Origin of the sequence: Flavobacterium xylosi (assembly GCF_042787345.1) — a bacterium.
Taxonomy (GTDB): Bacteria; Bacteroidota; Bacteroidia; order Flavobacteriales; family Flavobacteriaceae; genus Flavobacterium; species Flavobacterium xylosi.
The window spans coordinates 1-57,671 of sequence record NZ_JBHZPZ010000001.1 but is presented as its reverse complement, the minus strand read 5'-3'; the positions used below and the strand labels follow the sequence as shown (position 1 = coordinate 57,671).

The following is a 57,671-nucleotide window of genomic DNA, read 5'->3' as shown; positions in this document are numbered from 1 at the left end:
TTAATGGTTAATGCTAATGTCAGGGTGGTGGTATAACAGTTTTTGAGTGATTGGTCGATATTTTGATGAACAATTTGTAGCGTATTATTCATTTCCCTGCGCTCATCTTCTTTTATAATTCGATATTGCTGATAAACAGTATAGGCAATAATAAAACTCAAACAAATGAATACAAATAGACCTGCAGTTTTTGGCTTACGTAAAAACCAAGAGATAAATGTCGGCCATTTCTTTTTTAATACCATCTATGCAATTTGAAAGGCTTCCGGAAGCTAATTTAATTTAAGTTATAAATGTATATAAAAAAGTTTAATTAGCACCAGAGAATGTATGTATGTAATCAATTTTAGTTTGTTTGCATTAAATGTTTTTTGTAAATAATTAATTTATAGCGTTTTAAAAATTTAAAGTAAATAATTAATTTAATTCCTTTCCTTTTTTATAATGACGAATCCAATATTTAATGGTTTTTGAATTATTTTTTATAATTGATAATCAATAGTATAGTTAATCAGGATAAAAACAATCTGAATTTCAATAATAAACCCGAACTTTGCACAAGTTTTTGAATCAAATTATTGATTTTGATAATTAAAAGAAAAAGGCAATGAGCAGAAATAACGAAGGGAATATCAAGAAACACAACGATAAACTGCATAAAGCACAAGACAAAGCAAAGCAAGCGGAGAGAGATCGCAAAGAAAAATTAAAGCAGATTGTAAAAAAGTTCAACGAGACTAATTCTTCTGAGAATAATTAAAAAATAGTATTATGGAAAAAGATAGATTTAGCGCAATAAAAAATAACGTGCAGGAAATAATTGATTTCATTGCCGAAAAAAATGCGAGAGAGGCCAGCAATAAATTAGTTGAAGTGAGTGAGGAACTGGACGAATTGCTTGATTTTTCAGAAGACGATGAAGACCTAATGGAAATAAGTCGGTATCAAGTATTATTAAATCAATTGCATCAAAAAATAGTTGGACTTGACGGACAAGTAACCGGTACAATTTAAAAGGTTTATTAAAAAAATGATTCAAAAAAAATGCTTTTGCGGTTCCTCAAAATCGTTTCCGGAATGTTGTGAACCTTTTATTAATGGTACTCAAAAAGCGCCAACTGCTTTAGCTTTAATGCAATCTCGCTATTCCGCTTATGCCACACTTCAGGCAGATTATTTATTGGCTACAACACATGTTTCGGAAAGAAAATACCATTCTAAATCCGAAATTCTAAATTGGGCGACTTCAAATCAATGGCTTAAATTAGAAATTATAAATGCCACTGAGAATACGGTGGAATTCAAAGCTTATTTTTTGGGTGGCAAACTTCAAAAACAAATTCATCATGAACTTTCCACTTTCAAACTCGAAAATGGAAGTTGGTTTTATGTGGAGGGACAATTTTTTAATTAATTTTCTCTTTAAACTGCTTAAACCCTTTGGGAGTTATTCAAATTCTATTTTTTTAAAACACATAGAAACATAGTTTCTATATATTTTAAACAAGACGTTTCACTTTATTATAGTAAATCATAGCTTTGTTGACCCAAGAATTGGGCTATCACATTCTTTTTGCTATGTTTCTATGCGTTTATTTTTGTATTTCTTTAAAATTATTAATTACATCCAAAGGGTTACTTAATATTGTCTTTGTGTTTTTAACTAAAAATTAATAAACGTTTTTTGAAGTACATTTCTAAATGGTGTAATTTTAACCATTATGAAAAATGACAATAAAAAAGGTTTTTATTTCAAGCAATACGAAGCCCCATTTCAGTCTCCATTTGATAAACTCTTTGGGATTTTCAAAGAATTAATCACACACACTTCAGGAGATTTTGATGAAGCAATTGATTGGTTGCGGGAATTAGACAAAGAATATAAACTTACCGATGAACACTATACCATTGATGATTTTATCGAAGATTTAAAGAAAAAAGGCTACATCCGCGATGAACTCAAAGACGATGGAACTTCGGGAATTGGAATTACTGCAAAAACGGAACGCGCTATTAGACAACAGGCTTTAGATACCATTTTTGGCAATTTAAAACGTTCCGGAAGTGGGAATCACAAAACGAAACATTCCGGTAATGGGGACGAACATACGGGAGAATTTCGGGAATTTCATTTTGGAGATGGTTTGGAACGAATCTCGTTGACCGAAAGTTTGCGCAATGCCCAAATCAATAATGGTGTAGCAGATTTTATGTTGACCGAAAATGATTTAGTTGTCGAAGAGACCCAATTCAAATCCCAAATGAGTACCGTTTTGATGATTGATATCAGTCACAGTATGATATTGTATGGCGAAGACAGAATCACTCCGGCCAAAAAAGTGGCGATGGCTCTTGCCGAGTTGATTACGACACGTTATCCAAAAGATACTTTAGATATTTTGGTTTTTGGAAATGATGCCTGGACTATTGCAATTCGGGATTTACCGTATTTAAAAGTGGGACCTTTTCACACCAATACGGTTGCCGGTTTACAGTTGGCCATGGATATTTTGCGTCGAAAACGTAATACCAACAAACAAATTTTCATGATTACTGATGGAAAACCAAGTTGCGTGCGTGAAAAAGACGGTTCTTATTATATGAACAGTAACGGACTCGACGAATATATTGTGGACAAATGCTACAATCAGGCGCAACAAGCAAGGAAATTACATATTCCCATTACGACTTTCATGATTGCTAATGATCCCTACTTGCAGCAGTTTGTCAATCGATTTACAGAAGCCAATCAGGGAAAAGCATTTTACACCGGATTGAAAGGACTTGGAGAAATGATTTTTGAAGATTATGAAACAAATCGTAAAAAAAGAATAAAATAGCAGTCAGTTTACAGTCTCAGTTGTCAGTTGGGGCACAGTCCTGAACAAATTGACAATCAATAACAATTATAATAGCAATATGAAAATAGAAAACATAAAAACACTCGGAGAATTAAAAAAAGCTGGATACGAAAGCAAAAGCATCAAAGATGAATTGCGTTCCAATCTTAGAGAAAAAATAAAATCCGGAAAACCAACATTTGAAGGTGTTCACGGTTTTGAAAATACCGTTATTCCAGAATTGGAACGAGCTATTTTGTCTCGCCACAATATTAATTTATTAGGTCTTCGTGGTCAAGCCAAAACGAGACTGGCACGTAAAATGGTAGAATTATTGGACGAATACATTCCGTTTGTCACCGGTTCAGAAATAAATGATGATCCTTTGAAACCGATTTCGCGTTTTGCAAAAGATATAATCGAAATCAAAGGAGATGAAACTCCAATTTCATGGTTGCACAGAAGCGACCGTTTTTTCGAAAAATTAGCCACGCCAGATGTTACCGTTGCGGATTTAATAGGTGATGTTGATCCTATAAAAGCTGCGAATTTGAAACTGTCTTATGCAGATGATCGTGTGATCCACTTCGGGATGATTCCAAGAGCGAATCGTTGTATTTTTGTAATCAATGAATTACCTGATTTACAAGCGAGAATTCAAGTAGCGCTTTTCAATATTTTACAGGAAGGTGATATTCAGATTCGAGGTTTCAAATTAAGAATGCCGCTGGATTTGCAGTTTGTTTTCACCGCAAATCCAGAAGATTATACCAATCGAGGTAGCATTGTAACGCCATTAAAAGACAGAATAGGTTCTCAAATCTTAACACATTATCCCGATACGATAAAAATTGCCAGAACAATTACGGAACAGGAAGCTAAAATGGATGCTACTCAAAGTGATATGGTTTATGTTCCTTCGTTAGCCAGAGATTTATTGGAACAAATCAGTTTTGAAGCACGCGAAAGCGAGTATATTGATAATAAAAGTGGAGTGAGTGCCAGATTGAGTATTACTGCTTTAGAGAATTTATTAAGTACCGCAGAAAGAAGAGCTTTGAAATCTGGAGAAGATAAAACCACTTTGCGTTTGTCTGATTTCATGGGAATAATTCCTGCGATTACCGGAAAAGTGGAATTGGTTTATGAAGGAGAGCAGGAGGGAGCTGCTCAAGTAGCCCAACATTTATTAGGGGATGCCATTCATACTTTTTTTCCTGCCTATTTTCCAAAAATTGAAAAACTAGAAAAACAAGACGAAAAAACACCTTATACGGATATCATCGAATGGTTTTTTGCCGAAAGTGGTTTCGAATTATTAGATGATTGTTCAGATGAACAGTATCAAAGAATTCTGGGAAGTATTGTGCCACTTGAAGTTTTAATCAAGAAATACCAGCCGGAAGTAGAAAAAGAAGATAAGTTTTTTATGAAAGAATTCATTCTTTGGGGATTAGTAGAGTATAAAAAACTGAGCAAAGATCGCTTTGCCGATGGATACCAATTTAAAGATATTTACGGAAGTTATATCAGTAAATTATAAAAAACGACTATTTTTTTAGTAGATAAGTCATTTAAGGAATTATTAGTTTTTGGTTTCTTAAATGACTTAAACGTTTTAACTTGAAATTGTAATTTTGTATTTTTATTGCCACAGCTATTAACTAAACATTTAATTTTTTATTTATTCTAGAATCAGACGCTAACGGTTTTATTTAGTTTACCTTGTCCGTTGGCGGTATTTGCAGTCAACAAAAAAGATATGGAAAATAGTTTTGAGGATTTAATTGCCTCTTATATTGAAAATAAAGTGGGAATATCCGAACATTTTTTAAGTGATGCGTTGGCCAATAGCTTAAAGCAAAATTTACTTGCACTAAACCAACAGAGTTTGTTGATAGAAGCGGGAACAGGCAACTCAGAAGCTGTTTCTTACGATAGCGCAGTGAGAAGCGATTCTATTTATTGGTTGGATATAAAACATAATAATGTTTTCGAAAACGAATTTTTCACCCAAATCGAAGCTTTTATAACCTATTTGAATTTAAGTTGTTATACCGGAATTACAGGATATGAGTTTCATTATTCCTTGTATGAAAAAGGTGATTTTTATTTAAAGCATTTGGACCAGTTCAAAAATAACCCCAGCCGAAAATACTCTATGATCAGTTATTTGAATAGTGATTGGCAGGAAAGTGACGGAGGTGAGTTGTTGATTCATCAACTGAACAACAATCAAAAAATTGCGCCTACTCAGGGCAAAACGGTTTTCTTCAAAAGTGACGAACTAGTTCACGAGGTTTTGGTAACCCAAAATACCCGAATGAGCATTACGGGATGGTTGAAGTGTGATTGATTGCTTTACGGATAAACAATAATGATTTTTATTTGTATATCGGGCCTATTAATTACCCGTAAAACAATGATCTTAAAAAGATAAAAGTAAAAATTGAAGCTAATCTACATCACTAACACCGTTTACTTTTGGTTGTGTTTTTTCCAATTCTAAGTATAATTGGTCTTTTTCTTTTCTGAGTTTTTCAATTTCACTTATCCAGTGCTCGATATCTCTTTGAATTAAACTGATATCATCATTTTTTTCATCGGTTGTTCTTAAGAATTCAAAGTCATTTGCCTCAATTAATTTATTTTTTGCCTGTTCTAAATTTCGAATATCATCAAGAAGTATTTTCTGAATCTCCAAAAGTCTGCTGCTTAGTTTTTGGCTTCTTTCCACTGAAAGTCTTTCCGCTTCTTTTCGCTCTTGCTCTGCAATACGTATTTTTTGTTCTTCAATTTCTTTTTCTTGTAACTGAAATTGTTGATTATTTCTTTCGGTTACTGTATTTTTTTCTTCTAGTAAATTTTTTCTATTTTCTTCAAAAAGATTAAAACTTACGGTTCCAATGATTAAAACCAAAGCAATTGCAATTGGAAAAAATATCTCTCTTTTTATTCCTAAAATTTTGGGATTTGGGACTTCTTTTTCGATGACATCTTCTATCTTTTTTACTCTACTATTTTCAGTATTATTTTCTAGCTCTTTTGGCGCTTGAGAAGCAGTAATTATAGGTTTTAAAGGCGGAGGTGTTACTGTTAAAAGACTTTTTAATTCCGCTACTTCTCCTGCATATTTCCAATCTTCCATTCCTTGGCACCAAACGGGAGTCATTTTTGTGATTTTTTTGCTTTTTAATTCGTCTAGTCCAAATGGACCGATACTTTCATTTCCGTTATGGATGTAATAGGTATTCATTTATTGATGCTTATGTATTTGTAGATTTGCTGCTTTTTGAATATTCAAAAGTACAAAACAAATCGCTTTTTTCTATATAGTTTTTATTTGAATGTTTGTGCCGCTATATTCAATAGAAAATTAAGAAGTTTTCATTTTTCCGTAAACTCGCACAATATAATTTCCGTTTAAAAATGCTATTGGGTCAATTTGACTTTGTAAAATGACTCCATTATGTGGATTTTCAAGCAATAATTGTGCCGCCTGTACTAATGGTGCTGCCGTAGTGGTTTGTATAGCTCTCAATTGCTGCCTTCCTACTTTTTGAGGAAGGATGCGTTTGGCAATTTCTCTCCTGCGTAAAACACCATCAACATCTTTACCTTCGACCGCAACATATAAAACAATTTGGTCGTCTTGTATATGCGGTATGATAGCTTCCATTTTTTGCTGTAAAGCTATAACTGAATTAGATGAATTTCCTAAATTCAAAAGTTGCTCCTGTATCCATGCATAATGTCCGGGATGACGAAGTGTTTTGTAATCAAGCGAACGCACTTTTCCGGATAATGCGTCTGGTAAATCGGCAGCACCGCCTGAAGTAAGGTCTTCTTCATAAGTTATGCCATCAATGATAATAGTTTTTCTTTCTGATAATGACGGCAGGGTTGTTTTTATAAAGTTTCTAATTACAATGGTATCTTCCAGATATTCGGTGGCAACACCCACCGGACTCCAAGTAAAGCCATAATAATGTGGAAAGACAGCATGTTTGGTAAGCGCGCCAACTTTAAATTCAAGCTTGTCTACTTTGTCTACTTTGAAATCAGAACAAAACTCTTGAAAAAGCCCGTTTGCCAGTAAATCTATATAGCCGGGAGCAAGACCTGTCTGAAGTATAAAACCTGTTTTGGCACCTTTTGCCAAAGCGATAATTTCTTCAGTTTCGGAAACATATTCGGTAAGGTTAGCGTAATGCAGATTAAAATCTTTGGCAAACTGAGCGATTCGTGGTGCTTGGCTTCCCGGTAGGCAGTCGAGGATGATGTCTCCCTGACCTAAGATTGCTTTCATTTCATCCGTTAGGCCAGATTCTGCAAGGTGAAAGTCCTTAATGGAGCCGGATTTCGTTGTTCCTTCTTGAATCCAATCAACTATTTTTTTTGCTTTTGAATGGGTTCTGTCACCAATAAAAAGGCTGGGAGTGACTTCGCTCCATTCCATCAATAGTAAACCGACGGCTTCGGCAATTCCTCCGGCTCCTGCAATAATAATATTGAAGTGCTTTTTCATATCTTAAAGATACAATTTTTTCTTGATTTAGTATTTGGGATTGTTTAGTAATTTGTGGATTATGGAAGCAGGATCACTGTTAAGGATAGCAATGAAAAGCACGCAAGGGAAGGAGCTCTTTATAAAACAAACCCCGAAACAGCGATTAAAGGAAGCTCGTCTCGGGGTTATATTTTATGGGCAACTTCCTGCGGACTTGAAGTGAATAGCCTGCTCGGACAGCAAAAAAATTACTTTCCGATACAGAAATTAATATCCTATATTTAATAGTACTTAATAGCTTATGAGGTACAATATAGGAATGACAAATATGATTTTTTTACAGAAATTAGCACTTTTTTTGTCAAAAAGACATCGTAGGTTAATTATCCAGTAATCATTCCTTATTTTTATTTGCAGAGCCAGCACTTTACAAAGATATAAATAAAATTATCCTTGTGTGTAACTGACATTATTTTTGATATTTATTTATTAGAACTTTTTTTCTGTATTCTAATAGGTTGTGTATTTTTCTTTCCCAATTTTCGGGTAAGATTGGTTCGAGCCAATTTATTTCATTATACCATTCAGGCACAAAATTTTCATTAAAATTTTTTTCTGCATAAAAATTATTTCCATACAAATCTATATGACGTTTATAAAAAGAAATTTTGATTGATTCAAATTTGTCTGTAGGTTTCATCAATCCATTAGGGATAAGAACAACATTTGAAGCGGAAGTAAAAAAAGCATATGGCATTTTATTTTCGTCAAACTCATCAAATACTTTTTTTTCTAGTTTTTTTTCATCCTTTTTATGACCAAAAACATGTGCTAATTCAAATTTTGCTAGACCACTTTTTGACCACATATTTCCTTCATATGGTTTATTCATAGATAAAAATGCCCATATATGTCGTGGAAATGTATTGTCATTTAAGATTGTGTAATCTGCCTGATTAATATTGTTTTTCCATTTCCCAATTTTTTCCTTATTTATATTTCGTCTAACTCCGGGAAATAAACAATCTGAGCCTTCATAAAAAAAACTATTAATGTCCAAATTACCACAAGCGTCTTTAAATTCATTTTTAAAATCAATATTTGATTGAACTATTTTATCAATAATAGCTGGATGTATATGGTGACAAACTTTTCCTAATTCAATGGCTATAGTTTTTTCAACAGACGTAGAATGATCAGGAAATTCATAAATATTTTTATTATTGATTGTTTTATTAATACTTATCTTATTATCCGTATATTGAATTAAACTCCTTCTAGAAGAAAGATTGTCTCGAGTAGAATTTGAAAATAACTGATAATATTTCCCGTTCGGTGATGTAATCTGAGTTTTATACCAAGCCCAATGAGTTTTTTTCCATGCACTTTCTGGAAATTTTTCAAATATTAATTTTGATATTTCGTTAAAATCTACAATTCCGTCATTTTTGTTAATATACAAAAACAAATAATCTTTTATCGTTTCTTTCATACAGTTTCCCTACTTATTAAACAGCTCCAATGTCTTTATCAAAATACGGTTATCTATTTCTTCAGTACTTCCATCGGGCATGCCTCCATCAGCATAATAAGTGTTTAAATGGATGTTTTCATAGATTTCAGCAAAACGTTTGAAGTCTTTTAATTGATGTTCTTCATCATATTCCCAGGCGTTCATATAGGCATTTACTTTTTCAATAGCAAAATCTATTGATTCTTCATCGTCTGATATTCCAAATCTTCTCTTTATATCTACCAGTGCAGAACCATATTTTTCAGCATACTCTCGGGCATATTCAATATTTTTATTTTCAGTGATGGCTTTGTCGTAAGCAAAGGCGTATTCCTCGCAATATATTTCATGGAAGCCTCCATCTGCTTTATAGTCAGCAAATTTATCGGCGTAGACTTCTGATTTTCCCAAGGCAATTTGTTCTTTGTAGCTATTAGAGTAAAATCTTGCTTTTTCAATTCGACCTTCAACATCATCAAGAACCTCAAATAAATAGAGATAGTGTTTTTCAAAATATTCATCACCGCCAAGTGATTTGCAAAGAATTTGTAATTCTTTTTTTGCTAAATCAGGATTTATGCTTTCTAACTCGGAGTGAGTGAAATAAATAGCCCTTTCTCCATCTTCAGTACTTCGAGCTAATTCATGTGCCCATTCTTCACCGTGTCCTTTTTCTATAAGTTCTAAATATGGTTTTATAAAATGGTTTGTGCACCAAAGAGCACTTTTTTTAATAGAATCGCCTTCTTCAAAATCATCATCTTCATAATTTTTCATATCGTTATAAAGTTCATCAAAGCAAACTTTATAATAGCCTAAAAACTTTGGGTAGAATTTCTCATGTATATTATCTTGCTTGAAGATTACAATCAATTCTGACTCTGTATGAGGTATTTTTTTATCGTTCATTTTTTTATATGTTTCAATCAATTATCGTATAACTAGTACTTTTAATCTTATATGTTTATATATCACTTAAAAGATCAAAGTGCTTAACCATATATTTTTTAATGATTTACTAATAATAAATTGCGTTCATTTTTTATGTTAATTTATAATCATCCCAAGTCATTATATCTAAATTTCCAATAATTTTTACCATAAACGAAATTCCCAAATCAGTAAGTTGACCTACAAATTCAAACTCACCCATCGAATGAAATTTATGAAGTTTTGCAGGGACTAAAAAGCTATTACTGTAAACAACGGTACATTTATCACCGTACTCATTTACCTCATTAAAATAATTTTCTTGCATAGGTTCATTAATACCATTATAATCAGTAGTAGTTATCATTGCACCAACAAAATCATAACCATTAAGGTAATCATAAAAAATAATAAAATGACCTCTTTCGTTATGACCGTCAACAATTTTTGCTTTATGATTTTCTTGACCTTTTAAAATATAACCGCTCTTACAATCTTTAATATTAATCATCTTTCCAATCTTCATATTCAAATAGTGGATCTTTATCTCTATCTTTTTCTTTTCTAAAATATCCATTTAAATCAAAGATTTCTTCAAGTTTAAAGTCTTCAAAAATTATATCTTGATAAAGATTATGTATCATCCTATAGTCAGTAAAGAATTTATTTTTTTTTGAGTTATCTTTACTTTCTTCATCTGCCTCTTCCCATTTAAATCCGAAATTTGATTTCCAATTGTAGAACAACATTACCTGTTCTGGATTGGATAATTGTGCTCTTAATATTCTTAAATATTTACGTTGCTCTTCATAAGATATAAAGCTTTCATCCTGAGTAGCGACGAACTTAACCATTTGAAAAAGATGCCTGTATAAATGTGCTAAATAAGTGGCGTGCCCTTCAATTTTTTCAAATTGAAGACTACCTTTAGTTTTTTTTATTTTATCATAAAACTCTCTGTCTTTTGTTTTGCTTTTTGGAGGTCTTTTATTCGAGGATACATAAAAGTTTTTTTTGTCGTCATCTCCGAGCCCGAAAAAATATAAGTGATAAGCTTTCTTTAACCAAAAATCCTTATCCATATCCTCAAAAACAATCTTTGCCGCATTATAATTTATTTCTAACTCCCTAACGTGGTGTTCAAAAGCTTTTCTACCATTTATGTCGATAATAGCTATTTGATTATTTTTAAAAGACTGAATGACAGTTTTAGTTTCGGAAACGGAAACCTCATTTACATTCTCTTTATGTAATCGAAGCATTTCATAAAACTGACTTTCAAATTGTTGAATTCTAAACTGTTTTTGAACTTCTTGATTGGCTTTATATTGAATGTAAAAAGCCATAAAAGTTAATATGGAAGCTGAAATTGCAATAAATGGATTCATTAATCCTCCAATTGTATCACCAATAGCACCTCTAGCTGTGAAATCTAAATTATCTGTAAATGCTGGTTGGGTAAATATGTAGGGAGCAATAAACGAAACCAACAAAAATAAAATTGTGAAGAACAATCCAATAGGGATATAGTATTTCTTTATCAATGATAACGTGTCTTTAAAAAATGTCATACTTTATAATAATTTTAATATTTGACTTATTGCATCAAAATCTATAAATGCTCTAACTTCTGCTTCATTAGTAAATGTTTTTTCAAAATCACCATTTCCGTGATGTCCTTTGTTTGAAACATCATCAAATAAATCAGATAAAACTGCAGGCATAGTTCTATTTTTTTTGTTAACCCATAGTTTAATATTATTCTTCTGGATTTTAATATCAAATACGTTTTTCCCGTTTAGTTTAAAGGCAATATATTCTACTTTGGGAATGATTTCAATGTCCGAGTTTTTATCTTGAATTTCGGCCTTCAATAATTTATAAATACTTTTAATAGGGCCCTCTTTACCTTTTAAATGTTGATTTTCAGAAACTGTTCTTCCCGTTCTGCTTCCTTTTTTTATATTCTGGAATAGTATTACCTCTTTTACGATTGGTGAATTTTCCGTCTTTTTTTCAACCTCTTCAACTTCAACTTCAACTTCAACTTCAACTTCTCTTCGATCCTCTTTGATTAGTATAACTTCCGGAATTACAACTTTACCAACTGGATTTGGAGTAGTAAAAGCTTTTATCGACTTTATTAAATCAAATATTTTTCTAAAATGTACAAAATCTTCCTTATCAAAGTTTTTTGAATTATCAGCTAATACGTTTTTAGAATTTTCTTTAATATCCTTGTTTATATCCTCAATTGATTTATTAGAAAAGTGGCCAATAGATTTGTTGAGTGCTTCTTTGAAAGCTTCTTCGTATTTCTCTGGAACAAACATATTTTCTATAGTACAATCCTTTGTGAAACCGACAGGTTTTATAAGTGGAAAAGCAAAAAAGTGATTGTGCTCTGTCTTGTCTTTTTTAAGCTTTCTGTACCCGTAATTATTACTATCGGGTTCAAAACCCGCTTTATTTAATGTTGTGGTTCCTGCATTATCATTATCATAAATACCGATATAGATTACATCATTTTGAATATTAGCCTCATACAATCCGTTCATAAAAGGATGAATTTTACTTTCACCACCTAATGAAAATATGTCAAAATTCAAAGTAGGATATTCATCACTCAATTTGTTATAAGCGTTTACAATATGTAATTTGTCGTGTTTGCCTTCAACTAACAATATTATAGGTTTTTTTGAAGAGAGAAAAGAATTTTGTTGATGCTTATTCCAAAAATCGCCTGCCACACCTTGTATTATGTCTTGACGATTTTTATCCTCAATTTTACCACTATTAAGCATGTATACGTTTTCATCTTTCATGCACTGTGTGAGCGTTGGGGAATGGGTGGTAATAATTATTTGGCGATTGTGTTGATACGGCTCAAAACTTTTAGTAATTTGCTCCTTATTATTGATATGTATATGCGAATCAGGTTCGTCAAGTATAAAAATGCTATCCTCTTGTCCTGCAAATTCTAAAGCTCCCTTGATAAGTAGTAATTTTTTTTCACCTTCACTAAAATCAGCAACCGTTAAAAAATCATTAAATTCAATAACAATATCATTGATTATTTTAGAGTCTTTTGGAGAATATGCCAAATATAAATATTTATATAAATCATCAGCGATGTATCCTTTTTCTGAAAGTAAAGTTCTAAATTCTTCTAATTCATATTCGGCTTTTACATCAATATCACGTACGAGCCTTAAAGCCTTATTGTCATTGTATTTTTCGTAATTTTTTTTAATAAAATCAATTTTTATTTTATTTACCTTATCTATTTTCAAAACATTTTTTACAAAATCTTTATTATCCTTAGATGTTGAAATCAATAGACTAAGTAATGAAATATTCCAATAGAATTTGTTTAAAAATAGCATTTTTGGTAATTCTGAATATTCAGTACCTTGAGTTTGAGCTTTGTTGATGTTATTTACAAATTCTAAATAAAATGGACCAAAACACTCATCAAACAAACGAGCTTCCTCTCCACTATAAATAGCAATAACTTTTTGAGGTAAATAATTTGACAAATCACTAACAGGTTTATCATCCAATAAAAAGGTTCTTGTTTTTCCTTTTTTTTCAATTATAATTCTATTCTTTTTGGAAGTTTCGTATTCAATAAAATAATCAAAATTTATAGTATATTTGCTAACAAAAAGACTTCTGAAAATATGGCTTATAGCTTCCAATAAATTACTTTTACCACTACCATTACTACCGATGAAAGCGATTATATCAGAACTGTGAATAAGTTCGGCTTCAAGATTTTTATATCCGTTAATCTTTAAATTAATTATTTTCATATAGTACTATTCATTATTTGGCTAATTAAATCAACGATATGAATTGCAGAGGCCTGATTGAATTCGTTACGCTCAATTTCAGTTGATTGTATTCTATAATTGGTTGCTTTTATTAGTCTGAAATCATTTTTTATAGCTTCTTCTCTCAGGAATTTATCCACATTATTATAAACTCTACTTGCAGCGATAATTATTGAACATTTATCAAAACATTGATCTAAATGATTTTCTAGAAAATCATTTAGATCATCCCCCATACTTGAAATTCCTATTTGAAGCCCATTGCAAGTAAATATTTCGAAAATTTCACCTTTAGGTAAAGGCAAACTATATTTATGAATAGTATTAACGTACTTTTTCTCTAATTCGTGACGGATTATTTTGATAGTGGTTGTTTTACCACTACCAGCCTTACCCCAAACTTGAATAATTGTTTTTTGTTTCATTCTTTATAATAAGTAAATAATTGATTTTCAAGTTCTAAAATGCATGGTTTAAAAAATTATTTTTTAAGTCCATCTTTTGAAAGCATAAACAAACGATTGATTTTGCCAAAAAAAAGATTATAGAACATTTTTTTATTTTGGTCATTGATTTATATTACATTTATTTTTAACATCGCTCTAAAAAATATCTAAAATTGTATCTCTGTAATTCCTTATTGGCAGCACTTTCAAAATTCGCTAGTTCCTCTAATCTTGTTTCTGGTCTTGCATCTTTATTGATACCTAAAACTGTAAGAGTATATCTTGCGGAATATCTATTTTCTATAGGAATATCAGTTCTAACTCTTATTTTACCGCTTTCAAAATCAATGAAGAAATAATCATCAAAACTATAATTTGGACTGTCAAATTTCAAAAGGTTTCGACTAAATTTATTACCCTTGTAACCATTACAACTACCACAACTTAAAAACAAATTAGGATAATAATATGCTTTAAAAGGTCTCTTTGTTTTTGGACAATAATGGTCAATTTCTGGCTTAATATGTCCATATTGAACCCATTTAGCATCACAATAAAAACAATGACTTATACTAACTAAACTTAACTGATTAACTATTAACCTTGCTCTAGATTGATATTCAAATGTACCCCAACTAAAATTATTTGCATTACCATTTAGCTCATATTCATTTTTCCAACTTCTGCCTTTTCTTATGAAAATTTGCTCTCCTGCAATTATGTTAGTCAAGCAGTTTGGTGGAGCATTCCTAACAAAACTATTCATCTAATTTAAAATCTTTTAATCGTTCCAATTGAGATAATTCTCTAGCTACTAATACTCTTGTTTCTTCACCAAAATCTTCAAGTTGAGAAATTACTTTTTTAAACTCATTTGTATCAATTTGGTTATTGTTTAATATTAATTCCCTATATTCTTTAAACTCATTTAATTTTTCTTCAATATCAGTATTAAATCTTTCATTAACACCAAATAAGGAGTTTGCAACTGCTTTAAAATCTAATATATTAGTGTCGAAATAATTTACTTTCCCTTTATCAAAAAGTAATATTTGATTTATATGTACTGATTGAGCAATAAAAGGGCTATGTGTAGCTATTAACATTTGATGATGGCTTTCGGAGTTAATTTTCTCAAGATACGGTATTAACTCTCTCTGTCTTTGTGGATGTAAAAAAGCATCGGGTTCGTCCATTATTAAAAGTGAATTTCCTTTTAATAAATTTTTCTTTATTGAACTAACAGTTATCAATTGTTGTTCTCCTTCACTTAAATCTTCAATGAAAATAATTTTACCACTTTCAATTTCTTTAACAGAAATAAATATTTCATCAAGGATGCCGATTTCAAACATTAGATTAATAATATGAAATAGAAAATATCTATTTCTATCATACATAAATTCATCAGGTAAATTAGGAATATCTTGAATTGCACCAATAAAACTGATATCATTATCCACCTTTATGAATGGTAAATTATCTTCCATATCTAGTTCAATAGGATTTGAATACCCTAATAAATTATCTATAAACAACCTTAAAAAGCCAGTAAAACCGAATAACTCTAATGGGTTTTGATTTTTAAAACCATCTGGTTTTTTAAATTTTAAGGATATGTGATTAAAGTTATATTTCGTGTCTTGAAGTGGTATTGAGAAATTTTTCTCATTTATATAATTCAATAAAAATAATAAAGAGAAGTGATTGGGTTTAATGTAAATTATTAATTTAGAAAAATAATCATATACTTTTGCAATACCACTTTCGCTTCTAATACCTCTAAAAAAATCTGCTTGTTTCCTTTCCGTTTCCTTGACAATACTTTGCAATGTTTGACAAAATCCTGAATAATAAAAGACTAAATTATCAGGTAAATAAGTCGTCATTTCTTTAATATCAGTAACAGGCTCATCATCAACAGACATTGAATAAGTTCCGCCAATACCGGAAGTCGACAATATAACATAATGAATACTTGCAATTACATTATTATCCTTTTCCTTAAGTATTTGTTTTACAATTGTGTAGTTAATTTGAAAATTAAAATCACGTTCTAATGATCTACCTAATTCACAATATTTTTTAGTATCTGAAAAAATCTTTGCTATAACTTCATAAACAGTTGATTTACCAGAACCATTTACACCAATTAAAACATTAATTTCTTTGTTAAAATTAATTGTTATATAAGGGTCAAACATTTTATACCCTTCAATGTAGAGTGACGTAATTTTCATAATTCTAACTTAATTGATTTTATTTCTAACATGTACTAATCTAAACATCATCCATTCATTCAAATCTTTTCTTTTTGGAAATAATTTTGGTTCAACCTTGTTGCAAATATCCAGTAAAACTTTATCCGAAACTTCAATATAATCTAGGACCGAATGTTTTAAATCAAAATTATAACATTCGGTTTTTTGAGATACTACTAATAAATTTGTACTCCATTTATCAATTGAGGTTTGAGCTACTCTAAAAAAATCAGTATTATCTTTGTTTGATTTTTTGGAATTGTCAATAGTATAATTCACTGTATGTGAGCCAACCATATTTCTCAATTTGTAAATATTCAAATCCTTAAATTTAGATACTATCTCTTTTTTATTAGGTATTTTGAAGATTTCTACTAATTCAATAATTGTATTTATTTGAAGATATATGGCATTTAAAATCCCGTATAATCTTAAATATAATTCTCCTTGACTGTTTGGGTTTGTTTGTAAGCCATTTTTGAGAAACTCTTGTATTGCATAATCAGTATCTTCAATTAGATCAGCACAGCTTTCGAGTAAAAAAGAATTATCACTGTGTTCAAATTGTAATGTTTTTTGAAGCTCTTTATTAAATTCTTCTTCCGGTAATAATCTATTTACACCCGCATAAGAAATTAAACTTCTAAAAAGCTCTGCTAAAATTTCTTTGTTAGACTTTAATTCTAAATACTCTAAATCAGTCATCAATTCTTTCTAATTAAATATTGCTTTTTCAAATACTAATATTGCTTTTTGCTTGTTTTGCATTGAAAGAACATCTAATTTCTTAATATCTTCTTTAATTGAATTTATATAAATTGATATTTCTTTTTGTTTTTCATTTGAAGGCAATGGAAATTGTAGATTAAAAAATATATCCTCGTTTATTCTTGGCATTCTTGCGCCACTTGTTTTATCACTTATTTGGTTTTGAATGATTTTTGAGGAAAGTACATATTTAAAAAACAACTTGTCTAACGAGTCAATAGTGTCAAAAACAAAGAATTCTGACGAGCAAATTATATTATCAAAGTCAGTATCATTTATCCAATATTTATTCAGATATGGTCTTAATTTACCATAAATAAAAAAGTTTTTAGGTATTCGTAAAGTTTGGCTTTTTATTTCTTTTCCCTTTACTTCTGGCATATCTAATAAAATGCCCGTAACTTTTTCTATATGTTCCATACCAACATATCGGAAATCATCATTTGGAAATTTTGGGCTATCTATTCTAATGGTTTTACCGTTTTCTCCTTTATTGAAATATTTAATAATATCTGAAAACTTGACAAGTTCATATTTTGAAACAAAAGTTGGTAAATTTCCAAGTAAAAAAAGGGCATCCCATCTTTGGGTTTCTGAAAATTTAATGATTTGAAATGCTTTTTTTGTTTTTGCTTTAACTTTATCAGCTTCAATAATTCCTAACTGTTCAAACAAATACTTTTCTATATCAATTTCTAATTGTTTAGATTGTAAAACTTGCACTTGAGCCGACTGTAATTTAGCATTATAAGCTGCTACGATTCTTGTTTGTTCTTCTATTGAGGGTAATGGTATTTCTAAATTTTTTAATGTTTCAAATGTTAGATTTTGTCTTACAGAACCTGTTGTGCTCTCTTTTATAACATTATTGAAAGTATTGGTTTTGAAAAGAAAAAATAAAAACTCTGGCAACAAATTTTCTTTACAACTAAAAACCACATAAGCAGGGCTTATATACTCATTTTGATGTTCCTCTAATTTTATACCAATAGATCCAACATTTATTCTGTATGGATTGTATGCTAACCAACCAGTTTGCATTTTTTTATATGGCTGATTTATTTCGGCTCCTTTTTGAGTGTAAGCATCAAAAATTCCCTTTTTGTTGTTTACTCCTAAAATTCCAAAATCGACCTCTTTCTGTTCAAATATTTTATATTTTTTACTTTGCTCTACAATACAAGTTCCTAATTTTACTATTGAATAATTGGAACTAATTAATTTTGAAGTATAGCGTTTTGTATCCCACAAAGAAAATTGAGAAAATGGAACTATTTTTAAATATTTGATTGTTTGACTATTTACCATAAAACATTTCGGGTTCGCTTACCATACCATCTACAATTCGTACTCTACCAATAATATCATCGTTTATTTGGTATTTTATTTCTTTGGTTTCATTAACCCATAATTTGTTAGCAATTCTATACGCTGTAAATTCTTCCTCTAATGGAACTAACTCATTTTCTATTACCGAACCAGTGGTGCTAATTCCTGCTTTTTCTACTTCGGCAATTGGTATTTCGTAATCAAAAAGTTGCTTGATTTTAGCTTTTATTTCATTTTCTATGGTTTGGTCTATTTGCTTTTCTTTGGCTTGAAGCTCTTTCCTGTCCTCTTTAGAAAGTGCTTCTTTACCCTTTATGGCTAGTTTTGATTTAATTACTTGTAGCTCGTTTTTATATATATCTTCGATAGCTGCTTTTGCTTTTGTTTGAACTGATTTATATTCTTTTACTTCTGCTTCTGCAAATTTTTTAAAGAATAATAAACTTGGTTTTACTGTTGCTCCACTTGCAATAAATACATCTTGAGGTATAGAAGTTATAAGTAGAATTTTTGCTTTGCTTTCTACAAAATCTCTAATCTTTTGCAAGTTGGTATTGTTTAAAACGCCTTCAGGTAAAACAATTCCCATTCTGCCACCTGGTTTTAATAAATTCAAACAACGCTCAATGAATAACACTTCGGTAAGTGAACTCAATTTCCCTGTTTTGTATAAACTCAATAAAGGTTTGTTGATGTTATCATTAATTTGTCGTAATGCAATTTCGTAAGCTGGGCCATATCGTTTGAGGTATTTTGCAATTCTTACTTCATCGGTGTATTTATCGGCTTCGGTAATCTTTAATGATTTTTCTACTCTGGATCCAAATGGAGGATTGGTTAATATAACATCAAAACGATTTTCAAATATTCCGTTTACGTTCAATAAACCATCGTTATGATGTACTCCACCGTGACCGTCACCGTGCATAATCATATTCATTTTGGCTGTTCTGCTCATTCGAGGATTAGCATCAGTACCAAAAATGCAATCATAACTCAATACTCGTAAACGACTGTCGGGATTGTTTATATCTAATTCAGCATTGAGTTTTGTAAATAAATCATTTACGGTTTCATCTACTTTCTCTTTGTCGGCTTCCTTCATTTTCTCGAAAGCATCATCAAAATAAAGCAATTTGATACGCTCTTTTTCTTCATGAATCTCTTGTTCTATTTTTGCTCTTACATATTCAAAAGCTTTAATCAAGAAACCACCACTGCCACAACAAGGATCGCACAAAACTTCTCCTTCTTCGGGATCAAGAACGTTTACCATAAAATCAACCACGGTTCTTGGTGTAAAAAACTGTCCAAGCTCTCCTCTAAAAGTTCTTCCTAAAAATTGCTCAAATGCAATTCCTTTAACATCATCACTAGTTGTAGAAAGATTATAAATTTGTAATTCTTCTACAATAGCTTCAAAGCTATTTTCTCTAATCCGTATTATTTCTGATGGTTCAAATAAATCATCGTCTTTAAAATCTTCTTTGGTTTGATTAAATAGTTTTTGATAAAATGGAGGATCTGTTAAAGCTCTATATTTATCGTCATAGTCTTTGGCTTTTTTAAATTCTTCTTTTGAAAAAATTTGTGCTCCAGAGTTAGACCTTTCATATCTAATCTTGATAAACAAAATTTTACTTATTTCGTCAAATGCTGCTTCAGGTGAAAGCTTGTCATTATTTCTAATAATATTATGGCATTTAAATAATAGTTTAGAGAATTCATCTCTAGTAAAAGCTTTTGTTTGTTTTAATAATTCTGATATTTTCTTATCATTATTTACAATATCAACTTTTGGTATATCAACAATCTCTTCCAGTTTTTTGGGTATGTTTCCCTTTACGACCTTGAAAATTCGGGTTTCTTTTAAATTAGTTGTAACAAAAAAATCGGCACCAGCCCAAGAAGCATAATTATAACCTTGAAAATAATCTTCTTCACGAACGGTAATATGTTCTGCTTTACATTCAACAACAATTATCGGACTTTTATGTTCAGACTTGTCTTTTGTATTTCTCCAAATAACAATATCTGCCATAGCACGACCCTGACCACGTTGCGAATTATTAACTTTCACTTCCTGATCCATTTGTTCCAAATTGAATCCATAAGTATCTAACAATCTGCAAATGTATTCTTGTCTTACATTTTCTTCTGGTTTTAATACCAACCATTTATTTAGTAATGGCGCAAATATTTTGTTGTCTTTGATCTGAACTTCTAATTTCATATGTAGATTGGAAATTTATTAACTATGCTATTTTCCAAAAATAGTATTTTTTAATTGTTATTTTATCATACTCCTCATCGTAATTTTGAATAAATCAAACCAAGTTAGCCAACCCATATTTTCTGATATGCTTTTTACAGATTGAGATGTAGTGATTCCAAATAAAATTTCCTCTAATGGTTTTGAACTACCTTTCCAACCGTTTTTATACCGATTAAACCACCAAACACTTTTCCATTTCTTTGTTGGCAATTTCATAGCATTCTTTTTACTTTTCTCTTCATCCGAGAATTTATATAATATATCTCGTGGAGCAATATCCAAAAAAATAAAATAGAATTCCTTTTTTTCTTTGGAGGTATTGGCATAATCTAAACCAACTCTTATTTTTTTTGCAATTTGGTCATACTCTTTAGAATCATCCTTTAAACTTATAGAGCTATACAATTTTGCTTCAAAAAAAATAATTTTATTCGATGTTTCAATGCTTGCATCAACTTCTGTTTCTTCTTTGATTGAATGTCCTTTATAAACTTTGCCAACTTCGATATCAATAACATCTTCCTTACTAAATGAAAATGGCATTTTTTGATTCATATCATTACCACAGAAAGAATGTTCTAGTATTTCATCTAAAGCAACTATTTTTTTTAAATCTGGAAGTTGTGAAATAATATCAAAACAAGACCAAGTCAAATCATCTTCGCTATTAGAACTTATACTGTTTTTTGATTTGTGATTAATACCTTTAAATTTGCTGTTAATAAATCTATCTAATTCTTTTTCACGACCAGGTAATATTACGTGATTGCGCTCGTAATCGTCATATTTAATCATAGCTTGAAATATTTATGTTCATTATCATAAGACCAAATTTAATTTATTAAAATATATTGAAATTGAGGAAAACCGTAAAGCAGTGATTTATTTTGATTTTTAAAAGTAGTAGTCCATTGTTGATCATGTTATATCATTCAAACCAGCAGCTTAAAAAACTTAGATTGAATTTTTACAATTTTTTAATACACCTCATATTTAGGCTGTAGTAAGTGGATGTCTAAACATTATTCTGAAATTTCCTGACCATACTTTTTTAAGTTATTGCAGTTTAATTACTTTTATAGAAACAATATTTTTTATAAAATATGAAAATTAGATATGGAAAAAGTAACATTTACTCGAGCAGAGCTCTATGATTTAGTTTGGGAAAGCACTTTTGGGTTTATTACAAAGAAATATGGTATAACAGGTTTTGGAATAAGAAAGGCTTGTGAACAAATGCAAATACCTTTACCTGATTATTCTCATTGGTTAAGTGTAAGATATGATAGACCATTGCGTATTACAGAGCTTCCTGAAAATTATACAGGTGAGGACACAGTTGAGATTCTTAAAAATAAATTTGAAATTATTACTAAAATTATACCTGAACCTACTCCTTTAATGCTATTAACAAAAGAAATCCAAAATGATCCAAAAGCACCTATACTTGTTCCTGAAAAACTCGTTAAACCTGATATATTAGTGCTTCAAACGAAACAGTATTGGGATAAAAAAAGTAAGAATGAAAATTATGAGCAGAACAATGACATTTTACCAATATATGTGGAAAAAAACAACCTTGATCGTGCTTTGAGATTTTTTGATACTCTAATTAAGTTATTAAAACATAGAGGTCATTCTATAAAAAAAGGGAAATATGGTTATGGAACCGTAGCGCTTATTGATGGCATTGAAATAAGTTTATATCTGAGAGAAGCAACAAGGAGGGTAAGTTCAACAAGAGAGAATTACAATTATGACTATGTTCCTACTGGTGAATTTATTATTAAAGTAGGAGACGGTTATAAGCATTTAGAATGTAGAGATGGTAAAACATTTCAAATAGAAGATCTTATATCTAAAATTGTTGCTAAGATGGAACTTGATGCAAAAGAGGAAAATGAATGGCAAGAAGAACGCCGAATCCGTCAAATAAAACAAGTAAAAGAGGAGGCCATAAAAAAAATATTTCAGGAACGTAGACAAAAAGAACTATCAAATTTCAAACAATTACTTTCTAATGCTGAAAGACTAGATAAGACAGCTAAACTTCGTTATTATATCAAAACAGTTGAGGAAAATGCTTTGGCCAATAATTCATTAGATGAGGAACTTGGTAACTGGATTGTTTGGGCAAAAGACAAAGTTGATTGGTATGATCCATTAATTAGAAAAGAAGATGACTTTTTGAGTGATTATGATTTTAAAAATTTAGTTTGATTCTGATGTGTTTAGCGAGAATTCCCTAAACACATCTTCCAAATCATTATTATAAATTCCTTCGGTTTTCAATTGTTCGTCTGTTTTACCATCAGTCATATCCCATACTTTAGTATTGATTCCCATTGAAATTAGAAGGGGAATTTTGTCATAAATCACATTCACTGCATTTTCACTTATATCGGGGATAATTAATACAGTATGGCCAATTAAGGGCTTCAGTTTGTTTACGGTAAGCCCATTGATTCCTCCATAGGCAATCCAAATATATTCGGGAAAATGAATATACCCTACAATTGCAGTTTTCTCGCTTTCAACGAGTATAATGGTCTTTTTTCCTTTGATTTTATCATAAATAAGATGTTCTCCAAAAAGACAGGCAAAATATCCATCTTCATTTTTATAGGGAACCCTAAACTTATTTGTTCTTTTTCCATTTTCATCATAAAAAGAAATTTTTGCTTTTTGAACTTTTAAATCCGTATTGACATTCCAAAACACTGTTCCACCATCTTTGCTAGTTCCTATAAGATATGTCTCTTTAGCATCTTCAACTTTTGTTTTGTCATAGACTTTAAAAAGATATTGCAAAAGATTGTTTTCTGGTTTTGTAGCATAGTACTCCCAAACAATACTTTCTGGAATATATTTGGGGGCTTTTGCCATCATTTCAGGGTTTTGCAACGTTTTTGCAATGTTTTTGCAAAAATTTTGCAAAGGTTTTGCAAAGGTTTCAAATTTATTTTGAATTTCATTCCACATATATTCAACACCATTTTCATCTATAAATATAGTAGGAGGTAGGGTTGTTTTTCCGCAGGAATGACAATAACCGTAAATGTCAGGCAGACCAATATAAGTAGAAAATTTACCATCTTTATTTTTTCTATTGCAACAAGGTGTTGTTAGGTTAAAATTTCTTTTGGGGTTAAATTTTAGTTTTTGTTCTATCTTATGTAACATAATTGATGAATGTAAAATGCAACCTGCAACCTGCAATCGCTTATTAAAGCACTGTTAAGGGTTATTTTCATTAGAGGTTTCAATGTTTTTGGTGCTTGTTGCAAGTTGCTGGTTGCTCAAAATATCACCCCATCTTCTTGAAATTGTAGATTTATTTAGCCCTGTAATAGCAACTACATCTTTTTGTTGACCATTGTTTTTCATTGCCATTTTAATCATATCATCGACATTAATTTTTTTCTCTTCAGATTTACAATTTTCTTCTAAAATGATTTGAAAATTGTTAAAATAAAATCCACAAATTTTGATTGCTATATCGACACTTTTGGGTTCAATAGATGATTCGAAATTAGAGTTTTGAGAGTTATTGATTAAATGGACAAGTAAAGTTAATTTATGTACATAAATCATCAGTTTTGCAAGATAGGCTTTGATGATTTCATCTGATTTTTCTTGTAGATCAATTAACTTTTGGGTATAGTCATATATTTTTTGCTCGGCTTCTTGTTGTAATTTTAATTCTATGCTTTTTACTTCTGAAAAATTTTCGGTTTCGTTACGACTTGATAGTAGATTATTTATAAGAATATTGTACGAATCAAGAACACTTTTATTAATTTTAACTTTACTCAATTTTGGGTTAGAGGTCAATTTTGGAGTAAACAATATGCGATCTATCAAACCACTTTCCAGATTTCCATTTGCAAAAAGTTTTGATGTAAATTGAGTTTGAACCGATCCGAGCAAGGTTACAAAGGTCTGTTCCATTCTAAAGTTATCTGTTGTTCTTCTCGAAATATCAATAAAACCATTATTAAAACAAGAAAGTAGAAATGATCTTAAATCAGCACCGTCAGGACTTTTGCTATTTGACATTTTATCAAAGACATACATAAACTCGTCATAGTAAATTCCGATTGAATAGGGATTTTTACTGTGTTCGTATTTCATTGATTCAATAGAAGCATTTTGTATCAATAATCGTTTTCTAATTGGCTTATTGTTTGGGTCATTTTCTTGGTCACAAGCAACTCTGTATTCATTGTATCTTTCATTATCATAATAATTAAGTGGGTTTGTTGCAATATCCATCGGAGCTGATTTTGTGTCGCCACGACTTCCTATAATTACCAAAAACAAATTGGGATAATTAGTGTAATTCATACTGGTTAACGAATAAGCTAGACCACCAGCGTTGCTGAAAGCAAAAAGAATAGAACTAAATAGATATTCTTTTGGAATCCTTTTATGTTCAAAATTTTGCTCAATTAGAGTCTTTATTTGGAGAGGAAAGGAATCTATTATCTCATTGAGTAGTTTTTTAGAAGTTTCTCTTTTAGACAAAACTATGCCTTCGATATTGTCTTTAATATCTTTGAGGTTATTTAATTCCATAGTTCGTTGGTTTTTTTAAGTAAACAATATTTTGAGTTTGTAAATCGTAGAATGGTCTAGAGCCATCAGGTTTATCGGGGACATTATTTATTGAATGATAACGAGTCAATAAAAGGTTTTTAACTTCTTTGATGTCTTTTTTAGTTGCCGGCTTATTTTCTTCCTTTGTAAAAAGACTTGTAGCAATATTTACCGCCAATGTTCCAGCAGTGGCATTTCCAACTCCCGCCCAACTCATCGTTTCAGATTTTTTTTTTACAATATTTTTATTTTCTGTTGAGGGTAAGTTTAATCCTTTTATCTTTCTAATTACAAAAGCTCGGGTTCTACAACTGTTGCTGCAATACTTTTGTTTTTGTCGTCTATTAGGCTTGTATTCTTTGCCACAATACTGGCATTTATATAAATAATTTTCCATTGTTCGTGATTTTTACGTTAGATTGACGATTAAAACAATCGATTTTTAGATAAGTACTCGTTGGCTCTGATTTCAAGTTCAGATTTAGATTCCTGTTTACCGCTTTTAACCCAATCCAATATTTCAGATTTAAGGAAATAAAGTCGTTTTGATTTCTTGTGATAAGGAATTTTGTTTTTGTGAACTAAACCATAGACGCTTGTTTTAGCTAGATCGATAAGTTTAGCTGCTTCGTCGATGTTTAAGAAGGCATCCTCATCAGAAGTTTTTGAGAAATTGATTGCCTGTAAAATTTTTTCTGTAATCTGATCAGTCAGTACTTTTATTCCTGCTTCTGTGATCATATAAAATTGATTGTTTTCCATATTTCAAAATTGGGAAATATACCGTGTGGATATTTATGTGGTTTGAGGTATGGATTTAATTATTTTAACAAACTCAATAAAATATGCCATAGCAGAGCTTTTTCATAAAAAAAATAAAACCTAATTAATGTTTTTTAAAAACATCAATTAGGTTTATCAGGACTTTTATAAGGAAAGAGCTTTGTTGTATTATGTTTTGTTTTTACTTCATTTTCATATTTTTACTTTTATAATGCTCTTTGTAGAGGATTGTATTGATATATTTTGTTGTTTTAGGAAGTTGATAATTTTTTATATTAGTAACTAAAGTTGAAAGAAAAGTAATCCTTTCTGTTTTTTCAAAATGATTAATACCTTTTGTCAAAATTTTGTAATTATTTGAATCTCTAAAATTTTTCCCAAAGCAATATTTGTCTTTAAAATCTATTATCGTATTTAATCGAATTAATTCAGTAAATGGTAAATTAAAAATAGAGTTTTCATTTTTCTCTTCATTTTCCTCAGTTAAAGCAGTACACATTATATGAAATAAATAGGCTTTTTCTTCCCCATTCAAGTTATTATCTTCACCATTTACTTGATCCTTCAATTCTTGACTTTTATTATTATCTTGAACTAACTTGTTTTTAGATTTGCTTTGGAATATTATATTGTCTTTTGGTATTTTAAAATTTCTAAAATTATTTTTATCATACATTTTATTATATTGATCCAAATTATTTTTATAATTTTTAACAACGTCAATTAAACCTTTTAAAGCTCCAAAATCACTCAAAAATTTATCAAAAGAATAATTAAGAGGTAATTGATCATTCTCTATTTTTTTATATGCTGGATAGATATGGTTTTTCAGAGTTAATTCTGTATTGTTCTCGGTGTATTCATAAAACTTATTTGCAAATATTGTGTCTAACTCATTTAATGAATCAAATAATCGGATATTACTTTTTTTTGAAATTAATAAATTTTGAGTATGTTCAATAATATTCAAATTCAGATAAAATACTAATGATTTCGCCTTTGAATTTATTAATGTTTCCAATATTTTTCTTTGCCCAATATTAAAAATTTTATTATAGCTATATTCATAATATTTTTTATATTCCATCTAATTTTAAGTTTATTCGGTTAGCAGCAACTATTTTGTTTTGGTCTATTACTTTTGTGTAAATCTGGGTAGTTGAAACGTTTTTATGTCCCAGAAGTTTGGATACCGTGTATATGTCAGTTCCATTAGCTAATTGCAAGGTAGCATAAGTGTGTCTAAAGTTATGGAAAGTAATTTTCTTTGTTATGCCAGCATCACTTAGCCATTTTTTTAATGGGCGTGTAATTTCGGTATATTTTGCATCCCCAAATACAAATTCATTCTCTTTTGGTTGCAAGTTTATGATATTTAGGACATTTTCGGATATTGGGTGATTAAACAAGTTACCAGTTTTTTGTTCTCTTACTTTTATATAATTACCTTGGTGAATATCGGAATAAACATTACAAAACGGTAATGTTATTACATCAATAAATCTTAAACCTGTAAGAGTGGATAAAAACGCCATATGTTTTAATTTTGGAAAGTCACAATCAGTATTCCACAAAATCTCCAACTCCTTTTCAGATAAGTATTCACGATAGGTTTCTTCCTCCTTTATAAATTCAGCATCTTCCGCAAGATTATGTTCTATTATTTTTTCTTTATAGGCTTTTTTAAGTACTATAATAAAATTTTTATAATAAGATGATGCCGTATTTATGGAAAGTTTATTTGGCTTTTTATTTCTCAAATTATTTGTCGTAAGTAGAAAAATTCGATATTTTTTTACGTGACTTGCATTTAGAAAATGAGACTTTAAAGAGGTTCCTGCAAATGCTTTAAAGTAATTCAAGGAGGCATTCCAGCTTGAATGGTTAGATTTAGTTCCATTGTTATAATACTCCTCGACTACAGAAGTGTAAAATTCAATAAAATCAACGTTATAGGTTATATTTTCTTTGAATCCGTACTTTTTGTCTCTGATCTGAGTCAATCTTTTAGCTCGTAATAAATCCGCATATTCTAAAGTGGATTTATTATGTGCTTTTTCGATTTCATCTTTAGGTTTTTCAAAAACTTGAAGGCCTAGAAATTCCCTCCTAGATTCTTTTCCTGTTTTTGGATTAACAATGGGAGGGAAGTAGTCTAAATACAAACTTGATTTATTGTTTGCTAGAGCTTTTTTGCGGAGTGAAACATTTGCCATTTATTTTGTTTTTAATTGAAAATCGAATCAATATCATTTTTTTTTACAAGAGTATATTTGCCTTGTTTTTTTTTAGGTATTTTGAACCTAATGATGAGATTATATAATGCTCCACTAGATATGTTGTATTTTTCTTGTGCTTCTTGAATAGTATAGGAATTGTCAAGATTAATGTCAATTTCTGGATTTTCAATACTTCTTTGAATTTCTTTCAAATTATTGTCAAAATAGGTGTCAATATCTTTCCTTCGGATTAGTGTTTTTCTAGCCGAAAAATTAAATGAATTGATTTCTTTTCTATCGATCAATCTGTAAAGAGTCTTTGTGGAAATATTTAATAATTGAGAAGCGTCTTTTACGGTTAAAAAGTCTTTGCTTTTTATTGCTTCAATTTTTGCAAGAGGCTCACTTTTTGTAATTGATTGATTTTCTGAATTGCTTTTCTCAATTTTTAAATTTCGAATAAGCAATTTGTTGTTTCTACTATTACAGGTCGGAGAGCAAAATCTAGTTTTTGTAGTCTTAGCTACGAACTGATTTTTGCAATATTCACAAACTCTATTTACACTTAAATTTGAACTCATTTTTCAGATGAAATATAAAGCATTAAAACTCTTTAAAGATAATTAAGTAGAAATAAGGGACATAATTTTTACTAATTCTATTCAAATATAATATTTTTTTTTAACGAGGTACAATATCGGTACAAAAAAAAGAAATATATGCCTTTGAATAACTAAATCAAAATTTTTTAAAAATAAAAAATCCCTTTAAAATAAAGGGATTGCTTGAGTTATATTGAAGTATGTTTAGTTATGTAAAGTTGATTTATTTTCCGATACAGAAATTAGCAAATATATTTCCAAGCAACTCGTCATTGGTTACTTGCCCGGTTATCATCCCAAATTGATACAAAGCCTCTTTAATATCGAGTGCCATTAGGTCGCTGGACAGGTTAGTTTCTAGTCCATATTTTACATTTTGAATTTCATTTAATGCTTTTAGGAGAGAGTCGTAATGTCTTGTATTGGTCACAATTGTCTCATTGTTTCGCAAAGCACCGGTATTTACAAAAGACAGCAATTGATTTTTAAGATCATCAACGTTTGTTTTTTCTTTGGCTGATAAAAGCAAAACTTCAGGAATCTCTGTTTTCAGATTTTGAATTTCAATTTCCGTTAATTTATCGGCTTTGTTACCAATTATAACTAAAGGCTTTAATGGAAACTGATTTTTAATTTTCTCAAGTTCCACTTTCAACTTTAAGCCATATACTTTAAACTCTGAACTGTCAAAAAGAAAAACTACAACTTGCGCCTGTTCAATCTTTTCGAAGGTTTTTCGGATCCCAATGCTTTCCACAACATCTTCGGTTTCACGGATTCCTGCGGTATCTATGAATCTAAATCCAATTCCTCCAATCACTAATTCGTCTTCAATCGTGTCGCGTGTCGTTCCGGCAATTTCCGAAACGATGGCGCGTTCTTCGTTTAATAAAGCATTCAAAAGCGTCGATTTCCCCACGTTTGGTTCGCCTACAATCGCTACGGGAATTCCATTTTTGATCACGTTTCCTACCGCGAATGAATCGATTAAGCGTTTCAAGACAAATTCGATTCTGTTTAATAATTCATGAAATTGAGTTCTGTCGGCAAATTCCACATCTTCTTCGGCGAAGTCCAATTCGAGTTCTATCAGCGAAGCAAAGTTCAACAGTTCTTCACGCAATTTGGCAATTTCGTTAGAGAAACCACCACGCATTTGTTGCATGGCAATTTGATGTGAGGCTTCGTTGTCGGAGGAAATTAAATCGGCAACCGCTTCGGCTTGAGATAAATCAAGTTTGCCGTTTAGAAAGGCTCTTAATGTAAATTCACCTGGATCGGCCATACGGCATCCTTTTCTAAGCAATAACTGAATAATTTGCTGTTGTATGTAGGTAGAACCATGACAAGAAATCTCAATAGTATTTTCGCCGGTATAGGAATTCGGACCTTTGAATATAGAAACCAGTACTTCGTCCAGGGTTTTTGTGTCATCAATAATATGACCCAGGTGTAAAGTATGTGTTTTTTGTGTGGTTAAATCTTTATTTTTAATAGAGCGAAAAACGGTATTACCAATAATAATTGCATCTTCACCAGAAATCCGAATTACGGCTATTGCTCCAGCTCCCGAAGGAGTTGCTAATGCTACTATGGAATCATGAGGTATCATATTGTATTGAATTTTATGCAAAAGTAAGTAAAACTTATAGGACAGCAAGACCCACTTATAAAACCATTAACTTTAATTTTAATTGGAAATAAGTATATCAGATAATTACTTCATTAATTTGTTTATTTTTTGTAAATTTATGTGAATAATTCTTAATCATTTATTAATGAATATCATGAAAAAAATTCTATATCCAACGGACTTTTCAGAAGCTTCAATAAATGCATTCATCTATGCATTAAAATTAGCCGATAGCATAAAAGGGGAAATCATTACTTTGCATGTTTATAATTTACCTCAAGTGGATTATAGTAATGACACGAACGGTTTGAATGAAATTTATGATATTGTGGCGTTAGGTAATTTTGAGAATTACAAAGATCAAATTCCTTTTTTACGGAGAATTGCGGAACAAAACAATTTAGAACATATCAAAATAAGTAATGTTTTAGATCAGGGTAATTTAATTGATAAAATCTTGAAGATTACTAAAGAGGAAGATATTGATTATGTTGTTATGGGAACAAAAGGTGCTACTAGCCTGAAAGAAACTTTTTTAGGAACTGCAACTACAAAAGTGATGAATGATACTAAAGCAATAGTGTTTGCTATACCGGAAAAATGCAAATATCAGCAAATAAAAAAAATACTTTTTCTTACCAAATATAACTATGAAGATATCAAAGTGCTAAAAAAAGTAATTGAATTTGCAACTGTATTTGACGCACACATAGATTGCTTGCATGTAAAATCGCCTCATCAAATTGATAATGATGTTTTTAAAGAAGAATGGCAAAAAATAAGCAAGGACCAAGATATTACCTTGCATACCATTAGCAATAATGATGTTGAAGGTATTATTCTAGAATTCATTGATTTGAATAAAATTAACATGATCACTATGCATGTTTATCATAAGAATTTTTTTAAAAAATTATTCCAGGTTAGTCTTTCAAAAAAATTAGCTTTTCATGTTAATATTCCTATTCTTGCCATTCCTGAATAAAAATTAATTCAATTGTATTACTCTTTTTATTTTTTAAAATTTATATGAAAAGAGGTGAGACAATTTTTGTATATTTTTTAAAAATATTACGTAAATAATTGATAATTATAATGTTAAATATTTAACATTACGTTTACCTTTGATAGAAGAACTAATTAAATATACTTGCTAAAATGAAAAAAATTTTATTTCCAACAGACTTTTCTGAAGTTGCCAATAATGCTTTTGTACATGCTTTAGAGTTTGCAAAAATAGTTCATGGCGAACTCATTTTGTTGCATACATTTGAATTGCCGGTATTTGATAATCAGTTTTTTCCCGAAAATTATGCAGTAATTTATGATTCATTGGAACTGTCCCAATTTAATATGTTTAAAGAGGAGATTCCAAAGCTTCGAGCAATAGCAGAAGAACGGAATCTGGACAAAATAAAAATGTCTCACCGACTTATGGATGGTGATTTACTATTTAATATAAAAAGAGCCATCAAAGAAGATAAAATTGATTTTGTAATAATGGGTACTTCCGGTGCCACTGGTTGGGAATCCTTTTTCTTAGGTACAAATACAGGTTCTGCAATATCAAATATTGATGTTCCGATGTTATGTGTCCCATTAGAAGCAAAATTCAAAAAAATTGAAACGATTGGGTTTACAACCCGTTTCAGACCTAAAGACAAAAAAGCACTTAAAACAGTTTTGGATATTGCTAAAAAAACAAAAGCTAAAGTAAAATGTCTTTACGTTAAAACAAACGAATCTGATGTCTCAAAAGAGACAATAGATAAATGGGAAACAGAGTTTATGCAAGAACCAATAGAGTTTTTTGTTATTAATAGTAATGAAGTAAAAGAAACTATATTAGATTTTATTTTGTACAAAGAAATTGATGTATTGACTATGCTTACCTATAAAAGAGGTTTTTTTGAAGGATTATTCAAACCTAGTTTCACCAAAAAAATGGCGACAAATTTTGATATTCCAATTTTAGCCATCCATATTGATTGATGCTAGAATTAGGTTTCCAGCCAAGTTCTATTTCCTTATATTTGCATCTCATCAAATGAAATATGGAAGTATATAAATCGAAAAAAGAAAGCTATTCAGCCCAATTAAATACAATTAACAAAAAGTACAATAGCATCAGTTTTTTTAGACTGCTAACTATTGTGCTTTTTTTAGTTTCTCTCTATTATTACTTTCAAACAAGTGAATTTCTTCTGATTATTTTGGCAATTTTGTTTTTTGGGTCATTTATCCTTTTGATGCGTTTTCATGCCAAATTATCTTTTCAAAAACAGATATTTATTGCCCTAATTGAAATTAATGAAAATGAAATTTCCTATTTAGAAAGAAAAAAAATCCCCTTTGAAAACGGACAGGAATTTAATGATTTTCATCATCCTTATGCGTACGATTTGGATATTTTTGGAGATCATTCCCTGTTCCAAAACCTAAATAGAACAGCCACATTTATTGGAAAAAAAACATTGGCCAAACAACTTTTAACGCTTTTGCCAAATGAGGAAATTTTAAAAAACCATAAAGCGATTAAAGAATTATCCAATAAGTTAGATTGGCGTCAGGAATTCTTGGCTTTCGCCAAAATAAGCCAGGATACTAAATCCAGTTATGAAACTTTATTGAAGTGGAGTACTTTTGAAAGCAAACCTTTATCAAAAGCCACAGTGTTGATTTCTTATATTTCACCGGTACTATTCTTAGGCGTTTTTATTGCCTATTTAGTGACATCAAAGCCAGTTTTTGTATCGTACTTAGCTTATTTGTTTGTTTTCAATTTAGCTTTTATGGGTAGATTTTTAAGACGCATACAAATTGAAATTGCCAACGCAGAGAACGTCGATAAAATCATCAATCAATATAGTTTGCTGGTTCAAAAAATTGAGAAGGAAACTTTCGAATCTCAAAAATTGATCGATTTGCAACAAAAACTAACCTATAAAAAAGAAAACGCCAGTGTTCATCTGAAACAATTGGCTGTTTTATTTTCGAAAATGGACAGTATTGGAAATTTTGTAACCGCATTAGTTTTCAACGGAACTTTTCTTTTTAATCTTCATGTTTTAAAATCATTGATACAATGGAAAAAGGACCATGCCGAAGCGCTCGAAGATTGGTTAAAAGTGATTGGTGAATTTGAAATGTTGAATAGCTTGGGTAATTTATCCTATAATAATCCGGAGTTTGTTTTTCCAATTATAAATACAAATTTCGAAATTGATTTCTCTAATCTGAGTCATCCGTTGTTGAATGAGAAAACACGGGTAGGGAATGAGGTACGTTTTCATCCACAATCTTTCATGATTTTGACGGGTTCTAATATGTCAGGCAAAAGTACTTTTCTGCGCAGCTTAGGGATTAATATGGTGTTGTCAGGAATGGGATCGACAGTTTGTGCCAGCAGTGCAAATGTACATCCTTTACCAGTTTTGGTTTCGATGCGTTTATCGGATTCCTTATCCGACAGTGAATCGTATTTCTTTGCTGAAATAAAGCGTTTAAAACAAATTATGGATGAATTGGAAGATAGACCTGCTTTTGTTTTATTAGATGAAATATTAAGAGGAACAAATTCTGATGATAAACGAAATGGAACCATAGAAGTAGTCAAAAAAGTGATTGCAAAAAAGGCCATTGGCGCCATCGCAACGCATGATATCGAAGTTTGTCTGACGACTAATGACTTTCCAAATACACTAATCAATAAATGCTTTGAAGTCGAAATCCACAATGATGAATTACATTTTGACTATAAACTTCGGGATGGAATTTGTAAAAATCGAAGTGCTACTTTCCTAATGAAAAAAATGGGAGTGATTTAGGAAAAGTGTTGAGTGTTCAGGTGTCAGATTTTAGATATCGGTTTAGCACATTCACAATCTTGTCATTCCGACGAAGGAGGAAACTCACGCAATGAGATTCCTCCTTCGTCGGAATGACAAAACCAATTGAAGTACAAAAAGAATAAAAGCAAAAAACCGTCCCGATTATCGGGACGGTTTTTTAAATATAAAAATGGTTTGGTTAATAGCGTATTTTAAAATCTAAATAGGGATTAGCTATTTAGCATTACTGGCATTACAAGCATGGTTACCGTTTCACCTTCTTCTAATCCATCAACAGGAGTTAGAATTCCGGCTCTGTTTGGTAAAGACATTTCAAGCATAATCATGTCTGATTGCAAGTTAGTCAACATCTCCGTAAGAAAACGAGAGTTATATCCTATTTGCATATCATCACCTTGATAATCACAAGTCAATCTTTCTTCTGCTTTATTCGAATAATCAATATCTTCAGCAGAAACATTCAATTCAGCACCAGCGATTTTCAAACGAATTTGGTGTGTAGTTTTGTTAGAGAAAATAGCTACACGACGAACAGAGCTCAAAAATTGAGAACGATCAATCATTAATTTATTTGGATTTTCTTTAGGAATTACCGCTTCATAATTTGGATATTTTCCATCAATCAAACGACACATCAAAATGTAGTTATCAAAAGAGAACGTAGCATTTGAATCGTTGTATTCAATTTTTACTTCAGCATCTGAACTTGTAAGAATATTTTTTAAGATAGTCAAAGGTTTCTTTGGCATAATAAAATCAGCCACTTGAGAAGCCACAACATCTGTACGGGCATATTTTACTAATTTGTGAGCATCAGTAGCTACAAATGTCAATCCTTGTGGCGAAAACTGAAAGAAAACACCTGACATCACCGGACGTAAATCATCATTTCCGGCAGCAAATATTGTTTTGCTGATAGCAGTTGCCAAAACATCGGCAGGAACTAGCGTTACAGAAGGATCATCTAAGTTTACAGATTTAGGAAATTCATTTCCCGGAGCATAAGCCAATGCATATTTTCCAGAATTAGAACTGATTTCAATCGTGCTATTTTCTTCAACAGTGAAAGTTAAAGGCTGCTCAGGAAATGTTTTAAGAATTTCCAAAAGTAATTTTGCAGGAACAGCAACGCTTCCTTTGCTCGTAGAATCTATAGTTAATGCCGCTGACATAGTCGTTTCTAAGTCGGATGCAGAAACCGTCAATACATTCTGATCTAAATCAAAAAGAAAATTATCTAAAATAGGTAAAGTATTACTACTGTTGATAACGTTACCTAAAACTTGTAATTGTTTCAATAAGTACGAACTCGATACTATAAATTTCATCTGTTATATTTTATTTTTTTGGTATACTTTTTATTTTATTTTTAAAAACCATACATTTTACAAATATATCGTAAAGTACTTTAGTATGGAAAATTTTTTATTAACATCTACTTGCTGTATTTTCTTTTTCTAAGGAAAGTAAATAGAAGTCCAAAAAGTACTAAAATAAGAATTGGTAGCCCGATAGTTATGAATTGTGTAACGGTATAGTTTTCATAAACTTTCTCTTTATCCAATAATGGTAAGTCAAGATCTTTGCTTCGAATGTTAATAAGTCCGTTATCATCAAGCAGATAATTGACACAATTTATTAAAAAATCTTTATTATCGTACAAATTTCCAGAACGTTGATCGTAGCCTAATTCTACTGGTTGAAAGTTTTTATCCAATTGATTTTTTATCAAATCTCCATCTGATATTACAATCATTTTGTTCTCTTTTCCTCTGCTTTCAAAATTCTTTTGATCGAATGGTAAAACTCGGTTTTCAAACATGGAATGAAACGAACCTTCCAATAAAACTGAAAGCGGAATATTCCCTTTGTTCAAATAATCATTTGGACTTGTTTCTTCGGTTACACTATTCAAATTAATTTCTGTTGGCGTTCCAATTTTTTGCGAATATTGGGAAGACTGCAACAAGATAGTTTTCTTGATTCCGTTTTTCAACGTATCGATTGGATTGGCAAAATCGAATTTGATTCCACCTAAATTTTTCACAATCGGATGTGGGCTATTCGAATAAACTTGAGGTGCAAATTTCCAGTTGAATTCTTGGAATTGAGTTGTGCTTCCTTGATCTCCGGAAGCCAATTTTATTGGGCTTCCTCGTTCATCTTTTATCAAATCAGGATTAATTCGGATTCCGTATTTAAAGAATAAATCATTCAAATTTAAATCTCTCGGATAGGCCAATGTTGATCCGGATGAATTGTATAAACTATCCATTTCAACAGTTACTTGGTCTACAAGCCATAACATTTTACCCCCGTTGATAATAAATTGGTCTAAAACCTGTTTTTCTGCATCCGAAAAAGTTTCTGTTGGTTTAGCAATTATGGCCAAATCATATTTTTCTAAAGCGTCTAAACTTCCAATAGGATTTTTGGCAACCGAATCTAAAGTAAAAGGTCCAATGTGGTAACTTTCTCTTACTTGCATTAGAAATTTAGCCATTAAGATATCCTGAAGCTCGCCATTTCCTTTGATTACTGCTATCTTTTTTTGTTTGTCTTTGGTGATTTTATTTAAAGCATCAGCAATAGAATATTCAAGATGTTGAATGGATCCAATCACTTTTTGGGTAGTCGAAGCACCCATTCTGTTTTTCAACAAAGGAATATTGACTTCTTTATTGTTATATACTGCAATTGCCCAAGGGAAAACCATAGCTTGGGATTGTTTTCCTTTGTCATCAACGGTAATATTTATTGGAGTTAAACCTTTACGATACAACTCTTTTATGTTATCCATGCTTTCGTCTTTGTTCTCCAAAGGATCAACAAATTCGAAAACAATATTTTTGTTATACGCCTGAAATTCTTCTAATAATTGTCGGGTTTCTTGCTGTAATCGTTTAAATTCAGCAGGTAAATCGCCTTGCATATATACTTTGATAGACAAAGGATTTTGCACTTGTTTAATTATGTTCAAAGAAGTTGCAGAAAGGGTATATCTTTTGTCTTTAGTTAAATCAAAACGATGAAAAAATTGGTTTCCAATACCATTTATAATCAGCAAAATGGCGAGTGTAATCAATAAAGTTTTTAGGTTGCTTTTTTTAATAGGTATCATTACGATTTAAAAGATTTTAGATTATAAACAGTCAAGGATAGGAAGAAAACCGTGACACTTAAAAAATAAATAATGTCCCTCGTGTCCAGAACGCCGCGGCTCATGCTCTTAAAATGATCTTGCATTCCTAAGGAAGAAATAAAGCTGGAAAGAATGGGAACAATAGCTGATAAACCTTCGAACCCAAAATAGAAAAAGAAACACAGGAAAACCGCAATTATAAATGCTACAATTTGATTTTCGGACAGAGTAGAAGTAAAGATTCCAATGGCTGAATATCCTGCAATCAGGAACAATAATCCAAAATAAGAGCCAATAGTACTTCCCATATCGATATTGCCTTCAGGCATTCCCAAACGAGAAATTACGATAACATAGATAAAGGTTGGAATGATTGCCATTACAATTAATAGCAAAGCTCCAAGAAATTTCCCAGTGACAATTTCCCAAATACTTAATGGTTTGGTTAATAATAATTCCAAAGTTCCCTGTTTCTTTTCATCAGAAAAACTGCGCATGGTTACTGCCGGAATCAAGAAGATTAATATCCAGGGTGCCAAGGTGAAAAATGGGGTTAAATCGGCAAAACCAGTATTCAATATATTGTATTCTCCTTCAAAGACCCAAAGAAATAGTCCGTTGCTAATTAAAAAAACAGCGATTACCAAGTAACCGATAGGTGAACCAAAAAAAGATTTTATCTCTCGTAATAATATGGATTTCATTTATGTTAATTCGTTGATTTGTATTTATTTTTATTGAATTTATTTAAAGGTATAAGTATTATTATGAAATATATTAAGCTAAAAATTATTCCAGTTATTGGTGCCAAAGTTAATCCAGTATCATTAGCTGAATTTCTTAGAGCTTTTTCTAATTCAGGTGTTCTCTCAGCTCCTGTAAAAAATTCATCTCCATTTAAATCGAAAGAATGTAAGTCTTTTTGAATAATATACCTAATAATAAAGACCATAATTATTATGGATATATAAAAGATAAATGCAGAAATTGATGCTATTAAAAAATTTGATAATCTATAATTAAAATATTTTTTATTTAAAAATACTAATAGCAAAACGACTAATAGCTCAAATGCAATAAAAGAAAATAACTTTATCATTTTACGTTATTAACTTCGTAATTATTCTAAACTAACTAATTTATCAACGCTCCAAGCTTCTGGTTTGTCGTTGAATAATTTTTTGGTAAAAGACCAGACATCATAAAAAAGTTCTGATTTTCTATAATTTTCTAAGTCTTCTTCGGTTTCCCAATAACTGTACGTAAAGAAAATACATTTATTGTCTTTATCCTGATACAGCTCTAAGAAACGATTTCCTGGAGCGTTTCGTATTTTTTCTTTCATCAACTCGAAGTTTTCTAAAAAAGCAGGAATATTTTCCTGGTGAAAGCTCAATTTTACTATTCGTACAAACATTTAGATTTTAGATTTAGGATTAACGATTGATGATTTTAGATTTTTTAAATTGATTACGGACCACTGCTAACTGAATACTATGTTTACAACATCTCTGTAATTCAATCCTAACAAGCTATTCGCTGAACCCACCTTAGAAGGATTACTTCTGAAAATGGCAATTTCCAGATAACCAGCTTCGTTGAAAATTGCTAATTTTTCGCCTTCGTAAGATTTAATCGGATATTTATCGGAACTGGCAATCGCCGAATAATTTGGCAAAATAGTTTTGATATTTTTAGTTTTCAATACAATTTCATAAGGCCTGCCTTTGGCAACTTCAATAAAATACTTTTTAGAAATATTAGTAATGACATTTCCAAAATGATCAATGTAAATGACATGTCCTTTTAATGAATTTCCATCATCGGATATAACAGCTTGTAAATCGGTTACTTGTTTTATATTTTTTATTTCTTTGCCAATGACGTTCAGCAAACCTCCTTTGGCAATATGGCAGGCTACTTTTACAAAAACATCAAGATCAGTCGCACCACTAGGCAATCGATCATGGATATTGATAGTCACTATTTTTTGAGGCACAATCTTTTGCGAAAGCATACTTAAAATGCCATTATCGGCCGCAATAAAATAATGGTCATTCCATTGCATAACAATATGCTGATTTTCTTTATTAAATTCCATATCAACTCCAATGAGGTGAACAGAGCCTTTTGGAAAGCTCGCATAGGAGGCTCCAATAATGTAACTTGCTTCAACTGTGTTGAATGGGTCTACATCATGCGAAATATCTATGATTGCTGCTTCGGAATACTCAGACAATATTTTTCCTTTCAACGCACCTACAAAGTGGTCTTTCAAGCCGTAATCGGTAGTAAGGGTAATTATTGACATAAATTTGTTTATAACTATTGGTATTATGTGAACCTATTTTTTATTAAATTTGAGAAACGCAAAGCTAATAATAGTAAATTCAAAAAAGCAAAAAACAAAAACAAATTCTAAATAATACTACAAATTAGACGAATAGGCATACCATTTACTAATTGATTAATTTTAATTTAAAACTACTTAATTTGAACGAAAGGATCATCGAGCTCATAGACATCGCTCCAAAAGACTTTTGGGGCGCTCAAGACACTCATCTTGAAACAATTAAAAAATACTACCCAAAATTAAAGATTGTTGCTCGGGGAACAACCTTAAAAGCTTTTGGCGAAAAAGAAGTTTTGGACGAGTTCGAAAAACGATTTCAACGGTTGATGCTGCATTTTACACGTTACAATACTATAGATAATAATGTTATTGAACGTGTTATTTTAAGTGATGGCCAACAAGTGGAACGAATGGGCGATCAGGACAAAATTTTGGTACACGGTGTGGGTGGAAAAATCATCAAGGCGATGACTCCAAACCAACAATTGCTGGTAGATACCATGAATAAAAACGACATGCTTTTCGCTGTTGGGCCTGCAGGAACGGGAAAAACCTATACAGGAGTCGCCATGGCCGTGAAAGCATTGAAAGAAAAACAAGTCAAGCGTATTATACTCACGCGCCCGGCTGTAGAAGCAGGGGAGAATCTTGGTTTTCTTCCGGGTGATATGAAGGAAAAGTTGGACCCGTATATGCAACCTTTGTACGATGCTTTGCGTGATATGCTGCCTAATGAAAAACTGGAAGATTATATACTGAAAGGAATTATCCAGATTGCACCTTTGGCATTTATGCGTGGCCGAACTTTGGATCATGCTTTTGTAATCTTGGATGAAGCCCAAAATACTACCCATTCGCAAATGAAAATGTTTCTGACACGTATGGGGAAAAGTGCCAAGTTTATGATTACGGGTGATCCGGGACAAGTCGATTTACCAAGAAGAACCATTTCAGGGCTTAAAGAAGCCATATTGGTTCTAAAAGATGTGGAAGGAATTGGAATTATTTATCTTGATGACAAAGATATTGTCCGACACAGATTAGTAAGCAAAGTAATTGACGCCTACAAACAAATAGAAAATCACGATTAAGAATTATTTTTATCATTGAAAAAGAGAGGACTTAAGTTAATTAATCCTCTCTTTTTTTAATATTCCTTCTCTTTTAAATTGTAAATCTTTGTAAATTTCCGATCGATGATTTTAAGCCTATCTTAAAAGGAAGATTCTCGTTCCCATTTTCTTTGTGTATCTCTTTAAAATTGAATAAATTTGGATTATTATAAATGAGGAGAGAAAAAAATGATTTCAAAAGAAAAAATTAAAGTAGTTATTAGCGATTTAGACGGAACCTTATTAAATTCAGATCATAAAATTTCCAATTATACTAAGAGTATTTTTCAAGAACTTCACAATCAAAACTATTTAATTATTGTAGCTACAGGTCGTCATCATCTTGATGCTATGCCAATTGTGGACAGTTTAGGTTGTCCGGTTTATTTAGTTACTTCAAATGGAGCTCGTATTCATGCTCCTGATAAAGAATTGCTTTTTTTACAAGATATGGATAGTGAAGCAATAAAATCGGTTTTGGCATTAGACATTGAACCTGAATTTACAACGGTACTTTTTAAAGAAAATGTTTGGCAAACGAATAAACATAATGAAAAGCTAAACAGTTTTCAAACCGAATTAAATTATATTCCTGAATTAGTTGATTTTAAAACGCTTGAAGATGTCAGCGCAATAAAAATGTTTTTTACGCATGACAGCCATGCTAAATTGGTAACATTAAGAGATAGAATTCTGGTGAACCATCCCGACGTTTTTAGTCATGCTTTTAGCTTACCGCTTTGTTTGGAATTTATGGATAAATCAGTGGATAAAAGTGTTGCTATAGCTAAAATACTCGAAAAAGAGAATTTAATGTTTGAACATGCAATTGCATTTGGAGATGGATATAATGACGAAAAAATGTTAAATTCAACTTTTAAAGGATTGTTAATGGCCAATGCACCTGATAGTTTGAAAAACAAGCTTCCGCATTTAGAAATAATTACTACCAATGATAAAGATGGTGTTGCAAAATACCTTTCGCAAAATGTTCTAATTTTATAAATCTCGAAATAATTTCCCCAACCAAACCTAAATCTAAAAATAACCTATATTATAATGAATAAAAAAATAGCAGTTCTTATTTGTGTTTTCTTTTCCATAGCAAGCCAAAGTCAAAATTTAAAGTTAGAAGAAATAATGAAAGGCGATGCTTTTATTGGCGTTCAGCCAGTAAATGGGCGTTGGTCCTTGGATGGAAAAAAAGTTTATTTCGAATGGAATCCAAATAATGAAATAGGATTATCTACCTATTTTTGGAAAAATGGTTCGTCAAAACCGGAATTGGCACCTCTAAAGGAAGCCGAATTTTCGAAATTTGATTTTAAGGTAAACAAAGTCTCAGACCTATTTTATTATATTGATAAAGGAAGGTTATTTTCCTATTCAGCTAAAAATAAGGTTTCTAAAAAACTATATCAACAGAGTAGTCCAATATCAAACCTGCAATTGGGTTTTGAGGATGGAATTGTGTTTTTTGAACAGAATGAAAATATATTCAAGTACAATACCAAAGAAGGAACAATAATTCAAATCACTAATTTTAAGAAAGGAAAAGCGGTTGATGCTGATACAGATACCGATTCTTTTTTGAAAAAACAGCAAAACGAATTGTTTCAGTTTGTACGAGATCAAGAAGCGAAGAAAAATTGGAATCTGGCAAAAACGAATGCAACAAAATCGGATTTTCCAAAAGGGTATTATTATGGAAAAAATGCTTTGGAAAATATAAAAATGAACCCAAATGGAAATTATGCTACATTTAGATTGACAGAACAGGCCGATACCAAAAGCGAAAAAATGGAAGTTTTCGTTACGGCTGATGGGTACAATAAAACGCCTGATACTAAGGAAAAAGTATCTGTAAATAATTTTGTAAATACTAAATTTGGAATTTACAATGTTGCAAAGGATTCGACATATATAGTAAATTTTTCCTCTTTGAGTCATATTCAAGATGTGCCAAAATATTTGAGTTTATATGAAAAATCGAGTAACAAAGAAAAAGCGGATAAACTAATTGTTGTTCAGGACCCTATTTACAATCAGGACGGTTCCTATGCGATTGCTGAAATAAGAAGTCAGGATAATAAGGACAGATGGTTGGTGAGTCTAAATTTAGCAAAAGGAACTTTTGAGGAAATTGAATACCAACATGATGAAGCGTGGATTGGCGGACCTGGAATTCCTTCAGATTCTTTTGATTCGGGAACACTTGGATTTCTTGGTGACAACCAAACCATTTACTTTCAAGCAGAAGAAACAGGATATTCTCATTTGTACACTATTAATTTAAAGTCAAAAAAGAAAACACAACTTACCAAAGGGGATTGGGAAGTTCGCGATGTGACTTTAGCCAAAGACAAAAAAGCATTCTATTTAACAACTAATACAACACATCCCGGAAATCGAAATTTCTATAAACTGACGGTTTCAGATGGTATTTTACAGTCCCTTCTCACTAAGGATGGCGCACATGAAGTAAGCTTATCTCCAGACGAAAGCACTTTATTGGTTCGTTATTCCTATAAAAATAAACCTTGGGAACTGTATGTTGCCGAAAATAAAAAAAATACAAACCTTCGCCAAATTACAAACTCAACAACAGAAGCATTCAAAGCCTATTCTTGGAGAACTCCAGAGGTAATTACTTTTAAAGCACAAGACGGAACAGTAGTGCATGCCAGATTGTACAAGCCACAAACGGATAAAGCAAATAAAGCGGCAGTACTCTTTGTTCATGGTGCGGGTTATTTGCAAAATGCCCATAATTATTGGAGTACTTACCATAGGGAGTACATGTTTCATAACTTATTGGTTGATTTAGGATACACTGTTTTAGATATTGATTATAGAGGAAGTGATGGATATGGTCGCGACTTTAGAACAGGAATTTACAGATTTATGGGAGGCAAAGATTTAACCGATAATATAGACGGGAAGAATTATTTGATTCAAAACTACGGAATAGATGCAAGTCGTGTTGGTGTTTATGGAGGTTCATACGGCGGTTTCATTACGCTTATGGCAATGTTAACAACTCCAAAAGAATTTGCTTCGGGAGCGGCATTGCGTTCCGTGACGGATTGGGCGCATTATAATCATGGGTATACAGGAAATATTCTTAATTTTCCCGAAACGGATCCAGATGCCTACAAAAAAAGTTCTCCAATTTATTTTGCCAATAATTTAGAAGGAAATTTATTGATGCTTCACGGAATGGTTGACGACAATGTGGAGTACAAAGACATTGTTCGTTTGTCTCAGCGTTTTATCGAATTAGGCAAGAAAAAATGGACTTTGGCAAGTTTCCCGGTTGAATCACATGGTTTTAAAGAAACTTATTCTTGGGTTGATGAATACGGCCGTATTCTTAATTTATTCAACGATACGCTTCTTGAAAAATAGGGTACTTAAAAACTATTCTTTTTTTAGTGAATCTGTATGAAATAATTTTAAATTTGCATTTATTAAAAACAACGCAACACAACAACTATAATGAGCAATACAATTACAACGACTGACTTTAATTTTCCAAATCAAAAATCAGTTTACAGAGGTAAAGTAAGAGAAGTTTATAATATTAATGATGAACTTTTGGTTATGGTTGCTACAGATAGGCTTTCCGCTTTTGATGTGGTTTTGCCAAAAGGAATTCCGTATAAGGGTCAAATCCTAAACCAAATTGCGACCAGATTCATGGAATTGACACAGGATATTGTTCCCAATTGGTTAATTGCATCTCCAGATCCTAATGTAGCTGTTGGTCATTTATGTGAGCCTTTCAAAGTAGAAATGGTAATACGTGGCTATCTTTCAGGCCATGCTGCTCGTGAATACGCTCTTGGAAAAAGAGAAATTTGCAGAGTGACAATACCTGATTATTTGAAAGAAAATGATAAATTTCCGGAACCTATTATAACGCCAACTACCAAAGCAGGTAATGGGGAGCACGATGCTGATATTTCTCGTGAGGATATTTTATCAAAAGGAATTGTTACGGAGGAAGATTATATCGTTTTAGAAAAATTCACAAGAGATTTATTTGAAAGAGGAACTGAAATTGCAGCAAGCCGTGGTTTGATTTTGGTCGATACCAAATATGAATTTGGTAAAACTAAAGAAGGAGTTATTGTCTTGATTGATGAAATTCACACCCCAGATTCTTCGCGTTATTTTTACGCTGAAGGATATCAAGAACGTCAAAATAGGGGTGAGGAACAAAAACAATTATCAAAAGAGTTTGTTCGTCGTTGGTTAATTGAAAATGGTTTTCAAGGATTAGAAGGACAACAAATTCCTGAGATGACTGATGAATATATTCAATCGGTTTCAGAAAGATATATTGAATTATATGAAAATATCTTAGGAGAGAAATTTGTAAAAGCAGATATCACCAATATAGATGAAAGAATCGAAAAAAATGTTTTGGAATATCTAGCGAACAGATAGAACAATTTCCATAAAAGTATATATAAACCGCAATTCATACTATGATTTGCGGTTTTTTTTAGGATTAATACCCATCCTAAAATATTTTTTGATGATGTGTATGGTTTCTAATTTTAAGATTGCTGCTTATTTCGATTTTTTAATTTGGGATTCATAGCAATTAACCCATTCCTGAACAGATATTTTTTGGACGAGTTTTGCGATTAATTCAAATGGAATTTGATCCCTCTTCTTAAATCGGATGCAGCTTTTTCCCATATCTAATTTTTGGGAGCTGTATTTTGGGTATTCGGTAACAAACCAATTTAGTAATTCCGGGTTGGCATAAATCCCCATGTGGTAAAGGGCAATGAAATTTTTCTGAGAAGCAATATTGATATAGGGTAAGGGAAGTTTTGGTTCACAATGATATCCATCAGGATAAATAGAATGTGGAACTACATAACTAATCATGCCGTATGATATTTGTTCAACAAATCCTTTTGGAATAGTTTCTCGAAGTTTATTAAAAGCATCCTTTCTCTCTTCGGGGATTTCTTCTAAATAGGCGTCGATTGATGTAGCGGTAGATTGCATTTTTAAGAATTGTTTAAGTAAAGTTAACAAAAAAACCGCAATTCATAATTTGAACTGCGGTTTTTAGCCCCGATAAAAGTGGAAATCCTTTCTAGTGCTGAACTTGTTTCAGGATCCTGAAACAAGTTCAGGACTAGAAAGATTGCAACGGATAGCGGGATTAGCTCCTAAAACTATTTAAAATAAGAAAATGTTTCTTCGTTTTCTAACTTTAATAAGGTCTCGTATATCAATTTAATCACATTTTCAACATCATCACGGTGCACCATTTCAACGGTTGTATGCATGTAACGCAAAGGCAATGAGATCAAAGCTGAGGCAACGCCTCCGTTACTATACGCAAAAGCATCAGTGTCTGTGCCAGTAACACGAGAAGAAGCCAATCGCTGGAACGGAATTTCTTTAGCCATTGCAGTTTCCAAAATCAATTCTCTCAAATTATTCTGAACAGCCGGAGCATAAGTTACTACAGGACCTTTACCGATTTTTGTATCACCTTCAACTTTCTTATCGATCATTGGAGTGGTAGAGTCATGACAGACATCAGTCACAATTGCTACGTTTGGTTTGATGGTTTTGGTAATCATTTCTGCACCGCGAAGACCCACTTCTTCCTGAACGGAATTGGTGATATACAATCCAAAAGGAAGTTTTATTTTGTTTTCGTGTAACAAACGCGCCACTTCGGCAATCATAAATCCACCCATCCGGTTGTCAATGGCACGACAGACAAATTTGTTTTCGTTCAAAATCATGAATTCATCGGGATAGGTAATCACACAACCCACATGAACGCCCATTTTATCAACTTGCTCCTTAGTTTCGCAGCCAATGTCAATAAACAAATTATCAACTTTAGCTACTTCTTCTTCCTTTTTTCTATTTCTGGTATGAATGGCAGGCCAGCCAAAAACACCTTTTACAATTCCTGCTTTAGTATGAATATTGACACGTTTTGAAGGTGCAATTTGGTGATCTGAACCACCGTTTCTAATCACATAGATTAATCCATCGTCAGTAATATAATTGACATACCATGAAATTTCGTCAGCATGACCTTCAATCACTACCTTATAAGGTGCATCAGGATTTATAATTCCTACAGCAGTACCGTACGTGTCCGTTATAAAAGTATCAACATAGGGTTTCAAATAATCCATCCATAATTTTTGCCCATCACTTTCATACCCTGTCGGCGATGCGTTATTAAGATAGTTTTCTAAAAAGTCAAGAGATGACTTCTTTAATATTGATTTAGTACTCATAAAATTATTTTTTTGCTAAATTATAAATTTGGTATCACAGTTGCATATATATTGTATAATTTTGGCAATTAAATTTTTCAACCTATGAAGATCGTTACGCTTTTCTTTTCTTTTCTTTTTACAACTATAGGAGTTAATGCTCAAGTAACCCCAAAGGATACTACGAAGATGGGTTATGTATTAACTGAAAACGACTCAATACGTCATGACACCATACAATTACCCGAATTAGTAGTCTTTAAAGAGAAACTCGACCCTGAAGCCAAAAAGCAATTTTTGATTCTTCAAAACCGAGTTTATAAAACCTATCCTTATGCAAAACTGGCTTCGGAGCGATTGACTGTTCTTAATAAAGGAATGGCATCACTCAGCACCAATAGGGAGAAAAAGAAGTACTTCAAAATAGTTGAAGATTACCTTAGCAATGAATTTGAATCCAAACTCAAAAAGCTATCCCGCAAACAAGGGCAGATATTGGTAAAGTTAATTCATCGTCAAACTGGTACAACAACTTACGATCTAGTCAAAAATCTTAAAAGCGGTTGGAAAGCTTTTTGGTCCAACACGGCAGCAAGCATGTTTGACATCAATTTGAAAACAAAATATGCGCCTTACGATGTCAACGAAGACTATTTAATAGAGACTATATTAGTAAGAGCTTTCGAATCAGGAAGATTACAAAATCAAAAACCGGCAGCTCCTGTAAATTATGACGGCCTAACAGATTCTTGGTTGTCAAAAGCGCAAAAATAAATTAGATTTTCATTTGGGCGTTCCCGTTTATAATAAAAGAGGCTATTTCTAATAAGGATAGTCTCTTTTTTTTCAAATATTATTTTAGTTTTTTATGCGCTTTCTCTTCATATTCATATTACATAATTATTTTTTACTGACAATTTTGAATTTTTTAATGGTGCAAAAGTCAATTAATTTAATTTATTATTTGATAAAAATTACAAAATTCCCTTACATTCATTGAATTAAATTGTTTTTTTATTTGTAAACAGCTGTTAATAATTGTTCTGAAAAACACTTAATATTTTACGCTATGTGTGTTATTTTTTTATATAGATTTACATTTTTAATATAAAAAATCTTAATTTTCAAAAAATGAATAAAAAACTACTTCTATTTCTTTTGATGATTTATGCAACTACTGGATGGTCGCAAATTAATTATCAAAAGGATTATTCTATTTCAGTTAATGGACATAGAATAACCACAACTTCAAATTTTAATGAACAAGTCAAAGGACTTAAACTAAGTGTAAACAAGAATGAAAATAAATATTCTTTGTTGCAATTTACAAAAATTCCAACTTTGGAAGAACAGAAAGAGCTAAAAAGTAAAGGAATAACTCTAATTAGTTATTTGAATAATAATGCTTATTATGTTTCTATTGATTCTAAGTTTTACAGTCAAAGTCAGGTGTCAAAAAATATCAGAACATCAATCACGATTGATCCAAGTTTCAAGATTGATCCAGTGATTGCAAATGAGGAGATTCCTGATTTTGCAAAAGAGGGTAATGCTGTAAAATTGGTTGTGAGTTATTTCAAAGGAGTTGACAGCAAAAACATTTCTGAGGATCTTATTCGATTAGGTATAAAAAAGTTCAAGAATATTGAATCGTATTATCAAGTTTATTTGCAAGTTACTAATGAAAAGTTAAATGAAATTGCTAAATTAAACTGGGTGCAAAATATTGAATTAATAGATGCTCCAGTAGTAAGTGATAATTTACCAGGTGTAACTTCTCATAAGGTAAATTTATTAACTTCTAATATCTCTGGACTTGGATATGGTCTAACAGGAAAAGGAGTTAAAATTGGCATTTGGGATGGAAATATTGAAAAACACATTGACCATACCGGAAGGGTAATCAATAGGGAATACGAAACGCCAGATTCTCATGGTTCACACGTTTCTGGGACTATAGGTGGAGCTGGTATATTAGATCCAAGAGCAAAAGGAATGGCTCCAGAAGTACAAATTTATGGATGGAATTTTAACACCCAGTCTAATGGTTTGCCCGTTTTTATGGAAAGGGATCTTGCCGCTCTTAATGACGGTGTAGAACTTACATCAAACTCTTATGGGGTAAATCTTATTTCGGGTTATAATACGGTAAGATACGCAGTTGGTGATCGTGGAGATGATGATGTAACTGTAAAATATCCGTTTTTGTTGAATGTGTATTCTAATGGTAATGCGCAAACTGCTTATGCTGGCGGTTTTAACACATCTACAAAAGCTTCAAAAAATGCGCTTCATGTTGCTGCAAATGATCCTAATGATTTGATTAGCAGTTATAGTAGCTTCGGGCCAACACTAGATGGTCGTTTAGTTCCTCAAATCTCTGCAGTTGGTTCAACGGTATATTCACTAAATTATAATAATGGATACCAATTAATGAGCGGAACTTCTATGGCAACTCCAGGAGTTTCTGGTACACTTGTATTGCTTTATGAAAGGTACAAAAACATATATGCAAATAAGCCATTAGCTTCATTAATGAAAGCATTAGTTTCTAATACTGCAAAAGATGTAGGAAATTCAGGGCCAGATTACAAATATGGTTTTGGGAATCTGAATGCCTTAAGAGCAATTAAAGTGTTAGACAATAAAATGTTTTATACTGCTTCAATTGCTAACGGAGCATCTTATGAAAAAGAAATTGTTGTTCCCGCAGGTTTAATTTCTTTAAAAATTATGCTAGCTTATTCTGATATCGGAGCAACTCCGGGGGCTACTAGTATTCAAGTTAATGATTTAGATATTAAAATTGTAAAGGACGGTGCAACGACTCTTCCTTGGATTTTAGATCCAAAACTTCCTAATATTAATGCAAAAAGAGGAGTAGATAATTTAAATAATATTGAGCAAATTACCCTTGATAAACCTGCAGCGGGTACTTATAAAATAATTGTTACAGGAACCAGCATTCCGTTAAATACACAGGAATTTTCGGTGGTTTATGATTATGTTTCGCCAGAATTAGTTTTAACTTATCCTATAGGTGGAGAGAAATTTAACCCAGGCACGACTGAATACATTCGTTGGGATTATGAAGGTGAAGACAAAACTTTTAATATAGAATATTCTTCAGATGGGGGTAATACTTATAGTGCTATTGCAACCAATGTCCCTTCTGCTGCAAGGAATTTTGCTTGGATAGTACCTGCCGGATTTGTTCCAAATGCAAAAATTAGAATAAGTGCAGGAAGTAAAGTTGATGTTTCTACGCAAGCTTTTTCAATTATGTCCGAACCAAAAAATTTAGTAATTGTTGCCCCAGGCTGTGGTGGAACATCTTATAAAATGGATTGGGATGCAATTGCAGGAGCTAAATACGAAGTGTTAAAGTTAAATGGGTCTAAATTTGATTTAGTTGCTACAACTAATGATCCAACTTATACTTTTACTAATCTATCGGTTGGGAGTGACAATTGGTTTGCAGTTCGTGCGATTGATATCGCAAGTGGCTTGGTGTCTGAAAGATCTAAAGCTATAAATGTAGAACCTATTGATAAACCAATATTTACGGCTCTTAATTTACCATACAAGGAAAACTTTAATGATAGAAAACCAACGAACTATACATTGTCTAAAGCAAGCTTAACTGGAACTGTTGGATATCAGTCTATTGGTCTTGTTTCTTTAGATGCTGTAAAGATGTCTGGTTCTAATGTTGCCGGATCTCCTCTTTGGGTTGCCAGTACAACAGCTAATGCATTTACAAATAATCCAAACTATATAAAAAGGTTGTCTTTTTGTGAAATTGATGCTACTAGTTTGACTGGTAAAGCAGTTCGCATGAAGTTTGACTTGGTTTTAAAAAATGATGTAACTACTAATAAAAACTTTTTTAGAGTTTTAGTAAACGGAGTTCCATTAACGAGTAGTGAAGATGCCGCTGTTTATGCAGGTACTACAACTTCAACAACTAGAACTTTAACTTATAATTTAGCTGCTTTTGCAGGAACTAAATTTAATGTTGTTTTTGAGGGAGTAATGGATAATGATGCCAATGCAACAACACCTGTTTATAACACAATATTTGTTGATAATGTAGAGTTTTTTGAAGCTACAGCTACAGATCTTGCTCTTACAGCGTTAACTCCTAATGTAGGTTTAACTGCTAATGAAACAGTAACTGTAAAAGTGTATAACTTTTCTCCTGTTGCAGTTTCTAACGTTCCGGTTTCTTATAAAATAAATCAAGGAGCGACTGTTAATGAAATTATCGCTGGACCTATTAATCCTTTAAGTGAAGTGACTTATAATTTTACTCAAAAAGCAAATTATTCTGTTGGAGGAGTATACACAGTGGTTGGTCAAATAATGCCAACAGATGACTCAGATTCATCAAATAATTCATTAACTAGAACAGTGACTAATTCAGGAACTGATGTTTTGATGGGTACGACAAGTTTAACTACGTGTTCAGCTGCTTTTACAGATAGTGGAAGTAGATATGCAAATTATGCCAATAATCTTACTCAAACAATTACTTTTACGCCCGCAACTGTAGGGGCAAGTATAAAAGTTGATTTTACGGAATTTTCACTTGAAACGGGATATGATTATCTATTTATATATAATGGACCACTTATTACCTCCCCATTATTAGGGGTATTTGACGGTTCAAATTTACCACCTAGTTTTACTTCTACTGCTGCTAGTGGACAATTAACTTTCAGGTTTACATCAGATACTGAAGTGGTTGATAAAGGGTGGGTTGCTAATATATCTTGTGTAGCGAAGCCTACGGTAACGGATTATGAAATTGTTTCGATTGTAACTCCTGAGGTACTTGGGAAAAAAATAAGCTTAAATGATGTTACTATTCGTGTTACAAATTTAGGACCAACAGCTGCAACAAATGTTCCTGTTTTTTATCAAATTGACGGGAAGTCTAAAGTTACCGACCTGGTTCCTACTATAGCATCACTTGCCACTGTAAGTTTTACATTTATAACAAAAGCAGATTTGTCGGTTATTGATGCTACCTATTCAGTAACTGCTGGTATTGATGTAGTTGACAATAATGTAGCCAATAATACTTTGGTGAAGGTTGTTTATAATAAAAACGATTTGCCTTTGAATACCAATACAAATGGGTTCGCAATTTCTAGATTAAAATGGGATGGACTTGTAAACAATTCGGGGACATCAGCATATTCGGATTTCAAAAGCATTAAAATTCCTGTTTACGCTGGGTTTACTTATCAGCCAGAAATTGTGATAACTAAACCAGAAAGACCGATTACCAGAGATGTAACGACAAATCCGGGAGTTTTCACCATGGTAGTAATCGATTTGAACGGTGATGGTAATTTAACAGATGAGTTTTATGCAGGTACTTTTTGGGTAAATACTTTAAATACAGCAACTGCTCCTGCAATTGCATCTACTACAAGTGTTCATAATTTCAGACATAATACGACGTTAGTGGGAGGATTGACAATACCTGCTGGAACAACATCTGGTGAGAAATTAATGCGTGTGATCCATATGTTCCGTTCGCCAAACGAGTCTTTCAATGTGAATCTTGGGCCTACTTTTGATGGGTTAACAACGTCCAGAGGCGACTTTGAAATAGAAGAATATACAATTAATGTTCTTCCTTATACAGCTGCTAACGCAGGTATAGAATCGGTTTCAGCGCCAATGAAACCTGGTAAATTACCAGTAACGGTTAGTGCTGTTATTCGTAACCTTTCTAATGTTGCTATTTCTAATTTCCCTGTCGCTTATCGTATTAACGGTGGTCTAGAAGTAGTTCAAAATCAAGTAATATCAATAGCTGCTGGGGCTACAGCTACGATTACTTTTACAACAAAAGCCGATTTAGGGCCAGTAGGTGATTATACAGTTCAAGTGTTTACTAAATTAGTTGGTGATACAGATGTTACTAATGATTCTAAATCAATTAACTTATCCCATGTAGCTAATGCTAGTACTAATGTTACAGGAGCTTTTGATGGTATTGATGATTATATTGTAACAGATAGTACACCAGCTTTAAACCTTACCAATAATTATTCATTTGAAGCTTGGGTTAATAGAAAAAGCCCAACTATTTTTGGTAGAATTTTAGACAAGTCCAGAGTACTTCTATTTGTGCATACTAATAATAGTCTTGCCTTATATAAAGAGAATAGTTTAGTATTATCGATTACTACAGCTGCTGGGAGTTATGCCATTAATACCGGTTTAAATTCGGTTCAAATAAATAAATGGCATCATGTTGCTTTTACTGTCAGCGCGACGAATGTATATACGATTTATATTGATGGAGTTTCAGTTCCTTTTACAGCTACAGGTACTGCTGCTGCTGCTACTGCTAATGGGACTTTACCTGCTTTTATTGGGAATAATGCTGGTTTAGCTCGTGGTTTTAGCGGACACATAGACGAAGTTCGTATTTGGTCTGGAGTTCGTGACCAAGCAACAATTGCGGCTAATACAATGACTAAATATGTGGGTAATGAAGTCGGTTTATTGGCTTATTATTCTTTTGCTGAAGGAAACAAACAATTTGTTTTTGATACTACAACAAATGATAATACTGCAATTGTTACAAATGCGGACACCAACGGTCAAGGCGCAGGGAAATTTTGGAATGCTCCTGTACTTTTACAAAACTTGCAATTAGTTGATCAGCTTTCATCTTCGTATGATGCAGCCAATAAAACGTATACTTTCTTGTTGAAAGATGGCGTAAATGTTGCTACTGCCATACCGCAATTTATTATTGGTATGAATTCGGTTGCTAAAATTAATGGGGCAACTCAAGTAAGTGGTGTAACAACTAATAATTTTTCAAACCCTGTAACTTTTACAGTAGAAGGAGTTGGTTTTAATACAGGCGTTTCAGAGAGCTATACAATCAAGGTGCTTTCAGGATTAAGTAATGAAAGTAAGTTGTTAAGTTATAACTTTAAAATGTCGTCTAATCCAGGATTAATCCAGGATATTAATACTGTGATTGTTGGCGATAATGCTACTGTTACGGTTCCTTATGGAATTGATGTAAGAAATTTTATAGCTGATTTCAGTGTTTCTTCAGGTGCTGAACTTAGTATTGATAATGTGTCACAATTAAGTTCAAAAACATCTAATTTAGATTATTCTAATAGTGTTATGGTTACCGTAGTTTCAGAAAACAAACTTTCTAAAACAAATTATATGGTTACCGTTAATGCTAAAAATACAGAAGCTGAGTTTCTTTCGTACTCAGTACAAAATCAAGTTGGTATAGCTTCCATTGACGCGAATACAAGAATTATTAAAGTATTAGTCAATAACAATGCTAACTTTAGCGCATTAGTCCCTTCTTTTCAAGTGTCTGATCTGGCGAAAACACGTATCGGTACTTATCTTCAAAATAGTGGGGTAACAACATTAAATTATACTTCAAAGGTTGGCTATAATATCGTAGCTCAAAACGGAAATATTAATAATTGGGAAGTAACTATCGAATTCGTAAAACCTGTAATTACACTTTTAGGTAGCTCTGTGGTTTCAGTACCGCAAGGATGTGCTTATACTGAGTCAGCTTATACGGCTTTTGATAATTTGAACAAGAATATTACATCATCGGTTTTGGTTTCAGGATCTGTTAATGTGAATGTTATTGGTCAGTACATAATTACATATAGTGTTAAAGATGATTTGAATAATGAATCGTTTGTAACAAGAACTGTAAATGTAGTCGTTAACCAAAAACCGGTAATCATAGCTGCGGCGAATATAAACGCAAATAGTGCTGCAACATTTTGTGGGGCAACAGTAGTAGTTGTAAATGCCACTGCGACAGATGATTGTTCTGTAGGTGTGCCTACTGGGGTAAGAAGTGATGGATTAGCATTGAATGCTAATTATCCTATAGGAACTACCTCGATCAGGTGGAACGTAAGTGATAACGTTGGAAATGCAGCAACCAAAGTAATTCAGACGGTTACTGTGATTGATAATGTTCTTCCTACAGTAATTACGAAGAATATCACAATTCAGCTTAATGCTGCTGGTACTGCTTCGATTGTTGTTGCCGATATAAACAATGGCTCAACTGATAATTGTGGTATTACTACTTTAACACTAGACAAGACAAGCTTTACATGTGCAAATGCTGGAGCAAATACGGTTACTTTAAGAGTTACTGATACTAACGGAAATGTTGCCACTAAAACGGCCATTGTTACTGTTGAAGATAAAATTGCACCAGTAACTTTGACGAAAAACATTACGGTTCAACTTGGTGCTTCGGCAAACGTGTTGATAACTGCCGCAGATGTAAACAACGGTTCAACAGACAATTGTGGAATCAAGTTATTAGAACTCGATAAAGCATTGTTTAGTTGTGGCAATGTAGGTGATAATATCGTTACTCTAAAAGTAACAGATAATAGTGGGAATGTTTCTACTAAAACAGCTATTGTAACGGTTGTAAATACCAGACCTAATATAATTAGAAAGCATTTTGACAATGTTATTTTCTTTGATAATAGTTCTAATGAATTTGTTGCATACAGCTGGTTTAAAAACGGAGTTTTAGTACAAGGTCAGACAGCTCAATATTTTAAAGATAGTGCAGTTTTAAATGGCAGCTATTATGCTATAGCTACAAAAGTGGATGGTACAGTAGTTAGTACTTGTGCTTTGACATTCTCTCCTTCAGTAGAAGTAGAATATTTAAAGATTGCGCCTAACCCTGTTAGAAGTAATTCAGTATACCAACTCATCACTAATGTAGATTCAGCTAAGTTGCAAAATGCGCGTGTTACAGTGTTTAACACACTTGGAATACTAATCAATGATAAAGTTGTTAATGATAAAACAACAGATATGATAGCACCGAGTACTGAGGGAATTTATATTGTAAGGATGACTCTGGCAAATGGTAAATATTTCACAAAGAATCTTTTAGTTAAGAATTAAAAATCAAATAATTAAGAGTATGAAATCCTCATTTTATAGAAATGGGGATGGATTATTCTAATATTAAAAACATAAAAACATATGAAATTTGATGTTAAATATATAATAGGATTTGCGCTAATTTTATTCTCTCAAGGAATTAAAGCGCAGTTTTATGTGGGTGTACAGTCAGGAATAGCCAATATTCAAAGTGATGTAAAAGGAGTGCGGTCAAGCAGTGACATTGGTGGAGCATTAAAGGCAGGTTATATTTATTCCTTGACGGATCATATAGGTATTGGATCGGGAGTTGAGTTTGCTCAATTTAAGCAAACGGTGTTTTTAGAAAAATCATCAGCAACTCTAACCAATTTTGAAGTTGACCGTACTGGGTCAGCTTTTGCCTATACAATAAGCACAGGAAATTATAAAGAATGTCAAAAATTGCAAGCTATTCAAATTCCGCTTTTTGTACAGTTTAGAAAAAATATTAACAAAGGAATTGATTTTAATTTTAGGGCAGGCGTTAAGTACTTCTTACCTGTAAATTACAAAATCGAAGCTTCGGCAGAAACGGTAAAAGGTGTTGGATACTATCCAGATATTAATTTAACGGTTGATAATTTACCGGAATATGGTTTTGGTAGTCAATCAAATTATGCAGTATCAGGTGAATACAACACAAAAGGGGTTTTAATGAGTACGTTTGAGTTAGGGTTTACTTTTGAAATGGGAAAAAAGAGCGCTTTGTACGCTGCTATGTTTCTTGATCGCGGTTACGGAACAATTCTGGACCAAAAACAAAACGAGTCTTATTTAAGCTATAGCCCGACATCAGTCAATGACAGAAAAGCAAACGGATTGTATAGTACAGACAAAGACGCAACTATCAAACCTGTTGCATTCGGTTTGACATTGGGTTGGAATTTTAAATAAATTCCGTTTACCTAAAGTATAAGCAAGACGATATAACAGGCTAAATAGTAAAAAAAAACAAATGAACTGAGGGGCTTTTGCCCTGGTTTTAGAAATACTATTACTTTAAAAGTGTTTTAATTTAAAAACAATCAACGGCTCTCTTTTTATAAAGAGAGCCTTTTTTTTAGTTTTCTGACGGTTCAATATAATAATAAAATAGAGTGTTAAAAACAGTGAGTTTAATATTTTATATACCCCTTTATAGTTAAAATGCTATTTTATTTAATATTCTTTTGCAATTGTTTACTAGATTCAACTAATTAATGCAACTTTAGGGAAAAGATAAAGATATTTTTTCAAAAGAAAGGACTTTAAAGTCCTCTCTCTCGAATGGAATAAATGTTCTTTATTTGCTCCTGACCAAAGTTGTAAATAATGAGCCACTTAACCAGCGAACAAAGATACACAATCGGTGTATTATTAGAACAAAACTATAAAAAAAGCGCAATAGCAGTTTTTTTAAATAGAGATAA

The 57,671-nt window shown here is 31.7% G+C and carries 48 protein-coding genes (1 of these 48 running past the window's edge); 17 read left to right on the top strand and 31 right to left on the bottom strand.

The genetic code is table 11. The annotated features are described in order from the left end of the window. Positions 1-245, bottom strand: the beginning of a protein-coding gene (locus ACFX5E_RS00240; RefSeq protein WP_379853153.1) for a PAS domain S-box protein. Its footprint begins 2,599 nt before the window's first position; the window shows 245 of its 2,844 coding nt (coding positions 1-245); it begins with the start codon at positions 243-245; its stop codon lies off the left edge, out of view. Positions 246-607: 362 nt separating this feature from the next. On the opposite strand from ACFX5E_RS00240, the gene ACFX5E_RS00235 reads away from it, so the two are divergent. From ACFX5E_RS00235 to ACFX5E_RS00210, 6 genes are all read left to right on the top strand, one after another. Beyond that, a complete protein-coding gene (locus ACFX5E_RS00235) occupies positions 608-760 on the top strand; it encodes a hypothetical protein (protein ID WP_379853152.1) in 153 nt (50 codons plus the stop codon). 11 nt (positions 761-771) lie between these two features. After that, entirely contained in the window at positions 772-1,014 is a 243-nt protein-coding gene (locus ACFX5E_RS00230; RefSeq protein WP_379853151.1) for a hypothetical protein, read from the top strand. Positions 1,015-1,030: 16 nt separating this feature from the next. Continuing rightward, positions 1,031-1,414, top strand: a complete 384-nt coding sequence (locus ACFX5E_RS00225) for a YchJ family protein (RefSeq protein WP_379853150.1) — start codon at positions 1,031-1,033, stop codon at positions 1,412-1,414. Positions 1,415-1,721: 307 nt separating this feature from the next. Further along, entirely contained in the window at positions 1,722-2,840 is a 1,119-nt protein-coding gene (locus ACFX5E_RS00220) for a vWA domain-containing protein (RefSeq protein ID WP_379853149.1), read from the top strand. A 79-nt stretch (positions 2,841-2,919) separates the two neighbouring features. Further along, positions 2,920-4,383, top strand: a complete 1,464-nt coding sequence (locus tag ACFX5E_RS00215) for a magnesium chelatase (protein ID WP_379853148.1) — start codon at positions 2,920-2,922, stop codon at positions 4,381-4,383. Positions 4,384-4,602: 219 nt separating this feature from the next. After that, positions 4,603-5,196: a 2OG-Fe(II) oxygenase gene (locus ACFX5E_RS00210; protein WP_379853147.1), complete on the top strand. Its 594-nt coding sequence runs from the start codon at positions 4,603-4,605 to the stop codon at positions 5,194-5,196. A gap of 99 nt (positions 5,197-5,295) precedes the next feature. On the opposite strand, the gene ACFX5E_RS00205 is transcribed toward ACFX5E_RS00210, so the two are convergent. From ACFX5E_RS00205 to ACFX5E_RS00140, 14 genes are all read right to left on the bottom strand, one after another. Continuing rightward, a complete protein-coding gene (locus ACFX5E_RS00205; protein WP_379853146.1) occupies positions 5,296-6,096 on the bottom strand; it encodes a GYF domain-containing protein in 801 nt (266 codons plus the stop codon). A gap of 120 nt (positions 6,097-6,216) precedes the next feature. Then, on the bottom strand, positions 6,217-7,368 hold the full coding sequence (locus ACFX5E_RS00200) for a saccharopine dehydrogenase family protein (RefSeq protein ID WP_379853145.1): 1,152 nt from the start codon (positions 7,366-7,368) through the stop codon (positions 6,217-6,219). A 451-nt stretch (positions 7,369-7,819) separates the two neighbouring features. Then, the gene (locus tag ACFX5E_RS00195; RefSeq protein WP_379853144.1) at positions 7,820-8,842 is read right to left on the bottom strand and encodes a hypothetical protein; all 1,023 of its coding nucleotides are present in this window, start codon (positions 8,840-8,842) and stop codon (positions 7,820-7,822) included. Positions 8,843-8,851: 9 nt separating this feature from the next. Further along, positions 8,852-9,772 carry a hypothetical protein gene (locus ACFX5E_RS00190; protein ID WP_379853143.1) on the bottom strand — a complete coding sequence of 307 codons (921 nt, stop codon included), beginning with the start codon at positions 9,770-9,772 and terminating at the stop codon, positions 8,852-8,854. 133 nt (positions 9,773-9,905) lie between these two features. After that, entirely contained in the window at positions 9,906-10,304 is a 399-nt protein-coding gene (locus ACFX5E_RS00185; protein ID WP_379853142.1) for a hypothetical protein, read from the bottom strand. Continuing rightward, a complete protein-coding gene (locus ACFX5E_RS00180) occupies positions 10,297-11,364 on the bottom strand; it encodes a putative phage abortive infection protein (RefSeq protein WP_379853141.1) in 1,068 nt (355 codons plus the stop codon). The genes ACFX5E_RS00185 and ACFX5E_RS00180 overlap by 8 nt, the downstream gene beginning before the upstream one ends. Positions 11,365-11,367: 3 nt before the next feature. Then, positions 11,368-13,608, bottom strand: a complete 2,241-nt coding sequence (locus ACFX5E_RS00175; RefSeq protein ID WP_379853140.1) for an AAA family ATPase — start codon at positions 13,606-13,608, stop codon at positions 11,368-11,370. After that, a complete protein-coding gene (locus tag ACFX5E_RS00170; RefSeq protein WP_379853139.1) occupies positions 13,605-14,054 on the bottom strand; it encodes a P-loop NTPase family protein in 450 nt (149 codons plus the stop codon). Before ACFX5E_RS00170 ends, ACFX5E_RS00175 begins: the two co-directional genes overlap by 4 nt. 166 nt (positions 14,055-14,220) lie before the next feature. After that, the gene (locus ACFX5E_RS00165; RefSeq protein ID WP_379853138.1) at positions 14,221-14,841 is read right to left on the bottom strand and encodes an HNH endonuclease family protein; all 621 of its coding nucleotides are present in this window, start codon (positions 14,839-14,841) and stop codon (positions 14,221-14,223) included. Then, the gene (locus tag ACFX5E_RS00160; protein ID WP_379853137.1) at positions 14,834-16,315 is read right to left on the bottom strand and encodes an AAA family ATPase; all 1,482 of its coding nucleotides are present in this window, start codon (positions 16,313-16,315) and stop codon (positions 14,834-14,836) included. Before ACFX5E_RS00160 ends, ACFX5E_RS00165 begins: the two co-directional genes overlap by 8 nt. Positions 16,316-16,324: 9 nt before the next feature. Continuing rightward, positions 16,325-17,041, bottom strand: a complete 717-nt coding sequence (locus tag ACFX5E_RS00155; protein WP_379853136.1) for a hypothetical protein — start codon at positions 17,039-17,041, stop codon at positions 16,325-16,327. A 9-nt stretch (positions 17,042-17,050) separates the two neighbouring features. After that, the gene (locus tag ACFX5E_RS00150) at positions 17,051-18,412 is read right to left on the bottom strand and encodes a restriction endonuclease subunit S (protein ID WP_379853135.1); all 1,362 of its coding nucleotides are present in this window, start codon (positions 18,410-18,412) and stop codon (positions 17,051-17,053) included. Next, complete coding sequence (locus tag ACFX5E_RS00145) at positions 18,402-20,666, bottom strand: N-6 DNA methylase (RefSeq protein ID WP_379853134.1); 2,265 nt, start codon at positions 20,664-20,666, stop codon at positions 18,402-18,404. Before ACFX5E_RS00145 ends, ACFX5E_RS00150 begins: the two co-directional genes overlap by 11 nt. Before the next feature lie 57 nt (positions 20,667-20,723). After that, the gene (locus ACFX5E_RS00140) at positions 20,724-21,503 is read right to left on the bottom strand and encodes a hypothetical protein (RefSeq protein ID WP_379853133.1); all 780 of its coding nucleotides are present in this window, start codon (positions 21,501-21,503) and stop codon (positions 20,724-20,726) included. 321 nt (positions 21,504-21,824) lie between these two features. Between ACFX5E_RS00140 and ACFX5E_RS00135 the strand changes: the two genes are divergently transcribed. After that, positions 21,825-22,928, top strand: a complete 1,104-nt coding sequence (locus ACFX5E_RS00135; RefSeq protein WP_379853132.1) for a hypothetical protein — start codon at positions 21,825-21,827, stop codon at positions 22,926-22,928. Here the strand turns inward: ACFX5E_RS00135 and ACFX5E_RS00130 are convergent. From ACFX5E_RS00130 to mnmE, 8 genes are all read right to left on the bottom strand, one after another. Next, complete coding sequence (locus ACFX5E_RS00130; protein ID WP_379853131.1) at positions 22,920-23,891, bottom strand: DUF6371 domain-containing protein; 972 nt, start codon at positions 23,889-23,891, stop codon at positions 22,920-22,922. The genes ACFX5E_RS00135 and ACFX5E_RS00130 overlap by 9 nt on opposite strands. 54 nt (positions 23,892-23,945) lie before the next feature. Then, positions 23,946-25,286 (bottom strand): DUF3987 domain-containing protein, encoded by a 1,341-nt coding sequence (locus ACFX5E_RS00125; RefSeq protein ID WP_379853130.1) that lies wholly within the window; start codon positions 25,284-25,286, stop codon positions 23,946-23,948. Next, positions 25,273-25,704, bottom strand: a complete 432-nt coding sequence (locus tag ACFX5E_RS00120; protein ID WP_379853129.1) for a SprT family zinc-dependent metalloprotease — start codon at positions 25,702-25,704, stop codon at positions 25,273-25,275. The genes ACFX5E_RS00125 and ACFX5E_RS00120 overlap by 14 nt, the downstream gene beginning before the upstream one ends. Before the next feature lie 29 nt (positions 25,705-25,733). Continuing rightward, positions 25,734-26,069, bottom strand: coding sequence for a helix-turn-helix transcriptional regulator (locus ACFX5E_RS00115; protein ID WP_379853128.1), 336 nt, complete (start codon positions 26,067-26,069; stop codon positions 25,734-25,736). Between the two features lie 202 nt (positions 26,070-26,271). Then, positions 26,272-27,177, bottom strand: coding sequence for a hypothetical protein (locus tag ACFX5E_RS00110; RefSeq protein ID WP_379853127.1), 906 nt, complete (start codon positions 27,175-27,177; stop codon positions 26,272-26,274). After that, on the bottom strand, positions 27,167-28,306 hold the full coding sequence (locus ACFX5E_RS00105; protein WP_379853126.1) for a tyrosine-type recombinase/integrase: 1,140 nt from the start codon (positions 28,304-28,306) through the stop codon (positions 27,167-27,169). The genes ACFX5E_RS00110 and ACFX5E_RS00105 overlap by 11 nt, the downstream gene beginning before the upstream one ends. Before the next feature lie 11 nt (positions 28,307-28,317). Continuing rightward, positions 28,318-28,890: a helix-turn-helix domain-containing protein gene (locus ACFX5E_RS00100; protein ID WP_379853125.1), complete on the bottom strand. Its 573-nt coding sequence runs from the start codon at positions 28,888-28,890 to the stop codon at positions 28,318-28,320. 244 nt (positions 28,891-29,134) lie between these two features. Continuing rightward, entirely contained in the window at positions 29,135-30,523 is a 1,389-nt protein-coding gene (gene mnmE, locus ACFX5E_RS00095) for a tRNA uridine-5-carboxymethylaminomethyl(34) synthesis GTPase MnmE (RefSeq protein WP_379853124.1), read from the bottom strand. 175 nt (positions 30,524-30,698) lie between these two features. Between mnmE and ACFX5E_RS00090 the strand changes: the two genes are divergently transcribed. The 3 genes from ACFX5E_RS00090 (at position 30,699) to ACFX5E_RS00080 (ending at position 34,371) form a co-directional block, all read left to right on the top strand. Then, the gene (locus ACFX5E_RS00090) at positions 30,699-31,529 is read left to right on the top strand and encodes a universal stress protein (RefSeq protein ID WP_379853123.1); all 831 of its coding nucleotides are present in this window, start codon (positions 30,699-30,701) and stop codon (positions 31,527-31,529) included. A gap of 173 nt (positions 31,530-31,702) precedes the next feature. Beyond that, on the top strand, positions 31,703-32,536 hold the full coding sequence (locus ACFX5E_RS00085; protein WP_379853122.1) for a universal stress protein: 834 nt from the start codon (positions 31,703-31,705) through the stop codon (positions 32,534-32,536). Positions 32,537-32,598: 62 nt separating this feature from the next. Beyond that, complete coding sequence (locus ACFX5E_RS00080; RefSeq protein ID WP_379853121.1) at positions 32,599-34,371, top strand: MutS-related protein; 1,773 nt, start codon at positions 32,599-32,601, stop codon at positions 34,369-34,371. Positions 34,372-34,604: 233 nt separating this feature from the next. Here the strand turns inward: ACFX5E_RS00080 and dnaN are convergent, their stop codons facing one another. The 6 genes from dnaN to ACFX5E_RS00050 form a co-directional block, all read right to left on the bottom strand. Beyond that, entirely contained in the window at positions 34,605-35,723 is a 1,119-nt protein-coding gene (gene dnaN, locus ACFX5E_RS00075; protein WP_073210869.1) for a DNA polymerase III subunit beta, read from the bottom strand. Between the two features lie 107 nt (positions 35,724-35,830). Next, entirely contained in the window at positions 35,831-37,516 is a 1,686-nt protein-coding gene (gene gldG, locus ACFX5E_RS00070) for a gliding motility-associated ABC transporter substrate-binding protein GldG (protein WP_379853120.1), read from the bottom strand. Beyond that, on the bottom strand, positions 37,516-38,241 hold the full coding sequence (gene gldF / locus ACFX5E_RS00065) for a gliding motility-associated ABC transporter permease subunit GldF (protein WP_379853119.1): 726 nt from the start codon (positions 38,239-38,241) through the stop codon (positions 37,516-37,518). Before gldF ends, gldG begins: the two co-directional genes overlap by 1 nt. A gap of 5 nt (positions 38,242-38,246) precedes the next feature. Beyond that, positions 38,247-38,636 (bottom strand): hypothetical protein, encoded by a 390-nt coding sequence (locus ACFX5E_RS00060; protein ID WP_379853118.1) that lies wholly within the window; start codon positions 38,634-38,636, stop codon positions 38,247-38,249. Positions 38,637-38,657: 21 nt separating this feature from the next. Continuing rightward, entirely contained in the window at positions 38,658-38,954 is a 297-nt protein-coding gene (locus tag ACFX5E_RS00055) for a putative quinol monooxygenase (protein ID WP_379853117.1), read from the bottom strand. A 66-nt stretch (positions 38,955-39,020) separates the two neighbouring features. Continuing rightward, positions 39,021-39,848: an SAM hydrolase/SAM-dependent halogenase family protein gene (locus ACFX5E_RS00050; RefSeq protein ID WP_379853116.1), complete on the bottom strand. Its 828-nt coding sequence runs from the start codon at positions 39,846-39,848 to the stop codon at positions 39,021-39,023. A gap of 182 nt (positions 39,849-40,030) precedes the next feature. Between ACFX5E_RS00050 and ACFX5E_RS00045 the strand changes: the two genes are divergently transcribed. From ACFX5E_RS00045 to ACFX5E_RS00030, 4 genes are all read left to right on the top strand, one after another. Beyond that, the gene (locus tag ACFX5E_RS00045) at positions 40,031-40,981 is read left to right on the top strand and encodes a PhoH family protein (protein WP_379853115.1); all 951 of its coding nucleotides are present in this window, start codon (positions 40,031-40,033) and stop codon (positions 40,979-40,981) included. Between the two features lie 210 nt (positions 40,982-41,191). Then, a complete protein-coding gene (locus ACFX5E_RS00040) occupies positions 41,192-42,007 on the top strand; it encodes a Cof-type HAD-IIB family hydrolase (RefSeq protein WP_379853114.1) in 816 nt (271 codons plus the stop codon). A 54-nt stretch (positions 42,008-42,061) separates the two neighbouring features. Then, complete coding sequence (locus ACFX5E_RS00035) at positions 42,062-44,410, top strand: S9 family peptidase (RefSeq protein WP_379853113.1); 2,349 nt, start codon at positions 42,062-42,064, stop codon at positions 44,408-44,410. A gap of 90 nt (positions 44,411-44,500) precedes the next feature. Further along, on the top strand, positions 44,501-45,454 hold the full coding sequence (locus ACFX5E_RS00030) for a phosphoribosylaminoimidazolesuccinocarboxamide synthase (RefSeq protein WP_379853112.1): 954 nt from the start codon (positions 44,501-44,503) through the stop codon (positions 45,452-45,454). 126 nt (positions 45,455-45,580) lie between these two features. Here ACFX5E_RS00030 and ACFX5E_RS00025 read toward each other — a convergent pair whose 3' ends face one another. Together ACFX5E_RS00025 and ACFX5E_RS00020 are read right to left on the bottom strand one after the other, a co-directional pair. Next, the gene (locus ACFX5E_RS00025; RefSeq protein ID WP_379853111.1) at positions 45,581-46,030 is read right to left on the bottom strand and encodes a DUF1801 domain-containing protein; all 450 of its coding nucleotides are present in this window, start codon (positions 46,028-46,030) and stop codon (positions 45,581-45,583) included. 173 nt (positions 46,031-46,203) lie between these two features. After that, a complete protein-coding gene (locus ACFX5E_RS00020; RefSeq protein WP_379853110.1) occupies positions 46,204-47,295 on the bottom strand; it encodes a M42 family metallopeptidase in 1,092 nt (363 codons plus the stop codon). An 84-nt stretch (positions 47,296-47,379) separates the two neighbouring features. On the opposite strand from ACFX5E_RS00020, the gene ACFX5E_RS00015 reads away from it, so the two are divergent. The 3 genes from ACFX5E_RS00015 to ACFX5E_RS00005 all read left to right on the top strand — a co-directional run bounded on the left by ACFX5E_RS00015 (position 47,380) and on the right by ACFX5E_RS00005 (position 57,156). Then, the gene (locus ACFX5E_RS00015; RefSeq protein ID WP_379853109.1) at positions 47,380-48,048 is read left to right on the top strand and encodes a DUF4294 domain-containing protein; all 669 of its coding nucleotides are present in this window, start codon (positions 47,380-47,382) and stop codon (positions 48,046-48,048) included. A 357-nt stretch (positions 48,049-48,405) separates the two neighbouring features. Beyond that, positions 48,406-56,241 (top strand): S8 family serine peptidase, encoded by a 7,836-nt coding sequence (locus ACFX5E_RS00010; RefSeq protein WP_379853108.1) that lies wholly within the window; start codon positions 48,406-48,408, stop codon positions 56,239-56,241. Between the two features lie 81 nt (positions 56,242-56,322). After that, positions 56,323-57,156, top strand: a complete 834-nt coding sequence (locus tag ACFX5E_RS00005) for a hypothetical protein (protein WP_379853107.1) — start codon at positions 56,323-56,325, stop codon at positions 57,154-57,156. The last annotated feature ends 515 nt before the right edge of the window (positions 57,157-57,671 follow it).

Bases quoted from the DNA above. Each gene is read 5' to 3' on its own strand.
- ACFX5E_RS00180 (WP_379853141.1), bottom strand. From the start codon at position 11,364: ATGACATTTTTTAAAGACACGTTATCATTGATAAAGAAATACTATATC.
- ACFX5E_RS00050 (WP_379853116.1), bottom strand. From the start codon at position 39,848: ATGTCAATAATTACCCTTACTACCGATTACGGCTTGAAAGACCACTTT.
- ACFX5E_RS00230 (WP_379853151.1), top strand. From the start codon at position 772: ATGGAAAAAGATAGATTTAGCGCAATAAAAAATAACGTGCAGGAAATA.
- ACFX5E_RS00025 (WP_379853111.1), bottom strand. From the start codon at position 46,030: ATGCAATCTACCGCTACATCAATCGACGCCTATTTAGAAGAAATCCCC.
- ACFX5E_RS00060 (WP_379853118.1), bottom strand. From the start codon at position 38,636: ATGATAAAGTTATTTTCTTTTATTGCATTTGAGCTATTAGTCGTTTTG.
- ACFX5E_RS00235 (WP_379853152.1), top strand. From the start codon at position 608: ATGAGCAGAAATAACGAAGGGAATATCAAGAAACACAACGATAAACTG.
- ACFX5E_RS00005 (WP_379853107.1), top strand. From the start codon at position 56,323: ATGAAATTTGATGTTAAATATATAATAGGATTTGCGCTAATTTTATTC.
- ACFX5E_RS00150 (WP_379853135.1), bottom strand. From the start codon at position 18,412: ATGGTAAATAGTCAAACAATCAAATATTTAAAAATAGTTCCATTTTCT.
- ACFX5E_RS00140 (WP_379853133.1), bottom strand. From the start codon at position 21,503: ATGATTAAATATGACGATTACGAGCGCAATCACGTAATATTACCTGGT.
- ACFX5E_RS00175 (WP_379853140.1), bottom strand. From the start codon at position 13,608: ATGAAAATAATTAATTTAAAGATTAACGGATATAAAAATCTTGAAGCC.
- ACFX5E_RS00115 (WP_379853128.1), bottom strand. From the start codon at position 26,069: ATGGAAAACAATCAATTTTATATGATCACAGAAGCAGGAATAAAAGTA.
- ACFX5E_RS00035 (WP_379853113.1), top strand. From the start codon at position 42,062: ATGAATAAAAAAATAGCAGTTCTTATTTGTGTTTTCTTTTCCATAGCA.
- ACFX5E_RS00105 (WP_379853126.1), bottom strand. From the start codon at position 28,306: ATGGCAAATGTTTCACTCCGCAAAAAAGCTCTAGCAAACAATAAATCA.
- ACFX5E_RS00125 (WP_379853130.1), bottom strand. From the start codon at position 25,286: ATGGAATTAAATAACCTCAAAGATATTAAAGACAATATCGAAGGCATA.
- ACFX5E_RS00120 (WP_379853129.1), bottom strand. From the start codon at position 25,704: ATGGAAAATTATTTATATAAATGCCAGTATTGTGGCAAAGAATACAAG.
- ACFX5E_RS00020 (WP_379853110.1), bottom strand. From the start codon at position 47,295: ATGAGTACTAAATCAATATTAAAGAAGTCATCTCTTGACTTTTTAGAA.
- ACFX5E_RS00080 (WP_379853121.1), top strand. From the start codon at position 32,599: ATGGAAGTATATAAATCGAAAAAAGAAAGCTATTCAGCCCAATTAAAT.
- ACFX5E_RS00055 (WP_379853117.1), bottom strand. From the start codon at position 38,954: ATGTTTGTACGAATAGTAAAATTGAGCTTTCACCAGGAAAATATTCCT.
- ACFX5E_RS00190 (WP_379853143.1), bottom strand. From the start codon at position 9,772: ATGAACGATAAAAAAATACCTCATACAGAGTCAGAATTGATTGTAATC.
- ACFX5E_RS00135 (WP_379853132.1), top strand. From the start codon at position 21,825: ATGGAAAAAGTAACATTTACTCGAGCAGAGCTCTATGATTTAGTTTGG.
- ACFX5E_RS00205 (WP_379853146.1), bottom strand. From the start codon at position 6,096: ATGAATACCTATTACATCCATAACGGAAATGAAAGTATCGGTCCATTT.
- ACFX5E_RS00170 (WP_379853139.1), bottom strand. From the start codon at position 14,054: ATGAAACAAAAAACAATTATTCAAGTTTGGGGTAAGGCTGGTAGTGGT.
- ACFX5E_RS00145 (WP_379853134.1), bottom strand. From the start codon at position 20,666: ATGAAATTAGAAGTTCAGATCAAAGACAACAAAATATTTGCGCCATTA.
- ACFX5E_RS00040 (WP_379853114.1), top strand. From the start codon at position 41,192: ATGATTTCAAAAGAAAAAATTAAAGTAGTTATTAGCGATTTAGACGGA.
- ACFX5E_RS00090 (WP_379853123.1), top strand. From the start codon at position 30,699: ATGAAAAAAATTCTATATCCAACGGACTTTTCAGAAGCTTCAATAAAT.
- dnaN (WP_073210869.1), bottom strand. From the start codon at position 35,723: ATGAAATTTATAGTATCGAGTTCGTACTTATTGAAACAATTACAAGTT.
- ACFX5E_RS00100 (WP_379853125.1), bottom strand. From the start codon at position 28,890: ATGAGTTCAAATTTAAGTGTAAATAGAGTTTGTGAATATTGCAAAAAT.
- ACFX5E_RS00160 (WP_379853137.1), bottom strand. From the start codon at position 16,315: ATGAAAATTACGTCACTCTACATTGAAGGGTATAAAATGTTTGACCCT.
- ACFX5E_RS00210 (WP_379853147.1), top strand. From the start codon at position 4,603: ATGGAAAATAGTTTTGAGGATTTAATTGCCTCTTATATTGAAAATAAA.
- ACFX5E_RS00225 (WP_379853150.1), top strand. From the start codon at position 1,031: ATGATTCAAAAAAAATGCTTTTGCGGTTCCTCAAAATCGTTTCCGGAA.
- ACFX5E_RS00215 (WP_379853148.1), top strand. From the start codon at position 2,920: ATGAAAATAGAAAACATAAAAACACTCGGAGAATTAAAAAAAGCTGGA.
- ACFX5E_RS00110 (WP_379853127.1), bottom strand. From the start codon at position 27,177: ATGGAATATAAAAAATATTATGAATATAGCTATAATAAAATTTTTAAT.
- ACFX5E_RS00195 (WP_379853144.1), bottom strand. From the start codon at position 8,842: ATGAAAGAAACGATAAAAGATTATTTGTTTTTGTATATTAACAAAAAT.
- ACFX5E_RS00185 (WP_379853142.1), bottom strand. From the start codon at position 10,304: ATGATTAATATTAAAGATTGTAAGAGCGGTTATATTTTAAAAGGTCAA.
- gldG (WP_379853120.1), bottom strand. From the start codon at position 37,516: ATGATACCTATTAAAAAAAGCAACCTAAAAACTTTATTGATTACACTC.
- gldF (WP_379853119.1), bottom strand. From the start codon at position 38,241: ATGAAATCCATATTATTACGAGAGATAAAATCTTTTTTTGGTTCACCT.
- ACFX5E_RS00085 (WP_379853122.1), top strand. From the start codon at position 31,703: ATGAAAAAAATTTTATTTCCAACAGACTTTTCTGAAGTTGCCAATAAT.
- ACFX5E_RS00155 (WP_379853136.1), bottom strand. From the start codon at position 17,041: ATGACTGATTTAGAGTATTTAGAATTAAAGTCTAACAAAGAAATTTTA.
- ACFX5E_RS00130 (WP_379853131.1), bottom strand. From the start codon at position 23,891: ATGTTACATAAGATAGAACAAAAACTAAAATTTAACCCCAAAAGAAAT.
- ACFX5E_RS00165 (WP_379853138.1), bottom strand. From the start codon at position 14,841: ATGAATAGTTTTGTTAGGAATGCTCCACCAAACTGCTTGACTAACATA.
- mnmE (WP_379853124.1), bottom strand. From the start codon at position 30,523: ATGATACCTCATGATTCCATAGTAGCATTAGCAACTCCTTCGGGAGCT.
- ACFX5E_RS00015 (WP_379853109.1), top strand. From the start codon at position 47,380: ATGAAGATCGTTACGCTTTTCTTTTCTTTTCTTTTTACAACTATAGGA.
- ACFX5E_RS00030 (WP_379853112.1), top strand. From the start codon at position 44,501: ATGAGCAATACAATTACAACGACTGACTTTAATTTTCCAAATCAAAAA.
- ACFX5E_RS00200 (WP_379853145.1), bottom strand. From the start codon at position 7,368: ATGAAAAAGCACTTCAATATTATTATTGCAGGAGCCGGAGGAATTGCC.
- ACFX5E_RS00220 (WP_379853149.1), top strand. From the start codon at position 1,722: ATGAAAAATGACAATAAAAAAGGTTTTTATTTCAAGCAATACGAAGCC.
- ACFX5E_RS00010 (WP_379853108.1), top strand. From the start codon at position 48,406: ATGAATAAAAAACTACTTCTATTTCTTTTGATGATTTATGCAACTACT.